Source organism: Bradyrhizobium sp. HKCCYLS1011, assembly GCF_051167795.1.
Classification (GTDB): domain Bacteria; phylum Pseudomonadota; class Alphaproteobacteria; order Rhizobiales; family Xanthobacteraceae; genus Bradyrhizobium.
On the sequence record NZ_JBNPTT010000010.1, the window covers coordinates 111308 to 167122 of the forward strand.

At 64.5% G+C, this 55815-nt stretch carries 54 protein-coding genes and 1 pseudogene (1 of these 55 running past the window's edge); 18 read left to right on the forward strand and 37 right to left on the reverse strand.

What is annotated here, in order from left to right:
• Window positions 1-296, reverse strand: the beginning of a protein-coding gene (locus ACQR1W_RS29865) for a winged helix-turn-helix domain-containing protein (protein WP_434854117.1). 523 nt of this gene lie to the left of the window's left edge; 296 of the gene's 819 nt are visible here — the first part of the coding sequence; its start codon is at window positions 294-296; its stop codon lies beyond the left edge, outside the window.
• A gap of 217 nt (window positions 297-513) precedes the next feature.
• Between ACQR1W_RS29865 and ACQR1W_RS29870 the strand changes: the two genes are divergently transcribed.
• Window positions 514-1488, forward strand: a complete 975-nt coding sequence (locus tag ACQR1W_RS29870) for a helix-turn-helix domain-containing protein (protein WP_434854118.1) — start codon at window positions 514-516, stop codon at window positions 1486-1488.
• Window positions 1489-1940: 452 nt separating this feature from the next.
• Window positions 1941-4322 carry a purple acid phosphatase family protein gene (locus ACQR1W_RS29875; protein WP_434854119.1) on the forward strand — a complete coding sequence of 794 codons (2382 nt, stop codon included), beginning with the start codon at window positions 1941-1943 and terminating at the stop codon, window positions 4320-4322.
• 110 nt (window positions 4323-4432) lie between these two features.
• Here the strand turns inward: ACQR1W_RS29875 and ACQR1W_RS29880 are convergent, their stop codons facing one another.
• From ACQR1W_RS29880 to ACQR1W_RS29920, 9 genes are all read right to left on the reverse strand, one after another.
• Window positions 4433-4780, reverse strand: coding sequence for a RidA family protein (locus ACQR1W_RS29880; RefSeq protein ID WP_434854120.1), 348 nt, complete (start codon window positions 4778-4780; stop codon window positions 4433-4435).
• Window positions 4781-4787: 7 nt separating this feature from the next.
• The gene (locus ACQR1W_RS29885) at window positions 4788-5921 is read right to left on the reverse strand and encodes an NAD(P)/FAD-dependent oxidoreductase (RefSeq protein ID WP_434854121.1); all 1134 of its coding nucleotides are present in this window, start codon (window positions 5919-5921) and stop codon (window positions 4788-4790) included.
• Window positions 5918-7333, reverse strand: a complete 1416-nt coding sequence (locus ACQR1W_RS29890) for an NAD(P)/FAD-dependent oxidoreductase (protein ID WP_434854122.1) — start codon at window positions 7331-7333, stop codon at window positions 5918-5920. Before ACQR1W_RS29890 ends, ACQR1W_RS29885 begins: the two co-directional genes overlap by 4 nt.
• Window positions 7330-7626: a (2Fe-2S)-binding protein gene (locus ACQR1W_RS29895; protein ID WP_434854123.1), complete on the reverse strand. Its 297-nt coding sequence runs from the start codon at window positions 7624-7626 to the stop codon at window positions 7330-7332. Before ACQR1W_RS29895 ends, ACQR1W_RS29890 begins: the two co-directional genes overlap by 4 nt.
• Before the next feature lie 34 nt (window positions 7627-7660).
• Window positions 7661-8800 (reverse strand): NAD(P)/FAD-dependent oxidoreductase, encoded by a 1140-nt coding sequence (locus tag ACQR1W_RS29900; protein ID WP_434854124.1) that lies wholly within the window; start codon window positions 8798-8800, stop codon window positions 7661-7663.
• Between the two features lie 8 nt (window positions 8801-8808).
• Window positions 8809-9627 (reverse strand): ABC transporter permease, encoded by an 819-nt coding sequence (locus ACQR1W_RS29905; protein WP_434854125.1) that lies wholly within the window; start codon window positions 9625-9627, stop codon window positions 8809-8811.
• Window positions 9624-10520, reverse strand: coding sequence for an ABC transporter permease (locus tag ACQR1W_RS29910; protein ID WP_434854126.1), 897 nt, complete (start codon window positions 10518-10520; stop codon window positions 9624-9626). Before ACQR1W_RS29910 ends, ACQR1W_RS29905 begins: the two co-directional genes overlap by 4 nt.
• Window positions 10517-11560, reverse strand: a complete 1044-nt coding sequence (locus ACQR1W_RS29915; protein WP_434854127.1) for an ABC transporter ATP-binding protein — start codon at window positions 11558-11560, stop codon at window positions 10517-10519. Before ACQR1W_RS29915 ends, ACQR1W_RS29910 begins: the two co-directional genes overlap by 4 nt.
• A 164-nt stretch (window positions 11561-11724) precedes the next feature.
• Window positions 11725-12783 (reverse strand): ABC transporter substrate-binding protein, encoded by a 1059-nt coding sequence (locus ACQR1W_RS29920; protein WP_434854128.1) that lies wholly within the window; start codon window positions 12781-12783, stop codon window positions 11725-11727.
• Window positions 12784-12991: 208 nt separating this feature from the next.
• Between ACQR1W_RS29920 and ACQR1W_RS29925 the strand changes: the two genes are divergently transcribed.
• Window positions 12992-13945, forward strand: a complete 954-nt coding sequence (locus tag ACQR1W_RS29925; protein WP_434854129.1) for a LysR substrate-binding domain-containing protein — start codon at window positions 12992-12994, stop codon at window positions 13943-13945.
• Here the strand turns inward: ACQR1W_RS29925 and ACQR1W_RS29930 are convergent.
• Together ACQR1W_RS29930 and ACQR1W_RS29935 are read right to left on the reverse strand one after the other, a co-directional pair.
• A complete protein-coding gene (locus ACQR1W_RS29930) occupies window positions 13908-14648 on the reverse strand; it encodes a Crp/Fnr family transcriptional regulator (protein ID WP_434854304.1) in 741 nt (246 codons plus the stop codon). The genes ACQR1W_RS29925 and ACQR1W_RS29930 overlap by 38 nt on opposite strands.
• 7 nt (window positions 14649-14655) lie before the next feature.
• Window positions 14656-17826: a CheR family methyltransferase gene (locus ACQR1W_RS29935; RefSeq protein WP_434854130.1), complete on the reverse strand. Its 3171-nt coding sequence runs from the start codon at window positions 17824-17826 to the stop codon at window positions 14656-14658.
• 200 nt (window positions 17827-18026) lie between these two features.
• Here ACQR1W_RS29935 and ACQR1W_RS29940 point away from each other — a divergent pair, with 200 nt between their 5' ends.
• A complete protein-coding gene (locus ACQR1W_RS29940) occupies window positions 18027-18272 on the forward strand; it encodes a hypothetical protein (protein WP_434854131.1) in 246 nt (81 codons plus the stop codon).
• Window positions 18273-18392: 120 nt separating this feature from the next.
• Here the strand turns inward: ACQR1W_RS29940 and ACQR1W_RS29945 are convergent, their stop codons facing one another.
• Window positions 18393-18677, reverse strand: coding sequence for a hypothetical protein (locus ACQR1W_RS29945; RefSeq protein ID WP_434854132.1), 285 nt, complete (start codon window positions 18675-18677; stop codon window positions 18393-18395).
• A 5-nt stretch (window positions 18678-18682) separates the two neighbouring features.
• A complete protein-coding gene (locus ACQR1W_RS29950) occupies window positions 18683-19684 on the reverse strand; it encodes a chemotaxis protein CheB (RefSeq protein ID WP_434854133.1) in 1002 nt (333 codons plus the stop codon).
• A 109-nt stretch (window positions 19685-19793) separates the two neighbouring features.
• Between ACQR1W_RS29950 and ACQR1W_RS29955 the strand changes: the two genes are divergently transcribed.
• Window positions 19794-20195: a response regulator gene (locus ACQR1W_RS29955; RefSeq protein ID WP_434854134.1), complete on the forward strand. Its 402-nt coding sequence runs from the start codon at window positions 19794-19796 to the stop codon at window positions 20193-20195.
• Window positions 20196-21051: 856 nt separating this feature from the next.
• On the opposite strand, the gene ACQR1W_RS29960 is transcribed toward ACQR1W_RS29955, so the two are convergent.
• Window positions 21052-21273: a hypothetical protein gene (locus ACQR1W_RS29960; protein ID WP_434854305.1), complete on the reverse strand. Its 222-nt coding sequence runs from the start codon at window positions 21271-21273 to the stop codon at window positions 21052-21054.
• Between the two features lie 228 nt (window positions 21274-21501).
• Between ACQR1W_RS29960 and ACQR1W_RS29965 the strand changes: the two genes are divergently transcribed.
• Genes ACQR1W_RS29965 through ACQR1W_RS29975 form a run of 3 tightly spaced genes read left to right on the forward strand, consistent with a single transcriptional unit; the run spans window position 21502 to window position 24160 of the window.
• On the forward strand, window positions 21502-22314 hold the full coding sequence (locus tag ACQR1W_RS29965; protein ID WP_434854135.1) for a PIG-L deacetylase family protein: 813 nt from the start codon (window positions 21502-21504) through the stop codon (window positions 22312-22314).
• Window positions 22311-23348, forward strand: a complete 1038-nt coding sequence (locus tag ACQR1W_RS29970) for a glycosyltransferase (RefSeq protein ID WP_434854136.1) — start codon at window positions 22311-22313, stop codon at window positions 23346-23348. The genes ACQR1W_RS29965 and ACQR1W_RS29970 overlap by 4 nt, the downstream gene beginning before the upstream one ends.
• On the forward strand, window positions 23345-24160 hold the full coding sequence (locus tag ACQR1W_RS29975) for a hypothetical protein (RefSeq protein ID WP_434854137.1): 816 nt from the start codon (window positions 23345-23347) through the stop codon (window positions 24158-24160). Before ACQR1W_RS29970 ends, ACQR1W_RS29975 begins: the two co-directional genes overlap by 4 nt.
• 166 nt (window positions 24161-24326) lie before the next feature.
• On the opposite strand, the pseudogene ACQR1W_RS29980 reads toward ACQR1W_RS29975, so the two are convergent.
• Window positions 24327-24662 (reverse strand): annotated as a pseudogene (locus tag ACQR1W_RS29980) (GNAT family N-acetyltransferase); the annotation flags it as partial.
• The gene (locus ACQR1W_RS29985) at window positions 24646-25680 is read right to left on the reverse strand and encodes a GNAT family N-acetyltransferase (protein WP_434854138.1); all 1035 of its coding nucleotides are present in this window, start codon (window positions 25678-25680) and stop codon (window positions 24646-24648) included. The gene ACQR1W_RS29985 and the pseudogene ACQR1W_RS29980, both read right to left, overlap by 17 nt.
• Window positions 25681-25962: 282 nt before the next feature.
• Here ACQR1W_RS29985 and ACQR1W_RS29990 point away from each other — a divergent pair, with 282 nt between their 5' ends.
• Window positions 25963-29259 (forward strand): TRCF domain-containing protein, encoded by a 3297-nt coding sequence (locus ACQR1W_RS29990; RefSeq protein WP_434854139.1) that lies wholly within the window; start codon window positions 25963-25965, stop codon window positions 29257-29259.
• Here the strand turns inward: ACQR1W_RS29990 and ACQR1W_RS29995 are convergent.
• Window positions 29251-29427, reverse strand: a complete 177-nt coding sequence (locus ACQR1W_RS29995) for a hypothetical protein (protein WP_434854140.1) — start codon at window positions 29425-29427, stop codon at window positions 29251-29253. The genes ACQR1W_RS29990 and ACQR1W_RS29995 overlap by 9 nt on opposite strands.
• 293 nt (window positions 29428-29720) lie before the next feature.
• Window positions 29721-29930 carry a PRC-barrel domain containing protein gene (locus ACQR1W_RS30000; RefSeq protein WP_434854141.1) on the reverse strand — a complete coding sequence of 70 codons (210 nt, stop codon included), beginning with the start codon at window positions 29928-29930 and terminating at the stop codon, window positions 29721-29723.
• A gap of 411 nt (window positions 29931-30341) precedes the next feature.
• On the opposite strand from ACQR1W_RS30000, the gene ACQR1W_RS30005 reads away from it, so the two are divergent.
• Entirely contained in the window at window positions 30342-30548 is a 207-nt protein-coding gene (locus tag ACQR1W_RS30005) for a hypothetical protein (RefSeq protein ID WP_434854142.1), read from the forward strand.
• Between the two features lie 74 nt (window positions 30549-30622).
• Here the strand turns inward: ACQR1W_RS30005 and ACQR1W_RS30010 are convergent, their stop codons facing one another.
• Genes ACQR1W_RS30010 through ACQR1W_RS30025 form a run of 4 tightly spaced genes read right to left on the reverse strand, consistent with a single transcriptional unit; the run spans window position 30623 to window position 34816 of the window.
• Complete coding sequence (locus tag ACQR1W_RS30010) at window positions 30623-31849, reverse strand: carboxylate-amine ligase (protein WP_434854143.1); 1227 nt, start codon at window positions 31847-31849, stop codon at window positions 30623-30625.
• An 18-nt stretch (window positions 31850-31867) separates the two neighbouring features.
• On the reverse strand, window positions 31868-33640 hold the full coding sequence (locus ACQR1W_RS30015; RefSeq protein ID WP_434854144.1) for an N-acetylglutaminylglutamine amidotransferase: 1773 nt from the start codon (window positions 33638-33640) through the stop codon (window positions 31868-31870).
• Window positions 33641-33676: 36 nt separating this feature from the next.
• Complete coding sequence (locus ACQR1W_RS30020; protein WP_434854145.1) at window positions 33677-34504, reverse strand: class II glutamine amidotransferase; 828 nt, start codon at window positions 34502-34504, stop codon at window positions 33677-33679.
• Between the two features lie 15 nt (window positions 34505-34519).
• Window positions 34520-34816, reverse strand: a complete 297-nt coding sequence (locus ACQR1W_RS30025; protein ID WP_434854146.1) for a hypothetical protein — start codon at window positions 34814-34816, stop codon at window positions 34520-34522.
• Between the two features lie 253 nt (window positions 34817-35069).
• On the opposite strand from ACQR1W_RS30025, the gene ACQR1W_RS30030 reads away from it, so the two are divergent.
• The 8 genes from ACQR1W_RS30030 (at window position 35070) to ACQR1W_RS30065 (ending at window position 42329) form a co-directional block, all read left to right on the forward strand.
• Window positions 35070-35393 (forward strand): PadR family transcriptional regulator, encoded by a 324-nt coding sequence (locus tag ACQR1W_RS30030; protein WP_434854147.1) that lies wholly within the window; start codon window positions 35070-35072, stop codon window positions 35391-35393.
• A complete protein-coding gene (locus tag ACQR1W_RS30035) occupies window positions 35393-35968 on the forward strand; it encodes a DUF1700 domain-containing protein (protein WP_434854148.1) in 576 nt (191 codons plus the stop codon). Before ACQR1W_RS30030 ends, ACQR1W_RS30035 begins: the two co-directional genes overlap by 1 nt.
• Window positions 35969-35983: 15 nt before the next feature.
• Window positions 35984-36901 carry a GIN domain-containing protein gene (locus ACQR1W_RS30040; protein WP_434854149.1) on the forward strand — a complete coding sequence of 306 codons (918 nt, stop codon included), beginning with the start codon at window positions 35984-35986 and terminating at the stop codon, window positions 36899-36901.
• 34 nt (window positions 36902-36935) lie between these two features.
• Entirely contained in the window at window positions 36936-37922 is a 987-nt protein-coding gene (locus ACQR1W_RS30045) for an alpha/beta hydrolase family protein (protein ID WP_434854150.1), read from the forward strand.
• Window positions 37923-38431: 509 nt separating this feature from the next.
• Entirely contained in the window at window positions 38432-39427 is a 996-nt protein-coding gene (locus tag ACQR1W_RS30050; protein ID WP_434854151.1) for an aliphatic sulfonate ABC transporter substrate-binding protein, read from the forward strand.
• A gap of 75 nt (window positions 39428-39502) precedes the next feature.
• Window positions 39503-40126 carry a nitroreductase family protein gene (locus ACQR1W_RS30055; protein ID WP_434854152.1) on the forward strand — a complete coding sequence of 208 codons (624 nt, stop codon included), beginning with the start codon at window positions 39503-39505 and terminating at the stop codon, window positions 40124-40126.
• 100 nt (window positions 40127-40226) lie between these two features.
• Complete coding sequence (locus tag ACQR1W_RS30060) at window positions 40227-41522, forward strand: O-acetylhomoserine aminocarboxypropyltransferase (RefSeq protein ID WP_434854153.1); 1296 nt, start codon at window positions 40227-40229, stop codon at window positions 41520-41522.
• 3 nt (window positions 41523-41525) lie between these two features.
• Window positions 41526-42329, forward strand: a complete 804-nt coding sequence (locus ACQR1W_RS30065) for an alpha/beta fold hydrolase (protein WP_434854154.1) — start codon at window positions 41526-41528, stop codon at window positions 42327-42329.
• Here the strand turns inward: ACQR1W_RS30065 and ACQR1W_RS30070 are convergent.
• The 14 genes from ACQR1W_RS30070 to ACQR1W_RS30135 form a co-directional block, all read right to left on the reverse strand.
• Window positions 42298-42765 carry a hypothetical protein gene (locus ACQR1W_RS30070; protein ID WP_434854155.1) on the reverse strand — a complete coding sequence of 156 codons (468 nt, stop codon included), beginning with the start codon at window positions 42763-42765 and terminating at the stop codon, window positions 42298-42300. The two genes, ACQR1W_RS30065 and ACQR1W_RS30070, sit on opposite strands and share 32 nt — an antisense overlap.
• A gap of 2 nt (window positions 42766-42767) precedes the next feature.
• Window positions 42768-43466 (reverse strand): lytic transglycosylase domain-containing protein, encoded by a 699-nt coding sequence (locus ACQR1W_RS30075; protein WP_434854306.1) that lies wholly within the window; start codon window positions 43464-43466, stop codon window positions 42768-42770.
• Window positions 43467-43554: 88 nt separating this feature from the next.
• A complete protein-coding gene (locus ACQR1W_RS30080) occupies window positions 43555-44094 on the reverse strand; it encodes a YbjN domain-containing protein (RefSeq protein WP_434854156.1) in 540 nt (179 codons plus the stop codon).
• A gap of 71 nt (window positions 44095-44165) precedes the next feature.
• Complete coding sequence (locus tag ACQR1W_RS30085; protein ID WP_434854157.1) at window positions 44166-44924, reverse strand: hypothetical protein; 759 nt, start codon at window positions 44922-44924, stop codon at window positions 44166-44168.
• Window positions 44925-44931: 7 nt separating this feature from the next.
• Window positions 44932-45996 carry a peptidyl-prolyl cis-trans isomerase gene (locus tag ACQR1W_RS30090; protein WP_434854158.1) on the reverse strand — a complete coding sequence of 355 codons (1065 nt, stop codon included), beginning with the start codon at window positions 45994-45996 and terminating at the stop codon, window positions 44932-44934.
• The gene (locus tag ACQR1W_RS30095; protein WP_434854159.1) at window positions 45993-46592 is read right to left on the reverse strand and encodes a hypothetical protein; all 600 of its coding nucleotides are present in this window, start codon (window positions 46590-46592) and stop codon (window positions 45993-45995) included. Before ACQR1W_RS30095 ends, ACQR1W_RS30090 begins: the two co-directional genes overlap by 4 nt.
• A 2-nt stretch (window positions 46593-46594) precedes the next feature.
• Window positions 46595-48466: a putative porin gene (locus ACQR1W_RS30100; RefSeq protein ID WP_434854160.1), complete on the reverse strand. Its 1872-nt coding sequence runs from the start codon at window positions 48464-48466 to the stop codon at window positions 46595-46597.
• A gap of 44 nt (window positions 48467-48510) precedes the next feature.
• Window positions 48511-49254 carry an energy transducer TonB gene (locus tag ACQR1W_RS30105; RefSeq protein ID WP_434854161.1) on the reverse strand — a complete coding sequence of 248 codons (744 nt, stop codon included), beginning with the start codon at window positions 49252-49254 and terminating at the stop codon, window positions 48511-48513.
• Window positions 49251-49745: a hypothetical protein gene (locus tag ACQR1W_RS30110; protein ID WP_008967784.1), complete on the reverse strand. Its 495-nt coding sequence runs from the start codon at window positions 49743-49745 to the stop codon at window positions 49251-49253. Before ACQR1W_RS30110 ends, ACQR1W_RS30105 begins: the two co-directional genes overlap by 4 nt.
• Window positions 49746-49761: 16 nt before the next feature.
• Window positions 49762-50166, reverse strand: a complete 405-nt coding sequence (locus ACQR1W_RS30115; RefSeq protein WP_008967785.1) for an ExbD/TolR family protein — start codon at window positions 50164-50166, stop codon at window positions 49762-49764.
• A gap of 5 nt (window positions 50167-50171) precedes the next feature.
• Window positions 50172-52187 (reverse strand): DUF2341 domain-containing protein, encoded by a 2016-nt coding sequence (locus ACQR1W_RS30120; protein ID WP_434854162.1) that lies wholly within the window; start codon window positions 52185-52187, stop codon window positions 50172-50174.
• Window positions 52187-53920, reverse strand: coding sequence for a ShlB/FhaC/HecB family hemolysin secretion/activation protein (locus ACQR1W_RS30125; RefSeq protein WP_434854163.1), 1734 nt, complete (start codon window positions 53918-53920; stop codon window positions 52187-52189). The genes ACQR1W_RS30120 and ACQR1W_RS30125 overlap by 1 nt, the downstream gene beginning before the upstream one ends.
• A gap of 227 nt (window positions 53921-54147) precedes the next feature.
• Window positions 54148-54591 (reverse strand): hypothetical protein, encoded by a 444-nt coding sequence (locus ACQR1W_RS30130; protein WP_434854164.1) that lies wholly within the window; start codon window positions 54589-54591, stop codon window positions 54148-54150.
• A 44-nt stretch (window positions 54592-54635) separates the two neighbouring features.
• The gene (locus tag ACQR1W_RS30135) at window positions 54636-55598 is read right to left on the reverse strand and encodes a FecR family protein (RefSeq protein WP_434854165.1); all 963 of its coding nucleotides are present in this window, start codon (window positions 55596-55598) and stop codon (window positions 54636-54638) included.
• Window positions 55599-55815 lie beyond the last annotated feature (217 nt).

The window sequence follows — 55815 nt, forward strand, 5'->3', positions numbered from 1 at the left end:
ACCTGCGACCTGATCCAGCGCAGCTGGTCGAGCCGGTCCGCGACCACGGGCCAAAGATCGATCAGAACAAGGCCCAGCGGCTCGCGCTTGAGCAGCGACGCCAGGTCATCCGACCACTGTGCCGGCGAGAGGCTGCGAACGCGCCCGTCGAGAAAGGAGATGACGCGGTCACGGAAATCGCCATCGTCCGTAACGACCACGACATCGTCGAGCAAATCGGCCCCTGCTTCCGAGTTGCTGCTCTTGCCGATGTGCTTCGGCAGATTCTGCAGGCAACGCCGATCGTGATACATCATCACCACCTCTTCGAAGTTGCGTTGCCGCCGATTGATCACGGCGCGACCAAGGCCGCTTGTCACCTCGTGCAGCGGATTGTCAAGGCGTGCATATTTTGATGCCGCCCTTCGCAATCGAGGCACCCGTTGCTCTCATGGAATTGGCTTGCCGGTTGATCAAAACTGAGGCAACGATCTGCACCTGTCATCATCACCGGCCGCGTGAGTCAGGTCGCACATGCTCGAACAAGATGCCCGTGTTTCAGCCGTCGAGTCCGACGGCTTGCCGTTGGATCGGAAGGCACGGGTGAACAACGCGCGCCAGCTCGGCAAAGGGCTTCGCGAACGTCTCGCTCAAGCCTTTCCTTACGTGCTGTTCGATGCCCCGCCGCGCAGCATCATCGAGATTTCCGATCGCCGGATCGGCGCCCATCACATCACCTATCTCCGTTCCGGTAAGTGGACCGGCGAAGCATCGATCGCACAGGCCAATGCGCTCGGATTCGGCGAGACCGTCAAGCTGATCTGGCAGCTGAGCGGATCCATGGCCTTTGAGAACCGCAACAGGCGGCTGTCGATCAAGGCTGGCCAGGCCTTGCTGATGCGCCATGCTTCGGATTGTGTTCTGACCGGCAGCGACGATTACGAATGCTTGGTGCTGCGAGTCCATCGCGGCGCCGATCCGACCTGGCGCGATCTCGTCGAGTGTGGCGCGACCGAGTTGCGCCTCGGCTGCAGCAACGCGGCCGCGGCGGCACGCGCCGGCTTGATGGCCCTGTTGCGCCAGCCTGGTCATGACAGCACCAGCGAACTCGCGGTGCATTCATTGTTCGAACTGGTGACCCGTTCCGCGACGCGCGAGCCCCTGGAGCCGCCGTCGGACCAGATCGCCCCGAGCCTGTACCGGGCGCGCTCGCTGATCCAGCAGAACATCGCCGACCCCAGCTACACGCCAGAGCGGCTGGCGCATGACCTCGGCCTGTCCCGCCGCTCGCTCTATAACCGTTTCGCCGAGAGCGGGGTGACACCCGCCGCGTTCATCCGCATGGTCCGGCTGGCGCAGGCGAAACGCGAGATCGAGAGCGATCCGTCCGCGGCAACGCCGCTCACGACGATCGCGCTCCGCAACGGATTTCCCGACAGCTCCAGCCTGTCGCATGCCATCAAATCGGCTTATGGCGTATCGCCTGGCGCCCTGCGCAGTCGTCGATGAATGGCCGGCTGGCGCGATTGAAGGCGCGTCCCAGTTGGATATGCAGATGGTAGCGGCGGACCGCGAGATCGGCATGAACCCTCGACGTGCCATTGCTGGTCACGGCGACACGGGAATGCTTCGCAACAAGTGCACGTTGGAGCCTCCGCGCCGACGGCAGCGATGTCTTGGAAACAGCCAGCCTGAGGTTGTGATGCGAGACGCCGAAAGCGGCGGCGCAGGCCAGGCTTAAGCTTTTGCCAAATCGCCAAAAAGCCGGATGGCGCCTGATCAACCACGAATTGTCACACATGTGCGTGCAACGATTCCATCATCAAACGGCCATCCGCAGTTAATGAACTTTTCGTAAGGTCGTCATCGCCCGGTGACGCCGAAACCCTAGAGCACGCCCGCGATTTTCTCGCGCATTCCTGCACTGTCCCCGTCGCCGTTTGGCTCCTCAGGAGTTGTCCATGCCTGCTCTCAATTCACGTCGGCGCCTTGCGCTGGCGTCCATCTCGCTTGCCGCGCTCGTGCTCGCCTCCCCTGCGCTCGCAGCGAAGGTCACCTACGCACCCTACATTCAGCCCGGCGATCTCGGCCCGCTCGGCGGACGCGACCAGGTGGTCGTCACTTGGCAGACCGATGAGAAAGTGCCGAATCCGTCGGCCTATCAGGTCCAGTTCGGCATTGCGCCCCGGCAGCTCTCGACCGTGCAGCCCCACGCGCGCATCGTCGACAATTATCTTGCCGCCGATCCGGCGCTGCCGGTGCCGCCGGGTGCCTATGGCGCGCACACCACCTACACGGCCGTGTTGCACAATCTGAACCCGAACACGGCCTACACCTATCGCGTGACCGGCCCCGGTCTTCCCGCCGGCGGATTCCAGGCGCAATTTCTGACCCGCAAGACCGGCAGCAAATTCTCGTTCATGGTGATGGGCGACGAAGGCTTCTTCCCAACACAAGCCAATTCAACGATGCTGACCGACTATTTCGCCCGCATCGTCCATCTGATGTACAATTCGGGCAAGATCACGCTGCCGGGCGAGCCGGCACGGCCGTCCGGCGAGTTCGCGCTCAATACCGGCGACAACGTCTACAACACCGGCTCGGAGCAGAGCTATCGCGACTACTGGATGCCGGTCTGGAACAGCGACGTCGACAGCGTGGACCGCGGCGCTCCGTTCATCCGCTCGCTGCAGAACTACATCGTGGTCGGAAACCACGACGTCGGCGGAAGCGGCGACTACGTGAACATGCTGGCGACGACATCGAGCGCGGCCCTCTATCAGGGCCAGACCGGCGGCGGCGACGCGCTTGCCTACTACAATCTCTACTCGTTCCCGCTGAACGGGCCGGCGGGCGTCGATCCGGGCTTTGTGCTGAACGGCAACACCAACAGCTCGAGCCAGACCGGTTTCCAATTCTCCTACAACGGCACCAGCTATTCTTCGCCGGCCGCCGCCGAGGCTTTCCGTGCCTCGACCGCCGTCGATGCCGGCCGTGGCATCAAGCGCCAGATCGACCACATGAGCAACTACTCGTTCGATTACGGCAATGCCCACTTCGTCTTCCTCGACTCCAATCCCCATGTGTTCAACGGCCAGCTCGACTATTCGGCGGTCTACGCCAATCCGCCGGCGGCATTCCCGGCCTATCCGAAGATCCTGCGCGACTGGCTGATCAACGATTTGGACGGCTCGAACAAGCCCTGGAAGATCGTGGTCTATCATCACCCGGCCTTCTCCTCGGGCTACGCCACGCTGCGCAACAATCAGATGCGTCAGATCAGCAAATTGCTCGAGGATCATGGCGTGAACATCGTCTACAACGGCCACGAGCACAACTATCAGCGCACATTCCCGCTGCGCGCCGGCGCCACCGTCGCAGGCGTTCCGACCGCCACCGGACCTGAGGCGGTGTCGATCGACACGGCGTTCGACGGCGTGAAGACGCGCGTGCCGGACGGCGTCCTCCATGTCGTCGAAGGCGCAGGCGGCAATCGCGACTTCGACGGCGACGAAGTCAACCCGCGCGGCTCAGGTTCCGGTCTCGACCAGGACGATTCGGCGACGGGCAGCGTGCAGGTCGGCGACGGCAACACCTATCCGCAAGGGCCGGCCTCCTGGCTCGACACCCACCTCACCACCGCGGAAATGAAGCCGTTCGTCAGCGGCGCCGGCCAGGGCCCGAAGATCACGGTTAACTTCAAGGCCAAGGTATTCTCCTTCGGCCATATCGTGGTCGACGGCAACAAGCTGACGCACTACCAGGTCAGCGAGCCGTTGCTTGCGACCTCGTCGGCCACAACGGCCTCCCCGGCGCCTTACGGTCGCGATTATTATGGCAAGCCGATCAAGGATCCGGTGCCGGACACGGTGATCGATCCCGCGACCGGCCAGGTGGTCACGCCGAGCCAGGACGGCCCCTCCGTGCTGCTCGACAAATGGACCATCGAAAAGCCTGATCTCGGCGACCAGGTTGCGGTGCAGCTGATCCATCACCAGGGCAACGGGCTGAAGCTGAAGGTCAAGAACCGTTCACAATATGCGCTGAACGGCGCCCAGCTCGTGCTGGAGGCCGGCTCCTATTCCGGACCGATCGACGAGACGCACAACATGGTCGACGATGAGCTGATCGTGACGCTCGGCCGCATCGCGGCCGGCGACAGCGTGGTGCTCGACCTGCCGGTCGAAAGCCACCACATCCGCGGCAAGCTGCGCTCGGCGACTGCCCAGCCGGTCGAAGTCGATTGCGATCGCAACCGCGACCGCGATTATGACTACGACGCCATCCGCGACCGTGTCGAGAATCAGATTCGACAGCTCACCGGCAATCTTGATCGCGACTAAGCCTCGGTCGCGAGACCCTCAGCGCGCGGAGAGCGGATGGTCGAGGCCATCCGCTCTCTCCTGTTGGAGCTTCGCGCTCGCCGGCGCATTGGGTGCGGTAAGCTCGCCGCTTAGCCCTTGAGCGCTGTGACGACGATCTCGATCAGCGCGCCGCCGCCGAGATCGGCGACGCCGACGGTGGCGCGGGTCGGCAGATCGTCGCCGAAGAACTCGGTCCAGGCCACGTCCATTTCCTTCTTCTTCGACAAATCGGTGACGAAGATCTGGCCGCTGACAACCCGCGACTTGTCGGTGCCGGCCTCCTTCAGGAAGCCGTCGATCTTGCCGAGAATGTTGCGGGTCTGCTCGCCCATCGAGACGCTGGTGTCGTCGGCGATGGTGCCGCCGATGAAGACGAAGCCGTTGGCCTCGACGATGCGGTGATGGATGGCCGAGCGGATCTTGCGGGTGATGGTCATCATGTCCTCATGTGGATGGTGAAGGGGATGGGTTGCTGAAGCGGGCGATGCTGAGACCGCCGATCCGGGTCTGGGTGCCGCCGTTGACGATCAGCTCGGCCATCACGGCGCCGGCGCCGGGACCGAGCTGAAAGCCGTGCGCGGAGAAGCCGAACTGGTGATAGAGCCCGTCGTGAATCGCGCTGGGGCCGAACACCGGGATATCGTCGCGCATGCGCGCCTCGATGCCGGCCCAAGCGCGCACGATTGTCGCGTTGCGCATCACCGCGAACAGCTCGGAGACCGTGCCCGCACTTTCGGACAATTTGCGCCAGTCGAGCACGGTCTCGTTGCGATCCTGATAGGGCATGGCGAGATGGCCACCGCCGATCAGCACGGTGCCGTTCTTGAACTGCTTGAAGGAGAGCTTACGCCCGCGCAGGATCACGACCGGATCGATGAAGGGAGCGACGGGCGAGGTGATCATCAGCATCGGCGCGATGGTCTCGACCGGCACCGGCTCGCCCAGCGCGGCTGCGATGCGTCCGGCCCAGGCCCCGGCGGCATTGACAAGCACCGGCGCGGCATAGGTCTCCGCGCCGACATCGACGCGCCAGAGGCCGTCCTCCTTGCGCACATTGGCCGCCGCCACGCCTTCGATGATCCTCGCGCCGAGCCCCTCGGCCTTGCGGCGGAAGGCTGTCGTGGTGCGCGCCGGCTGTGCGGCACCGTCACGCCGTGACACCACGCCGCCGGGACAGCTCTCGGCGACAGCCGGCACCAGCCGGCGCAACTCGGCGCCGTCGATCAGCTCCTCATGGGTGAACCCGCGCGCATTCAGGTCAGCCACGCGCGCGCGAGACGCCGCGAGCTCGACCTCGTTCTCGGCGACCAGCACCTGGCCGTGGCTCTCGAAGCCGCAGTCGTCATCGACCAGGTCGGCGACGTTTTCCCAGATCCCCATCGAGCGGATCGAGAGCGGAATCTCAGCGACGTCGCGCGCGAGCTGGCGCACGCCGCCGGCATTCACGCCGGAGGCATGACGGCCGGCATAGTCCTTCTCGATCAGCACGGGCTTCACCCCGGCGAGACAGAGATGCAGAGCGGTGGAGCAGCCATGGATGCCGCCACCGATGATGATGGCATCCTTTGTTATGATCATCCGCGCACCACGGCTTTGGTGGCTTCGTCGCTCTTCGGCAAGGCCGCGAGTTCCGACAGCATGATCGGCTTCACCGGCGCACGCAGTCGGTAGTAGCCGATCTCCTGCGGGCTCTTGCCGCGCGCCTCCGCCATCAGCTCGGTGACGGTGAGGCCGCAGAGCCGGCCCTGGCACGGGCCCATGCCGGTACGGCGATAGGCCTTGAGCTGGTTCGGACCGGTCGCGCCGATCGCGACGGAATCGAGAATGTCCTGGGCCGTGATCTCCTCGCAACGGCAGACGATGGTGTCGCCCTTGGGAATGCGAAACTGTTTTGGCGGCTGAAACAGCGTATCGAGAAAGGCGCGGCCGCGCTCGGCGCGGACAAGCCCGGTGCGCAGAGCGGCAATCGGATCGAGCTTTGCCAGTGCCGTGGGTGCAAGCGCTGCAATTGCGGCGCGGGCGGCAATCCGACCACGCCAGACCGCGGCCTGCGCGCCACCGATCCCTGCACCATCACCGGCGATCGCGATCCCCTGCACGGAGCTGTTGCCGTCGGCATCGAGCACCGGCGTCCAGCACAGCTGCAATTCGTTCCAGCGATGCTCGACCCCGGCCGCCATCGCCAGATTGACGTTGGGCACCACGCCCTGGTGCAACAGCAGGAGATCTGCCGGCAGCGTCTCGCGTTTGCTGCCAGCGACGTAGCTGACGCTCGCGAGCTTGCCATCGCCGGCAGCGGCAAGCTCGGTGACGCCTTTGACGACGGGCACCTTGGCCCGGACCTCGCGCATCATCGCGAGACCCGTCATGAAATAGGGCGAGGTCATGAAGGCGAACGCATGGGGCAGCGCGGCCATGTAGTTGGCGCGTGGCGTAGTATCGAGCACGCGATCGATGCAGCCGCCAAGGCGCAGGATCTGTGCCGCCAACAGCCAAAGCAGCGGCCCCTGCCCCGCGATGATGGTCCGGCCGTCCGGCACCAGGCCGGAAGATTTCAGCATGGTCTGCGCCGCGCCCGCGGTCATCACGCCGGGTAAGGTCCAGCCTGTAATCGGAAACGGCCGCTCCAGTGCGCCGGTTGCGATGATGACACGCTTGGCCTTGATGAAGGCCGAGCCGCCGCCGACGGACACGCCGAGCTCGAGATTGCGGTCGAGACTCCAGACGGTGGCGCGATGGATGATCTCGGCCCCGCTGTCGCGCGCGGCTTTCGCGAGCTCCGCGCCGGACCAGTAGTCGGCGCCGAGCACGGCCTCCCGCGTCACCGGCGTCGAGCTGATCGCGCGCCAGACCTGGCCGCCGGGGCCGGCGTTCTCATCGAGCAGCAGGGTCGACAGTCCCGCGCCGGCCGCGCTCGCGGTCGCGGCGAGGCCCGCCGGGCCCGCGCCGATGACCACGAGGTCGTATTGCTCTCGTTTCGGCGCACTCATTTGCCGATCTCCCGCTTGCCCTTCTGGATCTCGATCTGCATGCCGTCCGCGACAGGGACCAGGCAGCCCTGGCGGTTGCCGACGCCGTCGATGGTAACGAGACAGTCGAAGCAGACGCCCATCATGCAATAAGGCAATCGCTTCGCGCCGCTGACGGCAGTGGCACGCCGCGCATCGAGGCCCGAGGCGAGCAGCGCCGCCGACACGCTGTCGCCTTCGCGCGCCTCGATCGCCCTGCCCTCGACATGGATCGTCACCGATCTCCTGGTGTCACCTTCAGCCCGTTTGAACATCGTCATCTCCGCGCCCGTATCGAGCCGCTTTGTCCTAGTAATAGCCACTGCCGCCAGCTCCAGCGTCGTTGACGAAGCGCTTCGCAGTGAACGCGCCGACCAGCTCCGGCTCCAGCGTCCCGTCCTTCACCATCCGCGCGATGTCGAAGGCGTGGTTGGCGGCGAGCGTGACGCCCGAATGGCAGCAGGCCACGAAGGCGCCCGGATGGGTCTCGGACTGGTCGTAGATCGGGAAGCCGTCCTTCGGCATCACGCGAATGCCGGTCCAGCTCCTGACCACGTTGAGCCGCGCAAGATGCGGAAACATCCGCTGCGCACGATCGGCCATCACGGCATTGATCGGATGGTTCTGCACGCGATCGTCGAGCTCGTCCTCCTTGCTGTCGCCGATCATCACCGTGCCCTCGTCGGTCTGGCGGATCGTCGTCAAGGGATGCGGCAGGAACGGCATGGTCCGTTCGGTGACGACGATCTGGCCACGCGTCGGGCCCATCGGCGCGGAGAGGCCCACCATCGGCGCCAGCGTCTGGTTGGCATTCCCAGCTGCAAGCACAACCTTCGCCGCGCGCATCTCGCCTTGCGACGTCGCAAGCTTGAACTCGCCGCCATCACCCGCGATCGCGCTGACGGCGCGCTCCGGAAGATAGTCGACACCGAGCCGCTTCATGCCGGTGTGGAAGGCGCGGAAGGTGCGCAGTGAATTCACGTGGCCGTCGAACGGACAGAAGCTGCCGCCGGAAACCTCCGGCCCGATCAGCGGCAGCATCTTCTTCACTTCGCTCGCCGGCAGCATCTCCATGCGATAGTCGGCGGCGCCGGTCTGGTTATGCATGCGCGCAACGAGCTGCGTGCGCTGCTCGTACTCCGCCTCGCCGAGGGTGAGATGAAAGCCGCCATTCTGCTGCAGGGCGACATCGAGACCGGTCTGCGCCTTGAGCTCGTCGGCGAGCTTCGGCCAGGCCTGCGAGCCGCGCACGGTCCAGCCGGTATAGGCGGGCATGCCGAGCCCCTTGCTCTGCACCCACACCAGCGCGAAGTTGGCGCGCGAGGCGCGCTTGGCAATGTCGCCTTCGTCGAGCACGGCGACGCGCTGGCCTAGCCGGCCGAGGCCCCAGGCAATCGCGGAGCCGAGCAGTCCGCCGCCGACGACGGCGACGTCGTAGTCTTTCCTCATAGTGTCTCCTATCGTCCCGCGTCGCCTCTCTCGCCGCCTTTGGCGGTGAGCACGCGGTCGAGCCCGTAAAAGCGATCGAGCAGGATCAGAACGGTCATGGTGATGGCGATCACGCTGGCCGATACCGAGGTCACCAGCGGATCGATGTTGTCCTGGATGTAGAGGAACATGCGCACCGGCAGCGTCTCGGTGCCGGGCGCGGCCAGGAACACGGTCATAGTCAGATCGTCGAAGGACTGGATGAAGGCGAGCGCCCAGCCGCTGATGAGGCCCGGCAGGATCGAGGGCAGGATCACGCGGCGAAACATGGTCCAGCCGTCGGCGCCAAGCGAGATCGCAGCCATCTCGATTCGGCGGTCCATGCCGGTTGCAGCCGCCAGCGTCAGGCGCAGCGCAAACGGAAACACGACGATGACATGCGCGATCACCAGCGCGAGGAACGTGCCGCCGACGCCGACCGAGGTGAAGAAGCGCAGGAACGCGATACCGAGCACGACGTGCGGGATCATCAACGGCGACAGAAACAACGCCGACAGCGCCTCGCGTCCGGGAAAGCGATAGCGGCTGATGGCGAGCGCCGCCGGCACCGCGAACAACAGGCTTACGAAAGACGACAGCGCGCCGAGCCACAAACTCACGCCGAAGGCGTGCACGAATTCCGGATAGGCCGCGATGGTCCTGAACCAGCGCAGCGAGAAATTGGTGGTCGGAATTGACAGGAATCCTTCGGGCGTGAAGGCGACCCAGCACACCACCACGATCGGCGCCAACATGAAGACGACGAACAGCGCGTGGAAGGCGAGCGCGATCGGTCCGTTCCTTTTCATCGGAACATCTCCTGATAGCGCCGCTCGATCAGTGCATTGCTGCCGACCACGATCAGCACCAGCGCGATCAACAGCAGCACCGCGACCGCGGCACCGAGCGGCCAGTTCAGCGTGTTGAGAAACTCGTCATAGGCGAGCGTCGCCGCCACCTTCAGCCGCCGGCCGCCGATGATGGCGGGCGTGGCGAAAGCGCTGGCCGACAGCGAGAACACGATGATCGCGCCGGACAGGACGCCCGGCATGATCTGCGGCAGGATGATGCGGCGAATGACGGTGAACGAGCCGGCGCCGAGCGAGGCCGCCGCATTCTCGATCTGCGGATCGAGCCGCTGCAGCGCGGTCCAGACCGCCAGCACCATGAACGGCATCATCGCATGCGCGAGCGCCACCACCATGCCGGTCTCGGTGAACATGAAGCGCACCGGCGAACTGATCAGGCCGAGCGACATCAGGAGCTTGTTGGCGAGGCCGTTGTTGCCGCCGAACAAGAGCGCCCAGCCCAGCGTGCGCGCCACCACCGAGATCAGCAGCGGGCCCAGGATGACGAGCAGGAAGAAGCCCTTCCACGGGCCGCTCATGCGGTGCAGGATATAGGCTTCGGGCACACCTAATACGGCCGTGATCAGCGTGGCGAGCACGGCCACACGAAACGTCCGCCAGAACATCTCGGCGTAGTAGGGATCGCTCGCGATCTCCTGCCAGTTCTTCAGGATGAAGACCGGCTCGATGCCCTTGTACTGGCCCCAGTCGTGAAACGAGAGCATCACGGTCATCGCGAGCGGGATCACGACCACGCCGACGAACAGCATCAAAGCCGGCAGCGCCAGCGCCAGGGCGGCGCGCGTCTCGCCGGCCTCGGCCGGCGCGGGAGCTGTGGTGACGGCCGCGCTCATGCGCCGCCTCGCACGGGGCGAACGCTCATGTCGGCAGCCTGCCAGACCAGGTGCACCGCCTCGCCCTGCTCCGGCTGCGTCTGGCCGTCATTCTGGCGGATCACGATCGCGGGGCCGCATTCGGTCTCGCATTGGAACAGCCAGTGATTGCCTTGGAAGATGCGGCTCAGAATCCGCGCGGATAATCCGCTCGCGCCGAAGCTGATCCGCTCCGGCCGGATGCTGATGGTGGCCGCGCCTGAGACCCCGGCTGGCGCCGGCCCGCTCCAGGAGCCCGCGATCAGTCTGGCCGATGCACCCGAGACATCCACGTGTGCTACGAACTCATTGGTCTTGCCGAGAAACTGCGCGACGAAGGCCGAGGCAGGCCGCTCGTAAACCTCCTGCGGCGTGCCGATCTGCTCGATCCGGCCCTTGCTCATGACGACGATGCGGTCGGACAGCGACATCGCCTCGATCTGGTCGTGGGTGACGAGAATGGTGGTGGTGCCGAGATTGCGCTGGATCTGGCGCAGCTCGATCTGCATGTCCTCGCGCAGCCGTGCGTCGAGATTGGAGAGCGGCTCGTCGAGCAGCAGCACGTTCGGACGGATCACCAGCGCGCGCGCCAGCGCCACCCGCTGCTGCTGGCCGCCCGACATGCGCCGGGGATGACGATCCTCGTAGCCGGCGAGCCCGACCAGCGCGAGCGCAGCGCGCACGCGCTCGTCGCGCTCCTTACGCGGGACCTTTCGCATCTCCAGGCCAAAGGCGACGTTCTCGGCAGCCGTCATATGCGGAAACAGCGCGTAGCTCTGGAACACGATGCCGAGCCCGCGTTTGGCCGGCGGGATCGCGACAAGGTCCTTGCCTTCGAGCCGGATCGCTCCCTGCGACGGATCGAGAAAGCCCGCGATCATCTGCAACGTCGTGGTCTTGCCGCAGCCGGAGGGACCTAGGAACGAGACGAACTCGCTCTTGCCCACCGTGAGGCTGAACTCTTCGACGGCCGTGTTCGGACCGAAGGATTTGCCGACGCGGTCAAGCTCGAGGAAGGACATGTAGTTATCCGGGTGGTGGGCGAAAAAGGCTGTAGCCGAGAGCACGGTGGACTCCCCTCCCCCTTGCGGGGAGGGAGTAGACTGCCGCCGGCGAGGCGGAGGTGATCATCGTCAAGGGAGTAGACCACCGCCGCGGCGAAGGGATCGTAATAGACGCCCCTTGCTTACCGCTCGACCTCGCGATTCCAGCGCTTGGTCCATTCCTCGCGCTTGTCGTTCACGATGGTCCAGTCCGGCGCATAGACGTTGGCGGCGCGGGCGCCGATCGGCGCCATCGTGCCCATGCCTGACGGCACCACGACCGATTTCACCACCGGGCCATAGCCGTACTCCTTGAGCATCACGAGCTGGATCTTCGGGTCGAGCAGCTGCTTGATGAAGGCGGACGCCAACGGCGAGACGTTGGGCTTGGCGATCGGACAGGCAGTGGTGAGCAGCATCACCGCGCCCTCCTTCGGATAGACGAAGTCAACCGGAAAGCCGGTATTGGCAAAGCTCTGCACCCGGCCCGAGCCCCACACCGCGATGACAGCCTGCCCCGACTGGAACAGCTCGGTCATCTTGCCCGGCGACGGCTCGTAGGCCAGCACGTTCGGATTGATGTCGGTCTTGAAGATCTTGAAGCCGGCCTCGACATTGGACTCGCTGCCGCCATTCATCTTGGCCAGCATCAACAGCGCGTAGAGGCCGTAGGTGTTGTTGATCGGCGGAATGACGAGCTGCTGCTTGTACTTCGGATCCTTCAGGTCGTTCCACGAGGTCGGCGGCGCCCAGCCCTTCTCGGCGAACACCTTGGTGTTGTACATCAGCCCGGTGGCGACCAGCCCGATGGCGACCGCGCGATCATCCTTGAAATGCGCGACGTCGTAGAGCTCGGCACTCGGCAGGCCCGTGATCTTGTCGCAGAAGCCGAGCTGGATCGCCTGATACATCGGGCCGTCATCGAGAATGGCGACGTCGATCTGCTGGTTGCCCTTCTGCGCCTGCAGCTTGGCCAGCGTGTCGGTGGAGTTGCCGGCGACATATTCCACCTTGACGCCATTGGCCTGTTCGAAAGCGGGGATGACCTCGTCGCGGATCGTCTTCTCGAATGAGCCGCCATAGCCGGCGACATAGAGCGTCGTCTGCTGGGCCAGGGCCTGAGTGCTCGTGGCCAGCACTGCAAGACTGGCTGCAAGGCTGACCGCAAGGCTGACCGCGGTCAGACGGCTGAGATGCTTCATGTCCACCGATCTCTCCAGTTGGCGTCGTTGCCGGTAATAAGAAACCGCAAAATGAGAGACTTCCCGTTGATTGCGTTCTGCCTTTGGTGGCACCGCACAAAAAACGGGCGATCGCTCGATCTGATCAAAAAGATCGCAGCGCACTCTTCCGTCGTCCAATGAATAATGGCACCCTTCTCATGCCGAAATGTTATGGAGTGGCGCCTGAATGGCCCGGATCAATTCGCGGCAGGTCGAGGCCTTTCGGGCGATGATGCTGACCGGCAGCGTGACGGAAGCCGCGAAACTGATGGCGGTGACGCAGCCCGCGGTCAGCCGGCTGCTGCGCGACTTCCAGGCGCTGTTGAAGATGGAGCTGTTCGAGCGGCGCGGCAGCGGGCTGGTGCCGACCGCGGCTGCGACCACGCTCTACATGGAGGTCGAACGGTCCTTCGTCGGGCTCGAGCGCATCACCGCGGCGGCCGAAGAGATCCGCGGCCGGCGCACCGGCACGCTGCGCGTCGCCGCCCTGCCCGCATTGGCCAATGGCTATCTGCCGCGCCTTGCCGGCACCTTCCTGACGCAACGGCCGAACCTCAATCTCGCGTTCTTCGGCGTGATCTCACCGATCGTGATCGACTGGGTGCTGAACCACCAATGCGACATCGGCTTCGCCGAAGTGCCGATCGCGCATGCGGGATTGCCCAGCATCCGCCTTCCCGCTTTGCCGCGCGTCGCCGTGCTCCCCACCGGCCATCACCTGGCGGCGAAGACCACGCTGGAGCCGCGTGACTTCGAGGGCGAGACCTTCGTGTCGCTGTCGGCCGGCACCAGCAGCCGGCATGTGATCGACCAGGTGTTCCATCGCGTCGATGTGCGCCGCGTGCTGCGGGTCGAGACCACCTTGTCCGAGATCATGTGCGGGATGGTGTCGTCCGGGCTCGGCGTCGGCATCTGCGATCCGTTCACCGCGCGCGAGTTCGACGGCCGCGGCGTCGTGGCGCGGCGTTTCCTGCCCCAGATCGACTTCGAATTCGCTGCAGTGTTTCCGCCGCAGCGCAGCCCCTCCCCGGTCGCCTTGGACCTCGTCGAAGTCCTGCGTCAGGCGCTTGAGGCGTGGAAGCACCAGCTCGTCGGCGAACCACTTAGCTCAAAGCGAGATAGTGCAGATAGTCCGGGGTGAACAAGGCCGCCTCCTTGAGCGCCTTCAGGTCGTGAACCGTCAGCGTCCGCTCGCGCAGCACGATCAGGCCGGCGGAGCGCAATTCCTGCAGCGTCCGGTTGACATGGACGACGGACAATCCCGTCGCATCGGCGAGATCCGTCTGCGTGATCGGAAAGGCGCAGCTGTCGCCGTCGAGCAGTCCGACCGGCCGCAGCCGCTCGACCACCTCGCACAACAGATGCGCCACCCGCTCATAGGCGTCGCGACGGCCGAGATTGAGCGTCCATTCGCGCTGGATCGCCGCGTCCGACAGCGTCTCGCACCAGAAGGCCTCGCCGAGCACACGATCGGCGGCGATCAGCGCCTCGAAGCGTTCGCGCTCGATCTCCGCATAGACCACCGGCGTCAGTGCCGAGATCGAATGATCCATGTGTTTCAGCAGGTAGATCTGGGCATCGCAGGTCTCGCCAGGCAGGACCAGATTCACGATCTGGCGCCGCCCGTCTTCCAGCGATTTGTAGCGCGCGGCCCAGCCCGACAGGATCATCCGCAGGCGGTCGGCCGGATCGCCCTCCGTGACGAGCTCCTGTCCGGCGACCGCGGTGGTGATGCGGCCGCGAATGGCGTCGTCGAGCGCCGCCGCCGTCTGCGGTGAAATCTTGCGGAATACGCTCAGGCGGCGGATGACGACGTCCGCCGTCCGGTCGCCCGTGCGCCCCATGCTCATGTTATTTGGCCAGAGCCGGGCTTTGGACGATGGCCCGGCTCAAAGGCATTGCGATCGAGAAATGCACGCCGGACGGACTGAAGAGCAACGATGCCGTCCCCTTGAATTCGAAGGCCAGAGTTCGCTCCAGAATCTCCGTCCCAAATCCTTTTCGTTTCGGCGACTTCACGGATGGTCCTCCCTTCTCGCGCCAGTCGAAAATCAGTTCCGGTGGATTGACGCTCTCGTCGATGCGCCAACTGATCTCGACGCGTCCGACAGGTTGGCTGAGAGCGCCATACTTGACCGCATTGGTTGCCAGCTCATGAATCGCGAGCGACAATGTTTCGGCCGCTTTCGGCTGCAAACGGATGGCCGGGCCGGAGATCCGCACCTGCTCGCCCTCGCGGGCATTATAGGCCATCAGCTCGTCGGCGAGCAGATATTCCAGGTCGACCCCCGCCTCCGGATCGCGCGTCACCGCGGCCTGGGTGCGCGCCAGCGCGCTCAGGCGGCCGTCGAGATGCGCGGCATATTCCTCGACCGTCGAGCTCGTCTGCGCGGAGCGGCGCGCGATCGAGCGCACCACGCCGAGCGTGTTGCGCACACGATGCTGCAGCTCGGCGAGCAGAAGACGCTGCCGCTCCTCGGCGCGGGTGATCGCGGTGACGTCGAAGAAGGTGACGACGACGCCGGCGATGAAATTGTCGATGCTGCGATAGGGCAGCATGCGCACGATATAGCGCGTGCCGCTGTCGGGCGCGGTCAGTTCGCGCTCGGCGCTGGCGAGCGTCCGCAGCACCCGCCGGATGTCATCGTACAGCTCCTCGATGGGAATCCTTGCCTTGATATGCGCGATCGGGCGGCCGATATCGGTCTCCACCAGATGCAGCACCTGGGTGATCGCGGGCGTGAAATTCATCACCCGCATGTCGTTGTCCAGGAACACGGTGGCGATCTGCGTGCTTTCCAGGAAGTTCTTCAGGTCGCTGGTCGCGCGCGTCAGCTCCTGGACCCGATGGGCAAGTTCGCCATTGACGGTGGTGAGCTCCTCGTTGACCGATTGCAGCTCCTCACGCGAGGTCTCGAGCTCCTCATTGGCCGACTGCAGCTCCTCGTTCAGCGACTGATATTCCTCGTTGGAGGATTTGAGCTCCTCGTTGGTGCTCTCGAGCTCCTCGATCGTGGCCTGCAGCCGTTCGCGCGTGGCCCGCAGTTCGCTTTCGAGACGTTCGACATGCTCGCTGCGCACCAGCGAATTTGTGCCACCTGATGCTGCGAGGGGCGGACGCAACGGCCCGTCCTTGAACAGCACGATGAAGTTGCGATGTCCTTCCGGGGAGTCCTCGATCGGCTCGACCGTGATGTCGACGCCGACGGTGTGGCCATTCACGCCGAGCTGGACCTGATCGGCCTGAACAGCTTCATTGGTCTCGCGCGCGCGGCTCAGGGCGGTCCGCAGCTCCAGGCGGAGATCGCGATGTACGAGGCTGAGCAGGTCGAGCGTGGCCGTGCCCGCGGTCGGCTCGATGAAGCGGCCGGTCCGCCCGGAGAAATGCAGGATGTGGAAATTGCCGTCGGTGATGACATAGGCCGGCGCGTAGCGCTCGGCGATGCGGTGCGCCCTGCGCTCCAGCCCGACATCGGGACCGAAGCTGCGGACCGGCGGCAGCTCGACCGGTGTCCGCCCGGCGGCCGTGGTGATGGGAAATTCCGGCGGCAGACGGGTGCCGGTGTCGAGCTTCTTGAAGATCCGGGCGCGGCGGTCGACCGGCGCGAACAGCTTCGGATGCCGCGTCACGTTCTCCGAATTGCCGAGGAACAGGAAACGTCCGGGCAGCAGCGCGAAATGAAACAGCGGAATCACCCGGTTCTGCAGCTCGGCATTCAGATAGATCAGGAGATTGCGGCACGACACCAGGTCGAGCTTGGAGAACGGCGCGTCCTTGATGACATTGTGCTGGGAGAAGATGCACATCTCGCGCAGCTCCTTCACCACGCAATAGGTGTCGCCCTCGCGCACGAACCAGCGCGCCAGCCGCTCCGGCGAGATGTTGGCGTCGATGTCGGTCCGGTAGCGCCCGACCCGTGCCGCGGCTAGCGCGCGGCCGTCGATATCGGTGGCGAAGATCTGCACGGACGGAGGCGAATCGAGCTTCGCCATATGTTCGCGCAGCAGGATGGCGATCGAGTAGGCCTCCTCGCCGGTGGCGCAGCCCAGCACCCAGACGCGAACCTGTTGGCCGGCCTGCTTGCCTTCGAAGATCTCCGGGATGATCTGTTGTTCGAGCACTTCGAATTCCCGCTTGTCGCGGAAGAATTCGGTGACCCCAATCAGGAGGTCGTTGAAGAGGTACTGGACTTCGTCCTTGTCGTTGCGCAGGAAATCGACATAGGCCGAGATCTCGTCGATCTGCACCACCTGCATCCGGCGCTGCACCCGACGCAGGAAGGTGTTCTGCTTGTAGCCGTGGAAATCGTTGCCGGTCTTGTTGCGCAGGATGTCGGCGATGCGGCTGAGGGAGCTCGCGGCTGCCGCGAGCACCTCGTCGAACCCCTGCCGCTCTTGCAGCCGTCGCAAGTGCCGGGCATAGACCTGGATGTGGTTGGGAATATCCTCGGCGTGCAGCACGAAATCGGCGATCGCGGCCGGCGTGCTGCTGTCCTTCAGATCGTCGTCCTCGTTGCCCGCGATGCGCTCGGCGATGGCGAGTCCGCCGTGATCCTTCAACGTCGCAACGCCGAGCGTGCCCTCGCCGGCGGTTCCGGACAGGACGACGCCAATCGACTGCTCGGCGCGGTCCTCGGCCAGCGAGACCAGGAAACTGTCGATGGTGCCCCGCTCGCCGGGCGCCTGCTCGGCCGAACGCACGGCAAAGCGGTCGCCCTGCACGGTGACGATCATGTTGGCGGGACAGAGATAGACGGTCTGCCCGTCGACCTCCGTCCCGTCCTCCAGATCCTTCAGCGTGATGCTCTCGAGCGGTTGCAGCACGCCGCGCAGCCATCTTTCGTCCAGCGCCTCCCGATGCTGCAGCACAAGCACGACCGCGAGATCGTCGGCGAGCGCCAGCTTCGTGAGGAAACGCTCCAGGCTGCCGGTGTTGCTGGGCGAGGCGCCAACACCGATGATCAGCGGCCGTCGTCCCTTGGGCGCGGCTTCCGCCGATTGAGATTCACCAACACTTGTCATGGCTTGCCGTATATCATTCGCGCCTCAGTCGGAGCGAGGCGCAAATTAGCCCAATCACTATGCGAGCGGAATAGCCGGGGATTATCGCTGGTGGAGGCCGGGGACACGGACCCGAGCCGTCCGCCACGCATCGCGGCGGAGCGATCCGCTTGATCTACCGCAAGCGCAATGGACACCCTGCCGTATAACCTTCCAATGTCATGGCCGAGCCACTCACTCTACCCCTATTGCAAATGCAACTGGACCATTTGGTTCCGGGCCAGGGCCTGCATCTGGCCACGGCTGACGTCGAGCGGATGTTCGGCTTCAACGACGTCGCGGTCGGCCGCATCAGGAATTTCGCGACAGGCCACAATTGTGCATTTGCGTGGTCCGGGACCGGCCTGCAGTTTCTGAAACTGCCTCCCCGCGATGCCCGCCCCGTCGATCTGGAGTCCCTGACTTGACCCGTGGCCCGCGTCAGTTGGGCCATCGCGGAGGGCTGTAGAAGCTTCGGGGGCTCATGGTTTTCCCGGCGATCTGAAGCATCGTCCGGAGATGCGCGGCCGCGCCCTCACCATCAGGATCTAAGATCCCTGTGCCCGGCGTTCCCTGAGATAGGCGATCCGTCGTTCAATCAGGGTCCGGTGCCGCTCCCACTCCGTCAAAGTGTCCCGCAGCAATGCCGCCAAGCGCTCGGCTTCCTGGACCGGCTTGTCGGCGGCTTTCAAGTCCCGGAGCAGGCATTCCTGCCTGCGAAGCCGGGCCCAGCCCGCCGCAATCTCGGCGTTGCTCTTGCGCAGTTGATCTTCCTCGTCGCAGATCTCGAGCGTCGTTTGCACGCTGGAGGGAGAAGGCTCCGCCTGCGTCATCCCGATCACCCCTGTGTCGGCAACGGATCGAGCGACTGGAGCACGACCTGCCTGATCATGTCGGCATATCCCCGATACTCCACCGCCCTCGTCTCATACATCTCTGCGATCGCCCTGCGGCCACACTGACGCGCGTCCTCGGCCATTCGGGATACGAGTTCAGCGCGTTCTCCGATGATCCGCAAGGCGACGCGCATGGCCTCGTCAACCCGGATCTCCTGCTCCTTGGCCAGCACGTCGGCGGTAGAGGCATGGCCGACCTGGCAGCGGAACCGAAGTGTTTTGTCGACCGTCAGGCGCGACAGGACGCCCGCACAGCTCGGACAGGTCAGCGCCGCAGGCGTACCGAGCCCGCTGAGGATTTGGCTGTCGATCCGCTCGCCCGCGGCAATTTCAACCTCTAGCCTGACATCGGGCGGCACCGGCCCGGCCGTGCCGGCCTGGTCCTTCGACAGCCGGGCAAGCACATCGCCGATGTCAGCCCCGGGAATACAAAAATCGACGGAACTCACCTCCAACGCCCGCCGGGGCATCTCGTCCGCTATTGCATCCGTCGGCTGCTGCACCACGGCCAAGCCGCCGCAGCGCTTGATCGCGTTGAGCCCTGCCGCACCATCTGATAGAAAACCGCTCAGGACGACGCCGATGACCCGAGGCCCGTAATGCAGCGCCGCGGAGCGGAACAGCGGATCGATGGCCGGGCGCACCATGTTCTCGCGCGGTCCACGACCGAGCAGAAGGCGACCGTCTGCGATCAGGAGATGATGATCCGGGGCTGCGAGATAGATGGTTCCATGCTCGATGGGAAGCCCATTCGCCGCCTGCCTGACCGGCAGCTTCCCCGCGGCGCCTGCAACTGTCGACAAGATCCCGATCCCCCGAGCAGGGATGTGCAACACGACGAAGACCGCAGCCGGCATATCGACCGGCAAGCGCCCGAGAATATCCTTCAGCGGTGCCGTTGCCCCGGACGAGCCGCCGATGACAATGATGTCACGATTGGGCACACTCTGATCCTCATTTGCCACGGAGCGGGAACGCAGGACATTTCACCCCGTTTGCCAACAAGGTTCGGACTCAGCAGACGTTCCTATTGCCGACCAGACGGAGGGCTTCATGGGACAAAGCAGGCCTATCACACGGACCGGATCGGAACCACTTGCCGGGCGCAGCATCCTGATCGTCGAGGACGAGTATTTTCTCGCGGATGATCTCGCCGGCGAACTCAAGCGCCGCGGTGCCGACGTGATCGGGCCGGTTTCGGAGGTGCTCGACGCCCAGACCATCCTGCGTTCCGGCCAACCGATCGATGCCGCGCTGCTCGACATCAATCTCAGGAACGAAATGATTTTTCCCTTCGCCCGCGCGCTGCGCGCGCGCGATATCCGTTTCGTCTTTACGACCGGCTATGAGAAGTCGTCGATCCGCCCCGAGTTTGCGGACGTTCCGCTCTGGGAGAAGCCGCTCGACGTTCTCGCCGTCGCAGACGGTCTTGCCGAGCTGCTGAAGGAGCGTTGAGCCCTGCCCTCCAGAACGGTCAGGCCCTGCCACGCGGGCGCAGCAAACGGCGCCAGCCTCAAGGCCAAGCGCCTGTCATTGCCTCACGCCTTGCAGCGGTAGAGATGCCGCTCATCAGCATCCTCGCTCAGCGCGCATATTCAACAAAAATTCACCACCAATTCACTGGCCGATTCACTTGGCTTAAGGCGGCCCGCGCCTGCTTGTGGATATCTGGCTGCAACGGGCAGCTGGGGTTGTGACATGGATATCGTTGAGCGTTCTTTCGTGATCACCGCGATGACGGGATTCATCATCCTGGTCGCCGGCGTATCATTGCTGAACTATTTGTGAATCGTCGTACGAGCGCGGCCCAGGCTCATCGCCGCTCCGCTCCGGCATCGCCCCATCTGCGCTTCCCTTCTCATGCTCCGTGGGAATCGGTTCAAGCCGGCGGCGGCCGAGGAAGGTGTCGGGTGAGCTCGCGCGGAGTAATTGGACCGATCTCGTCGTCACGGCGCGAGTCCGTTCGATCGGGTCTATGATCTGATAGATATCGCTGAGATATTGGTCGCGCTCGACGTCGTCGCCGTCCCGGGCCATCGGGATGCTCCTCGCTCTGCAGGCGGGAGCACAACTGGTCTCTCAGCCACCGGCGCCCACGGAGGGGTATCCTGCCGATGATGGCCTAGGCTGCGCCTTTTGCGGGAGCGTAGCAAGGAGAAAGATTTCCAAAGAAAGATTTCCAAAAGGCTGGGAACGATCCGAGAATTGTAACAGATTTAGATCACGCACACCGGCGTTCTCTGCAGCCGATCCGCTCGTTCAAGGAGCGCCACGGCCTCGTGAGCCAAAGCTCCGATCGGCGTGGAGCCCTTCACCGTCGCGGCGGGTATCGCGTCGGTCCGCGCAGAAATTCCTCGAGCTGCGCGATCGCCTCAGCTTCGCGCGCACGCCTCAACAGCCGCGCCTGATCCACGCCGGGCGGCAGTTGTCTCGCTTCGTCCCGTGCCTCACGCGCCGATTGCAGCAGACGCTCACCGAGTGGGAGCGCCTGTTTAAAGCGGCGGCGCCGCTTTTTCCGTACTTCGACATCCATGCTGATAAAACCGATATACGCCGTCAACTACACTGACTTTACAGTTCAGCTAACCGCCTGCACCAACATAGGTAAATGGGAATTAGGGAGGCTACCCCTTCTTTGTAACGGCAAATCACATCATCTACCGGACCAACATGTGTTGCACCTCGGACCAACCGCAGGAACGGCTGCTCTGCCCACGCTTTAGTCTCGCAAATCGCGAAATGTGACAAACGACACGAATCGATGGAACTGCTCGTATCCGACGTGCTCGCGAGGCTCGCTAGCGCCAGACCGATCGATGTGCCTGCTGTGCTCGTAGTTGCGCATCCCGACGACGAGGTCCTGGCCATGGGCGGACGGCTGCGCACATTCCGGGATTTGACTGTCATCCAGCTGACCGACGGTGCGCCTGCGAGCGGCGCCGATGCACGCCGGCTCGGATTCGCCGGCAACTCAGCCTATGCAACAGTACGAGAGCAGGAAGCCCATCGCGCATGCGCGACTCTCGGCCTGCGTTGCCCGCGCATCGCGCTCGGCGCCCCCGATCAGGACAGCATCTTTTTCGCGCGGCATCTCATTGACGCCATCTCCCGCGAACTACGTCACGCGGCTCTCGTATTCACTCACCCGTATGAAGGCGGCCATCCAGATCACGACACGGCGGCGCTCATCGTGCAGCGCGCCTGCGCAGAGCTTCAAGCCGGCGCGCAGACAGCGCCGGCGCGTTTCGAGTTTGCGTCCTATCACCTGAGAGATGGCGGGATGCACACGGGGGCGTTCTGCCCCGCGCCGCAGTCGCATGACGTCACGGTCAGGCTCGCGCCAGACGTGCATGAGTTGAAGCACCATGCGCTCGCAGCCTATGCATCGCAGGCGAAGGTGCTGTCACGGTTCGATCCCGGCATCGAGCGCTATCGGACTGCGCCCGATTATGATTTTACGAGAGCCCCGCCGCCGGGAGCCGCACTCTACGATCGCTTCGGATGGGACATGACGGCGGCGAAATGGCGGGCCCTCGCGCGGCCGCTGCTGTCAGGCTGCGAGGTGGTCGAGTGAGAAAGCTGACCATCCTGAGCGTGGCATTTCCTTTCGCCCTGGTCGGTCCGGACCCGGTCGGCGGTGCGGAGCAGATCCTCTCGTCGATTGATCATGCGCTGACACGCGCCGGGTACCGCTCGATCGTGATCGCAGCCGAGGGATCGCAGACGTGGGGTGATCTCGTCGCCGTCCCCCGGCCTGCACAACCGATCTCTGAGCAGGATTGGCACCAAGCGCACGACTTCCTGCGCATGATGATCAGGCACACCGTCGACAACGCCCGTGTCGATCTCGTGCATCTGCATGGCGTGGACTTCCAGAACTATCTCCCGGCGCCCGGCGTGCCGGTGCTCGCCACCCTGCATCTTCCGCTGAGCTCATATTCGCACAGCGTGCTGAACCCGAAGCGCCCCCGGACCTGGCTCAACACAGTGTCGCAACATCAGCATCAGGCGTTGGGCTCGCATTCGCGCGTCATCGGCCTGATCGAGAACGGTGTCGATGCGCCGCAGATTCCGGCCGGGCCGAAAGCATCATTCGCACTGACGCTGGGACGCATCTGCTTCGAGAAAGGTTTCCACCTCGCGCTCGATGCGGCCAAGGCTGCGGACGTCGAGCTCCTGCTCGCGGGAACGATAAGCGACTTTCCCGAGCACATCGCCTATTTCGAGCGCGAGATTGTCCCCAGGCTTGACGCCACGCGGCGATGGATCGGTGCCGTGTCCGGCTTGCGGAAGTGGCAATTGCTGCAATCGGCGCGTTGCGTGCTGGTGCCGAGCCTGATCCCGGAGACGGCCTCGCTGGTGGCACGCGAGGCGCTCGCGGCCGGGACGCCTGTCATCGCCTTCCCGAATGGCGCACTTGCCGAGACGATCGAGCACGGACGCACCGGCTTTCTGGTCGACGACGTCGCTTCCATGACGGAGGCGCTCCGCAGGGTCGACGCGCTCGATCCGGCCGAATGCCGGCGCGTCGCGCAGCAGCGTTATTCCGGCACACGCATGACCGACCGCTATCTCGAACTCTATCAACAACTCGTCGAGGCCGGATGATGCCGCCGCTCGGGATTCGCTGGACCATCGGAGACGTCAATCCCGCCGGCTTCGACGCGCTGCGGCTGTCGATCCATGGCGCGATGCGCCTGTTCGGCAGCGAGGCCGCGTACCGCATCTACGTCAACACCATTCCCGTCGACGAGGCGCGCCGACGGGTCGGAGCGATTGCCGACGCGGTGCAATGGCTGCCGGTCGACGGCGATATTCCACCGCTGCTTCGCGCCTATCTGGGCGATGGCATGGCCGAGGGCGTGGCGTGGAAATTACTGCCGCTACGCGCCTTTCCTAATCAGTTCGAGCTCTCGCTCGACAATGATGTGATCCTCTGGCGTATCCCGCCGGCGATGACGCAATGGCTGCGCTCAGGCGATGCTACAGCCAGCCTGATCGCCGCCGATGTCGCGGCGGCGTTCGGGCAGTTCACCGATCTGTGCGCGCCCATTGCGCGCAACTCCGGCATCCGCGGCCTCGGCCCGGCCACCGCGTTCGAGCGCGGCCTCGAACGGGTTCTCCGGAGCAAGCCGGTGGCGCTGCGTTCCGAGCTGGACGAGCAAGGGCTGCAGATTGCCGCGCTCGATCACCTCGGCGCGCCCATCCTGGTCGAGACCAGCGAGGTCACGATCTGCTCTCCGTTCTACCCGCACGATCCCGAGCTTGGCCGCTCGGGCGCGCATTTCGTCGGCCTGAATACGCGGGTTCTGCCGTGGGATTATTACGGCAAGCCGGCGACTGAAGTCCGGCTTGCGCATTGGCACGCCGTGCGTCCGCAAGTCCATGAGCGGCTCGGCCTCGATCCGCCCCAGCAATGATGGCTTTGAACAGACGCAACGCCTTGCGCAGGATCCACTGATCGGCCACACCCTCGCATCGCTCGCCCGACGGCGTGGTGTAGGAATAGGTTTCGACCTGCTCGTAACTGATGCTGTAGCCCCTTTTCTGGTAGAATTGCTGCGCAGCCAGATTGGATTTTTCGGCACCGATCTCGCAAGCGGCAAAGCCGCGCCTGGCCAGCTCGGCCTCGCCGAACTCCAGGAGTCGCGATCCCAGGCCGGCCCCCTGATAGGATGGCAGCACCCGCAACGCCCAGAGGCGCGGCAGGCGGGCACCTGCAAATCTGACCCAGAGCTGGCCGACCGGATCGTCATCGACCTCGGCGATCAGGACCAGCCCCTCGCCGGCCGCCTGGGCAGCAAAGGCCTGTGCGATGATGGCGCGGTGCGCCGTGAACGTGCCGTCCCATTCGAGCTTGCGGATGTCGGCCGCGATGCCGAGCCGAAAGCCGCAGGCCGTGCGGTCAGGCGGCGCCGGCATGCTTGTCCTCCGTTTTCCGCGCTGTCTCCGCAACCTGCTTTGGCCTGATCCGATAGTGTGGTCGCGGCACGCCACCCCAGCGCCGCTTGTAGTCCTCCTCGCCGCGCAGAAAATCGAACTCACCGGCGCCATCGCGGATCGCCCGCGCGATCAACTGCTGCAGCATCAGGCTGCCGATCCCGAGCATACCAAGCTCCGGGGCGAACCCGCCGATATAGTGATAGGCCCGACCTCGGACCTGGAAGTCGAAGCTCGCACCCACCACGCGATCGCCGAGCGACAGCGTCAACAGGCGCAACCAGCCGTGCCGCGCAAAGCGCGCGGCGACCTCGCGATAGAATGCTTCACGCTCGGAGCCATGGAGCACGCCGGCTTCGTCTCGCGCACGCCATCGCGCATGATGAAGCGCGAACAGCACATCCATCGCACGCGCGATCAGCTCCTCGGACGACGCAAAATCCATGCTGAGAACTCCAATCTCTTCCGCGCGCCTCCGGCAGCGGCGGAGATCGGCCGTCATGCGCGGCGAAAGCAGGCTTCCCTCCGCCCCTCCGCGCAGATCGACGACGACAGTCGGCGTATCGCGCGAGATCGATGCCTCCGGTTCGTCGCCGAAGATCGACAGCAGCGCCGAGTCCGGCGGCAGGTCGCGAAGATCATAGCTGGTCCAGCCCGCACTGCGGGTCTTGAGCGCCTCCGCCAACGCCGCCTTGGCGCCGCTTCGTCCGGGATCGAGCAGCACGTCACAGCAATCGCTGACGCCGTTGCCCAGCAACGTCAGCTGCCGCTCGCCTGAGGCCGCCTCGGTGGTGATGTAGAACGGCGCCAGCGCGGCCAGCTCCGCCCCATCGCGCACCGCAAGCACGAACAGCTGGCCGCCGCCAAGCCAGCGCCACCACGACAACAGCCAATCGGGATGCTGAAATGGCCCGGCCGTGACCGCGCGCTGCCACAAGCCGATCCAATCCGGCCGCAGCCATTCCAGCGCGGCAGCTGTTGTGATTTCCTCAATCCGCATGGTCGGCGACGACTTCGCATATCTCCCGCGCGGCTGATGACGTTCTTGCGCGGATATCTGCCAGGAAATTGGTCACCGGATTCTGCGCCGGCATCAATACGAATGAGCGCGGCTCGCCGGCTGCTTGCATAGGGTCCATACGAATTCAATGGACTAGCCGGAGGCTGGTTCCTATAGGTCATCCCGACGGCAACCGCGATCCATCCACCTCTGACATTTGCGCCCACTGCAGGCGCGGTCCCCTAGCCGGAACTCAGCTGTCATCTTCGTGTTTCCCTCAAGATGGGCAAATCCGCACACGCGCTGAGTTCGGGACAGGCTGCCAAAGCCGGCACGCGCGTGCGGTCAGCGCAAGGACGTCAGGCGCTATCATCCGCGGCACCGCTCGGGCTGCTCGCCCTTCATCTGCTGACGACCTGGCGCAACGCTGGCTCGGACGGGCTGGTCTTTGTCGCCAAAGATGAAGCCCGCGCCGAACGCCTTGGCGCGATCCTGCACGCATTGGACCCGGCCTGCGACGTGCTGGTGCTGCCGCGCTTTGACACGCTTCCTTTCGACGAGGTCGAACCGTCGCGCGAGATCGCGGGCCGCCGCGCCAGCGTCTTGCGTCGGCTGGCTGCGCGCGCGAGCCCGCCTCTGCTCATCGCCACCGTGGATGCCATGCTGCCGCGGGTACCGCGGCCGCAAGCGTGGTCGCACGCCGGCCTGCGCCTGAGGATCGGGCAATCGATCGCGGTGGATGAGCTCCGGCGTCGTCTCGCGGACGCAGGCTATGAGCTCGATGAGCCCGCCGACTACCCCGGCGGCGTGCTGTGCCATGGCCAGACCATCGAGCTGTTTCCGGCCGGCGCGCTGGGTCCGGTGCGGATCGAACATGGCGACGGGGTGATCCGCGGAATCCATGGCTTCGATCCGGTGAATCAGACCGACCTGGTCAGCCTCGAGGCGCTGGTGCTCGATCCGATGTCGGAGCGCAACCTTGTCGGCGAGACCACTAATGGCGTCAGCGTGTTTTCCTACCTCGATAAGGTGAAGATCATTGCGGATGCAGAGGTACCGGCGCGTGCCGACGCGCAGCTTGCCGTGATCGAGGATAGCAGCGACGCGCGGAGCCGCGAGGCCGCCTTCATCAGCCGCGGCGAATGGCAGCAGGCGATGCGTCACGCCGCGGCGCTGCCGGCATTGTCCGAGATCGCTGCGATCCCGAATTTCTCCCGCGAGCCGTCGGCCCCGACGTCGCTGCGCCGCTTCATCGCCGAGGCCAGACGGCGTGGCGCACGCCTTATGTTCACTGCATGCACGGACCGCGACCTCCAGCACATGGAGCGTCTCGCCGGTCTGAAGACATCGCGCGCGGCGGATTGGCACGGCGCCTCGCGGCCGCCGCCGGGCAAGGTCACCTCTCTGCTGATCGACCTCGATGCCGGGTTCAGAACCGCAACCGCGCGCCCGCTGCTCGTCATTACAGCAGCTGACATCCTCGGCAGCAGGGCGCACCATCTGCAGCCGATGGCGCGGCAACATGCCGACCTCACCGAAGCGACCACACGGCCGACGCTCGGCAGCGCCGTCATTCATCTGCAGCGCGGGCTGGCCGTGCTGCAAGGGCTCGAGCAGGTGGCGACGGCCGATCTCTCCGCGCGCGAGATGGTGCGGCTTGTCTTCGCGGATGACGAAGCTGTGCTGGTGCCGACCGCCGAGCTGGCGCTGATCTGGCCTTATGCGCACGACCCAAGCGGGGTCGCACTGGATGATGCCGACGGTCAGTCATGGGCGGCGCGCTGCCTGAAGGCCGAGCGCGAGGTCGATCGCACCGCGCAAATCCTGTCCGAGGCGATCCTGGCGCGGAAGCAGGCCAAGGCGCCGCGGCTGGTGCCGCCGACCGCGGAGTACGAGCGCTTCGTCGCGCGCTTTCCGTATTACGCCACGCCGGACCAGACAGCGGCGATCGAGGACGTCTTGAACGACCTCGCCTCCGGCCATCCGATGGACCGCATCGTCTGCGGCGACGTCGGCTTCGGCAAGACCGAGGTGGCGTTGCGCGCCGCGGCGGCGGCCGTGTTCGCGGGCATGCAGGTGGCGCTGGTCGTTCCGACCACGGTGCTCGCGCGCCAGCACGTCGAGACGTTCCAAAAGCGCTTTGCGCCTTTCGGCATCACGATCGGTCATCTGTCGCGGCTCACACCCGCCACTGAGGCGCGCGTCGTCAAACAACAGCTTCGCGACGGTTCGCTCAAGATCGTGATCGGCACCCATGCGCTGGCCGGAAAGGAAATTGCGTTTTCGGATCTCGGCCTCGTCATCATCGATGAGGAGCAGCACTTTGGTGCGGCCGACAAGGACAAGCTGTCGGCCCTGCGTGCCGGCGTCCACACGCTGACCATGAGCGCCACGCCGATCCCGCGCACCATGGCAAGCGCGATGGCCGGCCTGCGCGATGTCAGCGTCATCGCCACCCCTCCGGTACAGCGGGTCCCGATCATCACCAAGGTTTCGCCCCTGCTCGATTCCACGCTGGCAATGGCGCTGCGGCGCGAACACAGGCGACATGGCCAGAGTTTCGTGATCTGTCCGCGCATCAAGGATCTCGGCCCCATGGCGGAGCGGCTGCACGACACCGGGCCTGAACTGCGCGTGGTCGTCATTCATGGACGGATGGCGGCACGGGACATCGATGCGCGCATGATGCAGTTCGTCGGAGGTGAGGCCGATGTCCTTCTCGCCACCGATATCGTCGAGAACGGGCTCGACATTCCCCGCGCCAACACGATTCTGATCTGCGCGCCCGAACGCTTCGGCCTTGCGCAGCTGCATCAGCTGCGCGGGCGGGTCGGGCGCGGCGGCACGCGCGCCTATGCGTATCTGCTCACCGATGAACCCGGCGAGGACGCCGAGAAACGGATCGCAGCGCTGCTGGAGCTGAGCCGGCCGGGCGCGGGATTTCAGATCGGCGCGCGCGATCTCGACCTGCGCGGCGCCGGCAACCTCCTGTCCGACCAACAGTCCGGCCGGGTCCATGTGTTCGGCCCCGCGCTTTACCACGACCTGCTGGCGCGAGCGCTGCAGGCACGGCCGCGGCACGCCCGCGACATGTGGGTTCCGGAGCTGCACATCGACACGCCCGCGCTTCTCCCCGCAAGCTACGTGCAGGACGAAGCGACACGGCTCGACATCTATGCGCGGCTGGCGAGGGTCGAGAGCCCGGCCGAGCTCGGCGACATCGAAGACGAAATCGAAATTCGCTTTGGCCCCGTTCCGCCGGAGGTGAAGAACCTCATTGCCATGGCCGCGCTCCGACTCGATTGCCGCGCGCTCGGCATCACCAGGATCGATGTCGGGCCGACCGGCATCGCCGCGCAGCTGAGGCCGGATTCACGCGTGGCACGTCAGGCCGCGCCGATCCGCCGCTCCGGCGACAGGCTCATCTCCAAGCACGTCGTGAAAAGCAGCCAGATGCTGCAGGCCGTGGTGCTATTCATCAAGGCCCTCAAGAAGGCTCAATCGAACGCGCCGACGCACCGGACCGCCGCGCGGGCGCCAAAAGCGAGCCGCCACGATGCGGCGATCGGATCATCCTGAGTTTCGTCGCACCAGCCTGATCCCATCAGCCTCGCTGAAGGCGTGCTCCGCCTCGACGGCTCCGATCGAGGAACCGCATAGCCAATCGAATTGCTGCGCCTGGAACGCCTCATAGACCCTTGCATGATAGGCGCCGAGGCCGAAGACATCGAGGACGAGTTCAAACAAAAGGCGCGGGAGCTCGGCGCTTCCAAATGAGCTACATCGGTTACGAGAGGTTTGCAGCAATTGCGGTGCAACCCTCTCCCCTTGCGGGAGAGGATTGCTGCGCGACGCGCAGCCGGGGGTCTCTCTCCGCGCACTCACAGCTTCGATGCGTAGCACCCCCCTCATCCGATCGCGCCTGCGGCTCCGCTGGAGCTGCCCTCTCCCGCAAGGGGAGAGGGCGCAGCAACTGGCACCGATTAGGATTCAGGCATTCCAGCTACGTGCAGCGACTTTGAGGCCAGCGACGAGTCTCGTCACCGCTGTGCGAATTTGATGGTCGAAACCGGCCAGCGACCGTCATGGCCCCGGATCGAGATCCGCAAGCCGTGCAGTTCGTCGAGATACACATGTTCCACAGTTCCCGCTTTGCCGTCGCTGAGCGCCACCGCCTTGCCGACCAGTTCCGTTTGCGCCTGCTCGAACTCGTGAAGAATCTTGAAGGCTCGCGTTCTGGCGGAAACCATGCGGGTCCGATGCTATAGGGATGAATAAGCCGCCGACACCGAAGGTCGGCGGTTGCCTATCAAATCGGCATGGAACGGGGTCGGATCAAGAGCTGGAACTAGCTATTGCTCGTGCAGAGCCGCTGGCAGCGAGGGTGGAGTGCCCTCGTCTGCCAGCGCTCCAGCGCCAGTCGTTATCAGCAGGATGCCGCCGATCAACCCAGCGCCATACGTGCCTCGGCTCCGCTTGTTGTTCTCTCGTTCGTTCTTCTGCCGAGCGCCCATGGCGCATCCATCCGTGCGTCGATGATCATAGCGCAACTGGTATAACCACCAACATCATAGGATAACCTGCAATCCAAAAGCTTGCGCAGTATCAGCGACGCGCCGCGGAACGCCGTCTCCGCCCACGCGTTCGCTCCAGAACTCCTGATGACGAGCGCGGAGCAGAGCATGGTCAAGGACACCACGAAGAACGATCCGAGGGAGACACCGAAGGACGATCCCAGGCAACAGACGGATTGGCCGAACGACAAGCAGACCGACAAGCCCTGGCAGGGCAATCCGGAGAAGGATCAGCTCGCACCTGACCGCCCCGATATCGATCTCGAGAAATGGCAGCGGTCGAACACGCACTAGCGCACTAGCCCTGGCAGAGCTGCATTGGTGCGGCTCTGCCGCGACGCCGAACGCCGCGGCAGACCGTGTTCGTATCAGCGCGCCGCCTCCGCCAGAACCTGTGGCCGCGGCAGCTGCGACAATGTCGCCGCCTCGATCCATCGCGTGACCGCTGCGAGGTCGCCCTCGGCATCACGATAGGCCTGGATCTGGAAATCGGCCGAACTGCCGAGCTGCATGATGATCTGGCAGCGTGCAAGCTCGTCGACGCAGCCGAGCGCTTCGGCATCCGACATGATCTCTTCGATCAGCCTGACCAGCATCTCCTGCCCCGTTACCGGACCGTCCTCGGTCACCAGGAGGCAGTCGGTGCCGTAACGCTGCGCCCGCCACTTGTTCTCGACTGCGATCGCGCGCTCCACATTGCCGACCTCGTTGGCCTTTTCGGGGTGGAGGTAGAGGTGGCGCGCCAGCGCGCGGTATAGCCCGGCAATCGCGATGGCATCGTCGACCGAGGTGCAGACATCGGGCGCGCGCAGTTCGAGCGTCGGATGCTTCGATGCCGGTCGCATCGCCCACCAGATATGGCTGTCGTCCGGCATCACGCCGGACCTGGTGAGTGCCGCGACGTAACGGTCGTACTGGTCCTTTGACGTGAACAGCTCGGGAAGGCCGGTGCGCGGCAACTCGTCGTAAGCCGCGAGCCGATAGCCTTTGAGACCGGTCTCGCGCGAATTCCAGAACGGCGACGAGGTCGACAAGGCGATGAACAGCGGAATATAGGGGATCATCGCGCGCATCACCGCGAACCGCCGGTCGGGGTCCGGCAGCTGCACATGGACATGCATCCCGCACAGCATGTTGCGACGACCGACGCTGCGGAGGTCCTCGATCATCTCGGCGTAGCGGGGCTTGGGGCTTGGCTGCGAGCGCAGCCACGCCGCCGTCGGATGGGTGCCGCTGGCCAGAATGGTCAGCCCGTATTGGCGGGCGACAGTCGCGACCTCACGCCGCAGGAATTTCAATTCCTCCCTGGCGTCGCCGACGTCGACATGGACGTTGGTGGCGACTTCCAGCTGCGACTGCAGCATTTCCCGCATCGCCTGGCCGCCGGTCGACCAGTTCGCGGCGTTGAAGAGATCATCCGGCGTGCGCATCTCGACGTCGCGGGTCGTGGCATCGGCGAGGAAATATTCCTCCTCGATGCCGAACGAATATTCGCTCGCCTCTTCCCGCCCGCTCGCCGAACGGATCACTAGGTGCCGCTCGTCGTCGCTCAGTCCGAGGCGGAGCCTTTCGAGTATTTTCGGATCGAATCCCATCTATCAAATCCCATCCAATTAGATGTTGTGTGTCTGCAGCCAGGCTTCGAGGAGCGCTGCCTGCCAGAGTCGCGAGTGGCCCTTCGGGCTCATCTCGGCCTCGGGCTGTTGCAGCATGTGGTCGACAAAATCGCGCCGGTAGAGCCCACGCGTCCGCGCCGGCTCTGCGTCGAAGACATCGCGGACGAAATCGAGGAACGGACCACGCAGGTGGCGCAAGCCGGGCACGGGGAAATAGCCCTTCGGCCGATCAATCACCTGGTGCGGCACACAGCGCCGCGCCACCTCTTTGAGGACGTATTTGCCGCCGTCCCTGACCTTCAGCCCCGCCGGCATGCGCGCCGCTAGCTCCACGACCTCGTGATCCAAGAACGGCACGCGCGCCTCGAGACCGAAGGCCATGGTCATGTTGTCGACCCGCTTGACGGGATCGTCGACCATCATGATCTCGGTGTCGATCTGCAGCACCTTGTCGATCGCGGAAGCGCCATCGCAATCGCCGAAGAAGCGCTCGACGAATTGCAGGCTCACATCCTCGTCGATCATGTCCGGCGACAGCAGCCGCGCGAGATCGGCATGGCCCCAGTCGAAATAGGCCTTCTGATACTCATCGACCGGATCATTGACCGACAGAAACGCGGGATACCAGCTGTAGCCGCCAAACACCTCGTCGGCCCCTTGCCCGCTCTGCACCACCTTGACCCGCTTCGACACCTCGGACGACAACAGATAGAACGCGACCGCATCGTGGCTCACCATCGGCTCCGACATCGCGGCGATGGCGCCGGGCAAGGCGTCGAGCGCGCGGTCGGCCCGAATCCGGATCTGCTGATGGCTGGTCGCGAAGGCGTTGGCGACGATATCTGAGTAGCGGAATTCATCGCCGGCGTGCCCGCCGACTGCGTCGAACCCGATCGAGAACGTCCTGATGTCCTGATGCCCGAGCTGGGACAGCAGCGCCACCAGGAGCGAGCTGTCGAGGCCCCCGGACAACAGCACGCCGACCGGCACGTCGGCGACGCGGCGGCGGTCCACCGCCTGCGTTATGGCTTCTGTCAGCGCGTGGACCCACTCCTGTTCGCTGAGGCGGCGATCAGTGGGCCGACTTTCGCCGACCCTGAAGCTCCAATAGCGCTCGCGTGTCTCCCGCCCGTCCGGCTCGATGGTCAGGAGCGTTGCAGGCTCGAGCTTCTTCACGCCGCGGAGGATGGTCCGCGGCGCGGGGACTGCCGCATGAAAGCTGAAGAAATGATGCAAGCCCACCGGATCCAGCGCGGTGTCGACCTCGCCGCCCGCGAGCAGCGCGGTGAGCGACGAGGCGAAGCGGAATGCGCCCGGCGCTTGCGTATAGTACAGCGGCTTGATGCCGAGCCGGTCGCGCGCCAGCACCACGCGGCCGCTGTCGCGCTCCCACAGCGCAAAGGCGAACATGCCCTTGAAGCGGCGCACGCAATCCCTGCCCCAGGCGTGATAGGCCTTCAGGATCACCTCGGTGTCGCCGTCGCTGAAGAACCGGTAGCCCTTGCCCGCGAGCTCTGCGCGCAGCTCGCGGAAATTGTAGATGCAGCCGTTGAACACGATGCCGAGTCCGAGCTCGGCATCGATCATCGGTTGCTGAGCTGCCGCGGACAGATCGAGAATGCTGAGGCGGCGATGGCCGAACGCCATCCCACCCTGCACGTAGAGGCCCGACGCGTCGGGCCCTCGCGCCTGCATCGCATCGTTGATGCGGCCCAGTGCGGCCAACGAGATCTGCCCATCGGTTCTGACTTCACCACAAATGCCGCACATCGCGGGGGATCGAGCTCCTGTGACTTGCCTGTTCGACTAAGTGCGCCCGATAACCCGTTGTGAACGCTTGCGTTCCCCTTGAAGCGCAACACAATTTCGCGCCAAGAGCGGAACTACCTCGGCACGCTTCCGTGCGCGAGCCACCAACACATGGTCCGGTGGCACCTCTGTCCAAGCCGGTTCCTTGTCGTAGGGCTCTGACACCACGATCACCTGCTCGCCGTCCTCACGGAAATAGAGCGAGTTGGCGCTGTCATTCTCGGCGAAGCGAAACGCGAATAGGTCCTGACCATTGGACAGCGCCGAGGTGAAGCGCAATCGCTCGCGCAGACCGTCCTCATTGACCAGCTCGCAGAGCGTACGCAGCACATCGCGTGTCGCCGCCAGCGGATCCTGCTCGATGCCGGCACCGACAATGGCCAGAAACACGGCCTCTGAATCCGTGGTCCCGATCCGCGACGGATAGAGCGGATCGGGAATGAGAGCCTCGATCTTGCGGCGCAGCCTGTTCCAGCTGCCGACAAAGCCGTTGTGCATGAACAGCCAGCGGCCGCAGGCGAAGGGATGGCAGTTCTGGCGCGTCACCGCGGTCCCGGTCGCGGCGCGAACATGGGCGAAGAACAGATGCGACTGGAGGTGGCGGCAGAGATAGCGCAGGTTCTCGTCCGACCAGGCCGGACGGGTCTCGCGATAGAGCCCGGGCTCCGGATGATGGCCATACCAGCCGAGACCGAAGCCATCGCCATTGGTGCCTGCAGTCGACTCCAGCGCACGCAGGCTCTGCGCCACCAGCGAATGCTCGGGCTCGGTGACATAAGGCTCGAACGCAGTGATCTCACCGCGATAGGCAATCCAGCGGCACATCAAATAGCCTCCGGTTCAACGGATGAATGTGCGACGGAACGCGCAGGCCGTGTGCAATCGGCTGGCCGAGCCAGACGAACGTCTCGATGCCCTTCGCGGTGTTGCTGAAATGAAGGGCCCGATCTTGCGCACGCTGAAGGACGTGTCCTGATAGGCTGCGATCAGCCAGTCCAGCACGGGCTGTGATTGCCCCCATTGCGTTAAGAAGCGGTGCGGCTTGCTCTCATAGGTCGCGGCGCTGTCGACCAGGAACTCCTCGAACACACGCCCCGTCCTGCGATCGCAAACGGACATTGGCAGCGGCTTGCTCACGTGACCCTCTCGCAGAAAATCATGGGAAGCAAAAACGCACCACGGAAAGTCAAGTTCCGGCTGCGGAGGCGGCGCACGGGAACTCGTCGGGTCGAGCGGCGGATGAGATGCATCGGCGCGCGGCACCAGCCAGCCACACCAGCGCGCTCGCGGCTCCCGCGACCGCCGCTACCTTTCATAAATCTGTACCTTGCAATAAAAGATACCTTGCAATATATTCTTCCGGCCACCTGGCCAGGGCCGTACCGCTGCCATGACCGAACAGAACCAGATCCAGCTCAAGAAAGGCGCGCTCGAATTGTGCGTGCTGGCGTTGCTGGCGCGCGGCGAGAGCTACGCCTACGAGATTGCCAGCGCGCTGGCATCCGGCGTCGGCATGGGAGAAGGAACGATCTATCCCCTGATGCGGCGCATGCAGGATGACGGGCTGGTCGAAACCCGCCTTGCCGAATCCAACAGCGGCCCGCCGCGCAAATACTATCGCCTCACCCCGGCCGGCCGCGCCGCCTTCACGGCGCAGAAACGCGAGTGGCGAACGTTCACCGACGCCGTCAACAAGTTGCTGGGAGAACGCTGATGAACCGCGTCGCCTTCTTGACCATCCTCAATGACGGGCTCGCCGGGCTCCCCGCGCGCGAGGTCGACGATATCATCGCCGACTACATGTCCTATTTCGATGAAGCCGAGGCCGCCGGGCGGAGTGAGGTCGATGTCGCGGCAGCGCTGGGCGATCCGCGCCGGCTGGCGCGCGAATTGCGCGCCGAAACCGGGCTGCGCCACTGGGAAAATCGCCGCAGTCTGGGTAACTCCGCCGCCGCTTTGCTGGCGCTCGGGAGCCTGGCCACGGTCGACATCCTGGTCCTGCTCCCGCTGCTGTTCGCCGTCATGTTGGTCATGCTGGTGATTGGCCTCATCGTCTTCGTGCTCGGCATTGTCGGCATCGGACTGCTGCTCAGCCTGGTGAAGATCGGGCACTTCGCCTCGATCGCCGCGATGCTCTTGCGCGCGGTGGCGGGCATCGGACTGATCGCCGGCAGCGTCGGGGGCGGCGCGCTGCTGCTGCTGGCGCTCAACGGTGCGGTGAAGATGCTCGGAAACTACGCCCGGCTACACTATCGGCTGCTCAAGCCGGAACAGGACCCGATTAGTTAGGATCAGAGGTGCACCATGAACGAACGTCTCATAAGGATTGCGCTGGTGTCGCTGAGCATTGCGGCGGCGTGCGGGATATTCATCGTTCTGACTTCGGCAACGGATTGGATCGATGGCGACTACCGATCCTGGGCCGGCACGATGCGCAGCTGCGCATCGGCGAACAAGACCGGCGCGGGCGAGCGCCGCACCGTCGATCTCGACTGGCCCGGCAGCGAAATGGTCAAGATCAAGATTCCGGCGCAGGTGCATTTCCAGCCTGGACCCAAGCCACAGGCCAGCGTCAGCGGTGACGCCGACCTGGTCAGCCACGTGCGCCTGCACGATGGCACGTTGGAGTGGGATACGGTGGAATGGGACAACCTGGTCGATTGTTCTCCGGCGAAGGACCTCGTCGTCCACCTCTCCGGCCCCGCGGTCACGGCATGGACGCTGAACGGTTCGGGCCAACTCGATCTCTCCGACGTCAAGCAGGATGTGCTGCAGATCACCATGCACGGCAGCGGTGACGTCACCGCGAGCGGGGAGGTCCGCGAGGTCTCGCTCGAGGCCGCTGGCTCAGGCCGGGCTGATCTCGGACGGCTCACCACCCAGAAGACCACCGCGAACATCCACGGCAGCGGCGGTCTCAAGCTCGCCGACAGCAGGCAGGACGTGCTGCGCATCGCACTCCACGGGAGCGGCAGCGTCATCGCCAGCGGGGAGGCCAAGGAGGTTTCGCTCGAGTCCGCCGGTTCCGGACGCGCAGATCTTGGCGGGCTGATCGCGGACAAAGCCAGCGCGCAGATTCACGGTAGCGGGAACGTCGATCTGGCGCCGCGCCAGGACGCCGATATCTCCGTCTCCGGCAGTGCGGTGGTGAGATTGCATGGCGCCGTGGCGCGGATCAATTCGCACGTGTCGGGCTCAGGGCAAATCAAGCAGGTGCCGTAGATCTGCAGCCCTTGTGTAACAGGGAGAGACGTCGATGTCCGCTTCCAACCAATTCTGCAGATTCCTGTACATCGCGGGCTTCTGCCTCACGGCGACGCTGGCGCAGGCTGCTGGCCTCCGATCGATTGATATTCCCGCCGACGCCGATGGTCCGGCGATTCATGGCGCAATGTGGTATCCTTGCGCCGAGCCGCCGGGAGAGGTTCGTCTCGATCCCTTCACCTTGCCGGGCGTGAAGGATTGTCCGTTGCTCGGCGACAAGCTGCCGCTGGTCGTCGTGTCGCACGGCAAGGGCGGCAACTTCGCCGGCCATCATCACACCGGTGAAGTGCTCGCCGAGGCCGGATTCATTGTCGCGGCCATCAGTCACCCTGGTGACAATTCGTCCGATCTCAGCCGTTCGGACGACCTGTCCGTCTTTGTCGAACGGCCGCAGGACATCAAGCGCCTGATCGATTTCATGCTGCTCGCGTCTCCCGTCAGCACGGCGATCGATCGCGAACGGATCGGTTTATTCGGCTTCTCCCGCGGCGGCTACACCGGCCTCGTGGCAGTCGGGGCCAATCCGGACTGGGCAAAAGCCACCGCGATCTGCCAGCATTCGGCGAGCCACGCCTGCGCGCAGATCTTGCGGAAGGAATACCCCACCGAGCCTCCCACGCACGATCCGCGGATCAAGGCTATCGTCATTGCCGATCCGCTCGCCGTCACGTTGGGCGCAGACAGCCTCGCGTCGGTGAAGGTGCCGGTTCAATTGTGGGCCTCGGAGTATGGTGGTGACGGCGTGCTTCCTCACGATGTGGCCGCCGTCGACGCAAACCTTTCGGCTCCACACGACTATCGCGTGGTTCCGAACTCCTGGCACTTCTCGTTCCTGGCGCCCTGTTCACCAGCACTGCTGAGGCAGCGGCCCGAACTCTGCGTGGATCCTCCCCGCTTCGACCGCGCCGCGTTCTACGCGCGGTTCGACACCGAGATGATCGCATTCTTCCGGAAATGGCTGGCCCGGCCAGCGGAGTGAGGCGGAGGCGTCATTGCGAGCCACCCGGTCCGCCCAAAGCGCGGCCGGATGTCAGGCTCCGCAAAGCAATCCAGCTTCGCTCTGACCGGCGGCTCAAGACCGACGGCTCAAGATCGATGTCGATGTCGCGGCTCGGGCGATTTGGGCTGCGTCGAACGGCGTGCTGACACTTTTTTCATGCAGGGCGCCCCCCGAAGGAGATCAAATCTGCAAGTGACCTGCTGTTCGAGGCGCTGGCCGCCAAGCTTCCGAAGTCGTCTGAGTTGCGCCGACGACAGATGATTTGCGCGCAAAAATCGAATTTGTTTTGCTTTCAAGGCATTTGACTTGGCCCGCAGATTTGGCTTGGCGACCGCTCACAAGAACATCATTCTGATGCAGCCGCCCGATGAAGAATTTTGCTCTCCTCTTGCGCCGAACAGTGAAATTGCGCTGGCAGGACCGCTCCTGCAAATGATGCCATGACAAGCTGGTAAACCGACTTCAACGCCTGCCGGGAGATCCCCATAATGTCCGCTCTCAGATCCATCGCATCGGCTGCTCGCATGCGGCCTAATCTCATCCTGAGCGGGCTGTTTGCAGCTATCCTGGCGCTGTTCGTGTCCGTCCCCAGGCCAGCGGCCGCGGAGGACATCCGCATCGGCTATCAGCGATCATCGACCCTGACCGCGATCCTCAAGGCCAATGGCGAATTGGAAAAGGCGCTGGCGTCGCTCGGGATCAAGGTGACCTGGCATGAGTTTTCCAGCGGCCTGCCGCTGCTCGAAGCCATCAATATCGGCAGCATCGATTTCGGCGCCGATGTCGCCGACACCGTGCCCATTTTCGCCCAGGCCGCCGGCGCCAAGCTCGCTTATGTCGCCGAGGAAGCCGCCTCGCCCTCGGCGCAGGCGATCCTGGTGCCGACGGCGTCGGCGATCAAGACCTTGACCGAACTGAAAGGCAAGAGGGTCGCGGTGACCAAGGGCGCCGGCAGCCATTATCTGCTGCTCGCCGCGCTCGCGCGCACCGGCCTCAGCTTCAAGGACATCATGCCGGCCTATCTGCCGCCGGCTGACGGCCGCGCCGCCTTCGTCAGCAACAACGTCGATGTCTGGATCGCCTGGGACCCGTTCCTCACCAGCGTCATCAGGCAGTCCGGCGCGCGCGTGCTGGCCGACGGCTCGGATGGGCTCGCCAGCTACAAGCGCTATTACCTCGCATCCGCCGCTTATGCCGACGGCCACGCCGATGCGCTCAACGTGATCTTCACCAAGCTGGTCGAGACCGGGCAATGGGTGAAGGCGCATCCGGGCGATGCCGCGAACCTGCTCTCCGGTCTGTGGGGGATCGATGCCGCCACGGTGGAGGAAGCCAACAGCCACCGCTCCTACCGGGTCGGTGCGGTGACACCTGCCGGCCTCGCCGAGCAGCAGAAGATCGCCGATGCCTTTTTCGCAGAGCATTTGTTGCCGGCCAAGCTCGATACGTCAGCGATCAAAATCTGGCTACCCAGAGCGCCATGAGGCGATCCCGCGTGATAGAGAGTTCCGCCCCCGGCATTCATCGTGCCGACGTAGACTAGACTGAAGGAGACCACCGTGACGTCCCATCTCATCCCGCCGACCGACCGGACCACCGACCATCCGGCGCATCGCCTGTTCGTCGACCGCTGGTCGCCGCGCGGCTTCAGCAACGAAGCGATCCCGGAAAGCGAGTTGCTGACCTTCTTCGAGGCGGCACGCTGGGCGCCCTCCTCCTACAACTCGCAGCCATGGCGTTTCCTTTATGCGCTGCGCGGTACACCGGAATTCGACACCTTCCTCGGTCCGCTGGTCGAATTCAACCGCGGCTGGGCCCAGCACGCCGCCGCGCTGGTCTATGTGCTGTCGAAGAAGACGTTCACGCCCCTGGGCAAGACCGAGCCCACCCCCACGCGCACCCATTCCTTCGACGCCGGTGCCGCCTGGGCCAATTTCGCCCATCAGGCCGCCCTCTCCGGCTGGGCCAGCCACGGCATGAGCGGCTTCGACGTCGACGCCGCGCAGAAGGCGCTTCAGGTGCCGGAGCCTTTCGTCGTGGAAATCGCCGTGGCCGTCGGCCGCAAGGGTGATGGCGCGCATCTGCCGCCGCAACTGCAAGAGCGCGAGAAGCCGAGCCCGCGCCTGCCGGTCGCCGCTATAGCTGCCGCCGGCCTGTTTCCGCAGCGCTTCGCGGGCGAGTGATCGGTCGGGGGGCGGTACTGAAGCGTGCCGCCCCTGACGCTCTGCTGAAATTTATGGCAGAAGGGATGATTGACCGGTCCCTCGAATTCGCGAGTCCAGCATGCCGCCGCCGAAACCGCCCGCCTTCGAGACCTTGAGCCTGCATGCGGGCCAGCATCCTGATCCCGCCACCGGCGCCCGCGCGGTGCCGATCTATCAGACCACGTCCTACGTGTTCGAGGACGCCGAGCACGCGGCCGCGCTGTTCAATCTGGAGCGCGCCGGGCATATCTACACGCGGATCTCCAACCCGACGACGGCCGTGCTCGAGGAACGACTGGCCGCGCTCGAAGGCGGCGTCGGTGCCATCTGCACCGCGAGCGGACAGGCCGCGCTGCACCTGGCGATCGCCACGCTCTTGAACGCCGGCGACCACATCGTCGCCTCCGCCTCGCTCTATGGCGGCACCATCAACCTGCTCGCGCACACTTTGCCGCGCTTCGGCATCACGACCACGTTCGTGAAGCCGCGCGATCACGACGCCTTCCGTGCGGCGATCACGCCGAAGACGCGGCTCGTGATCGGCGAGACCATCGGCAATCCAGGGCTGGAGGTGCTCGACATTCCGAAGGTCGCTGAGATCGCACATGCCGCCGGCATTCCGCTCCTGATCGACAATACCTTCGCCACGCCCTATCTCAGCCAGCCGATCGCGCTCGGCGCCGACATCGTGATGCATTCGGTGACCAAATGGCTCGGAGGCCACGGCATCGCGATCGGCGGCGTCATCATCGACGGCGGTCATTTCGACTGGCGCGGCTCCGGCAAATTTGCCGTTTTGACCGAACCCTATGCCGGCTATCACGGCATCATCTTCGACGAGCAGTTCGGGCCGGCCGCCTTCATCATGCGCGCCCGCACCGAAGGCCTGCGCGACTTCGGCGCCTGCCTGTCGCCGACCAACGCTTTCCATCTGCTGCAGGGCGTCGAGACGCTGCCAGTGCGCATGGAGCGCCACGTGCAGAACACGTCCGCCGTCCTGGAATTCCTGAAGACGAACAAAGCCGTCGACTGGGTGGCGCATCCGACGCTTGAAACCCATCCGGATCATCTGCTTGCCAAGACGTTGCTGCCGCGCGGCGCCGGCTCGATCGTCTCCTTTGGCATCAAGGGCGGCCGGCCTGCGGGGCGCAAGTTCATCGAGAGCCTGAAGCTGATCAGCCATCTCGCCAATGTCGGCGACGCCAAGACGCTGGTCATCCATCCCGCCAGCACCACGCATCAGCAGATGGATGCCGCGCAGCTTAAAGCCGCAGGAATCGGCGAGGAGCTGGTGCGGCTGTCGGTCGGCATCGAGGCGGCGACTGATATCATCGACGATCTCGGACAGGCGCTGCGCGCCTCGCAGAAGGTGTGAGCCATGCAGCTTTCCGTTGATGGCCATGAAGCGTTCGTCTCGACCGGCGGCCGCAGCTTCGACGCCACCCTGCCCGCGGTCGTGTTCATCCACGGCGCCGGGTTCGACCATTCCGCGTGGGCGCTGCAAAGCCGCTGGTTTTCCCATCACGGCTTCGCCGTGCTGGTGCCCGACCTTCCCGGGCATGGACACTCCGCGGGGCCGGCGCTCAAGACCATTGCCGAGATGGCGGACTGGATCGTCGCGCTGCTCGAGGCGGCCGGCGCCAGGCCGGCGCATCTGATCGGCCACTCGATGGGGTCCTTGATCGCGCTCGAAGCGGCGGCACGGCATCCGGCACGTGTCAGCGCGCTCAGCCTGGTCGGTACCGCCGCGACCATGACGGTCGGACCTGATCTGCTCAAGGCAGCGGAGGCCAATGATCAGACCGCGATCGACATGGTCTCGATCTGGGGTTTGGGCCACAGCGCCGAGCTCGGCGGCAGCCGCGCGCCAGGCCTGTGGATGCACGGCACGGCGCAAGCGACCTTGAGGCGCTGTCCGCCCGGCGTGCTGTTTTCCGATCTCGCAGCCTGCAACAACTATCAGGACGCGCTGAATTCGGCCGGCAAGATCAAGGTGCCGACCACGTTGATCCTTGGCGAGAAGGACATGATGACTCCGGCGAAGGCCGGCAAGATGCTGGCCGCCGCGATCCCGCAGGCGCGCACCATCGTACTTGAAGGCGCCGGCCACATGATGATGGCGGAGCGGTCCGATGAGTTGCTGGTGGCGCTCAGTGCCGTCCCATCCCCGACGGATAGATGACGGTCGGGCGATACGGCACGACGGAATGCCCGAAATTCCTGCCATATTGCTGCTGAACGGCGGGGATGTTGACCGTGCCGACCTTGAGGTCCGATGATTTCGCGTCGATCGGCGGCGTGTTGTAGACCGGATTGACCTCGTCGACCTTGCGCTTCAGCCGCTCATTGATGCAGCCGAACGAAGTGTCGGCTTCTCCCTTGGCATCGGCACAGCGCCCTTTGTCGCCACCACCACTGCCGGCCTGTGCCCCGCCCGGGACCGAGGGCGTGGATGTCGGCGTACCGGTGTTGGAAGGGCTGGGTAGCAGCGGACTTGCGGGCGGCGCATCGACCGTCACCGGCGGCAAGGACCGCGGCTCTTCCGCTCGGGCCGAGCTCGACGTTGCCGATACCAACACCGCCACGGCGATCGCGAGCCTTGTCGCGGAGAGCTGCATCGTCACCTCCCGCCACGAACCTGCATCACCAGCGTGCTCAGCTTGCTGTTCAGTGCGGCGAGGTCCACGCGACCCACCGCGCCACCACCGAGACACCTGCGGCCGCAACCGCCGTTCACGGTTCTCACGCCGACGCTGCCCGGCGCACCAAAGGTCGCAACCGGCACGCTGCCGGTCAGCGGAAAGCCGCGCGCCGCGAGCTTTGCGCGCACGGCCACGCAATAATCGACCGACAGATAGGAGAAGCGCGTCTCGCCATGGCCTGCGCGATATTTCATCGTAGCCGTGCAGAGATCGCCGCCGGCGAGCCGCCACGCCTGCGCCAGATAGGTCACGCCATAATGGACATTGGTTTCGGGCGCCGCGAGCTCGGCATTGCTGCCGGAAAAGCCGAGCATGCGCGCGGTTGACGGCATGATCTGCATCAGCCCGATCTCGCCGGAGCCGCCGATCGCATTCGGATTGAAGCCGCTCTCGACCGCCATCACGGCCTCGGCGATCGCCGGCGCCAGCCCTTGCTGTTCCGCCTCCTTGGCGATCAGCGCCCGATAATAGGACTGCGCATCGCCTTGGTTTGCCGGAGCCTCCGGCTTGGCGGCGACCGACGCCTCGGGTTTGGCCGAGGAGACATCGGCATTGCCCGGCTCAGCGCGGAGCGGCGTGGCAATCATTGCAGCGAGCACGATCAACCTCGCGACCATGGACCGGCTGCGGTCGCTTCGCTCGCCCTTCGCCTGCAGCGGCCCCCGTTGCATCCTCATCAGCGCTCCGCACTCAGCTCTGATGCCACTACTGAACCGCCCGCGGCGCGTCGGGCTCCACGATCCGCTGCGTGCTCGTCGTCGGAGGCTGCGCCGCAGCCGCGTTGCCGGTTTGCGCGGCAGGCGCTCTGGCTTTGGCGAGAACGGCCAGCTCCTCGCGCAGGAAGCTCACGAGCTGCTGCATCAGATGATCCCAGATCTCGATCTGCGCGCGCACATAGGTCTGCGTCACCCCGCCCGCGAGCGAGAAATCGAGCGAAAGTGCCAGGAACGGCGGGCTCAATTGCAGGCGCGCGAAACGACGGCTTGCGTTCCAGCGGTTCACCACATCGAGCGGCAATTCGCCCTGCACCTGCAGCACCGCGATCAGCGCCACATCGACAAAGCTCTGCTCGTCGCCGGGCGCGGGGTTGCCCGGACGGATGTCGAACGCCAGGCCGTTGGTGGCGGAGCGCAGATAAGGGATGTTGGCGACCGGATCGGTCAAGCTCTCGACGCGATAGCCGGCGAGCTGAAACAGGTCGCGCAGGCCCTCGAGCGAAAGCTTGGTCAAGGTGGTGTCGGACATCGGAAACTCCGTCAGCGTCGTTCAGCTCGGTGGATTGCGGTTCTTCGGTCGGCGGATCAATGTCTCCGACCTCATTGCAAGGTCTCCGGCAAGGTCACCTGCTGCGGCCATGTGGAGCCGTTTGCCTCATGCTGCAGTGGGATTCGAGCCCGGTTGTCCGCCCCAATCACCGCCTGCACGGCGCGCAGGATGTCCGGCAGGACCTGTTCGGCCAGACAGTCGCATGTGGCGATGCCCAGCCGGACATGCTGCGCGGTCGTCCGAGGCGTGGCCGGCCGCCGCCCGTTTGCAGGGATCTGCACCACGCCCGAACGACCGACCACGATGTCACCGCTGAATCGGGCCTCGATCCGCAGGCTCGGTAACCGCGCATCCTCACCGAGTCTGTCGTTCACCGGCAGGCCGCGCAGGGTTGTTTGCAGGTCCGCGATCAGTTGCCGCAGATGGCGCAACGCCTCCTCGCTGCTGATGAGCCGGTCCTCGAGCGGCACGACACTGCCGAGCAACAGATCCGCTTCCACCACAATGCCGAAACGCTCGTCCTCAGCCACCGCCGGCATGGATCTGGATATCTCCCAGCGCGTCACCCGGTCGGCCCGCCTCTCATCACCATTGATCACGATGCTGGACTTGACCTTGATCTTCCGGACGCCGGCCTCGTCGCGCACGAACTCGTCACCGAACTGCAGCACGATGCTGCATCCGACCGCCAGCACATGCCGCCCGGGTGCGACCGTCATCGAGCTGCCGAAGCCGCTCGCCTCGAGCAGCGCGCGCAGGCGGTCCGGGGTCAGCATCAGCTCGGCTGGTGCGGTCGGCGCTGTTGGCATCGTGCGGCTATCTCGCAGGCGAGGACTGTTCGCCAACGAGGCTCGACAGCGCGAGCTCGTTGATGACGGGTGGGTGCTGCTTCAGGAGCTCGGCCACATAAGCGCGACGCAGCGCCGTTGCACGTTCGCTGCGGATCTGCTGCACCAGCGCATCGCGCACCTCCGGCAGCGTCCGCGTGTAGGACGCCTTGGTGTCGTTGAGCTTGATGATATGCCAGCCGTCGTCGAGCTTGATCGGATCCGAGACCATGTTCTTGGCGAGCTCCATCACGCGCGGACGGATTTCGGGGCGGATCTGAGTTTCGGGGACCCAGCCAAGCTCGCCGCCATTCTCCGCCTCGTTGACCTCATTGGCGATCGCGGCGAAGTCGGCGGCCGGCGCCTTCAGCTTGCGCTGGACCTCGTCGACGGCTTTCTTCGCCTTGTCCTCGGCCGCCTTGTCGGCATCCTTCGCCAACGGCACGAAGATCTGCGCCAGCTCGAATTGCCGCGGCACCAGGAACGAGGCGCGGTTGGCGTCATAGACCTTCTGCAGGTCGTCCTCGCTCGGGAAATTCGCCGGCGGCGCTGATACCGACTGGAGATAAAGCTCAACGACAGCGTTGTCGCGCACCTGTTGCAGCTGTTCGGCAACGTTCGGCTGCTGGTCCCACTTCTTGGCCACAACCTCCTGCAGCACCAGCCGGTTGGCCAGCATCAGCCGCACGGCCTGGCTGAGCAGCGCGGGATCCTGGCTCACGGCGGCGCGCTCGCGCGGGCCGAGCGAAGCGACATAGGCACGGATCTCATCCGCCGAGATGTTGGTCGCGCCGACGCGGGCGATCACATCATCATTCGTTTTGGCACTCGCCGCGCCCTGGGCCAGCGTGGTCGCAGCGCCCTGCGTGGCCGGCGGCGCCGTCGCGGCCGTGACCGGAGCAGCGGGCTTCGGCCTTACGGCCGGTTGAGCCTGGACCGGGCGGTTCGGGACAGCGCTTTGCGCCACCACGACCATCGGAACGCAGGTCAGTGCGCTCGTGACGGCGGCGAGGCGAACCAAACGGAAAGCGCTGACATCGCGAGAGTGACTCATTGTGCTGCCTTCTGATCGAGGAACTTGTCGTTGGTGTCTTGAATGCCGTTCTGGATTTCGACGCGGCGAAGCCCAAGCACCGGTTCTCGCGCTACAAGTGTGTCACCGATCGTGACACCTTGATAACGACCGAGCAGTTCCTGCCCGGCCTTGATCAGCTGCGTATTTTTGGCAACACAACCCTTGGTCGAGGCCTTGTAGGCCGTGGCCTCGCTTTCGAATTTGGCGCGCGCAGCATCCCTGTCGCGCGCGACATTGGCCGCCTCTTCATACGCGCTCTTCCATTTCTCCAGCGTCTCGTCGCGCTCGGCGAGCCGCCGGTTGAACTCCTCCACCGCCTCGCGATGCTGCTTCTCGACCTGACGGACCTCGGCCTTGGCGGCCTCGATCTGCACTTTCGCCGCCGCCTTCTCGCGCTCCGCCTCGGCGAGCTTGGCCTGCAGCTGCGCGCGCTGGTCTTCGAGTTGCCGGGTCTGCAGCGTCGCCGCGCGCAACGCCTCGCGCAGCTTGTCGGCTTCGGTTTCCGCGCGCGCCATCGTGATCTGCGAACACAAAACGGCAGCGGCGATCGTCAGGGGGATGATGCGCATCGTCATGATCAGAACTTCGCGTTGAGATCAACCAGGAGCACATCGACCGCGTAAGGCACGCCGCCAATATTATTGGCGCTCATCCAGCGCAGCGACGCCCAGACATTCTCGCTAAGGCCGACATTGCCACCGATGAAATAGCCCTTGAGGTTGGTGCCGCCGAGGCCGAAATCGGGATCAGTGAACGCATCGAGCGTGGCGTCGGATTCGAGATATTTGTAGCCGACATGCGCATTCCAATCGCCGAAATGCTTGATCTCCCGGTTTCCGACCGTGACCCGCGCCATCCAACCTTTGTCGCCGCCGTCGAAGGGACCGACCGTTTTTCCGTCGGCGGTTCCGGCACGATTGTTGATTGCCATCCCAGGCACTGTAATGCCGGTCGCGCTCGGAAGTCCCGCGCCCGCGAGCGTCAAATTGCGATCGAAGGCTGTGTTCCAGACGAACTCTCCGTCGACTACGATATGGAATGGGTGAAAATCGCCAAGATCGACCGAGCCGCTCGCAACCAATGGCCTGAATTTTTGTAGCAATCCGAAATACTGAAATTGAAGCGCATTTCCGAAATTGTTGTTCGACGTCCTGTTGTCGATGTTGCGCAAGAGCATGTAGGTGTTGCCCTTCTGCGCAAAAAGCGGCCGAGTCTGATCGGTGTCGCAAACGTCGGAACTCGACTGCACGAAGCAATTCGGCGACGATGCCTGTCCCTGGACGTTGTCGAAGTCATAGAATGCAGCAGCCACTCGAAACTGATGCACCGGATCAAAGCGCGAAGCGAAACCGATCTGGGCACCGTATAGCCACTTGTCGTGGCTCGGGAACTTCGAGTCATTAAAATTTAGATTGGTTCCGGCGTTGAAGTCCGTGTTGAAGAGCGGGAACGCCCCGATCACGCCAAACGGGGTGAAATCCTCGGAGAACTGGTACTTCCCCTGGAGCGCCACGCCGTCGAATCCAAGCTCACGATACCAGACGAGATCAGTCGGCGACCAGAACGGATTGTCGAAGCGGCCGACCGAGGCGACGAGATCCTGATTCCAGTTTTGGTAGGTCAGGTAACCACGATCGAGCCAGAGCGAATATTTCGAGAAGTTCGAGCCACCGCCGCCGAGCGTCTGATTGGTCGATACCGGCGAATTATCCGAGCCGGTGGCAATCCTCAAACCGGCATTGAAGCCGTTGGTCAAATCCGCGTCCATGCCGAGTCGGGCACGCAGCTTTGCCTGATTGCGATTCTGAGACGCGTTATACGTCGGCAAGTTATAGCCGCTGCTGATGTCGTAGGGCGATCCGGTATTGATCGCGTTGAAATTGAACGCATCCTGCTGATCGTTGCCCTTCGGAAAAAAGCTGCCCTGATAGCGGGCGCGGAAGTCGCCATAGAAGTGGATGCGCTGCGCCCATTCGGGATAGAGACCAGGCGAAGCCCAGTTCTCCTTCTCCGCCGTCGCCATGACCTCCTTCTTGATCTCCTCGCGCAGCTGGCGCTTGACGATCTCCGGCACGTAGGTGACGTGGCGCGTGCCCGGCGGCTCGGCCGCAGATGCCGCGGCATTGGCCGCTTTCGCTGCCTCGTCCGCCTTGGCGGATGCATTCTTCGCCGCCTGCCGTGCCACATAGGCCTCGTCATCGGCCTGCTTGATCAGTGTCGCAGCCTGCTCTTCGGTGATGACGCCCTGTTTCACCAGCAGGTTGACGAGATTGATCGTCGCGTTCGGCGAGGTCGGCCTTGCGTCCGAAAGCCTCGGCCGTTTGTTGTCGGCTTGTGCGGTGGACACTTGATCGCCCTGGCCAAACGCGGGCGCACCGCATGCAAGCGCAGCCAGCGAAACGGCGAGCATCAAAGAGCGCCGGCGTGCGTTTGAAGTGAAGTCAACCATTGGTCCCCTGTCCTTTTACTCGTCGTCCTTGTTAGTCAAAATCGTCAGGTCGGCCGCCGCATGATGACGCGGGTGACGATCGGCATCGGCATGTCCTTGGGCGGAGGTTCGCGCAGCGTCAGGCGCGCCAGCTCGTCGCGGATCGCGGCGTCAAGCTCGGCGTCGCCGGTCGACGACACCAGCTGCACCCGGCTGACCCGGCCGGTGCCTTCCGCCCACAACCGGATGCCGACCTGCAGGACCGCATTCCGTGTCCTGTTGTTGCCGCGCAGCGCGGACTCCATCTGCGACTGAACCTGCGAGGAGTACCAGCCCCAGCGGCTGCCGCCCCCGCCGCCTCCAAATGGACTGCCGCCGACCTTGCTGCCGAGATTGAACGAGTCACCCGGCCCGGTGGCCTTGGCGTCCAGCGCGAGAGGTCCGGGCGGGTCCTCGTTCTTGGCTTCCTTGACCGGCTCCTTCTCAGGCGGCTTTTCGAGCGGCTTCTCCTCCGTGAATTTCTGCTCCGCTTCCTTCGGCTGCTCGATCATCTTCTGCTCGGGCGGCGGTGGAGGCGGCGGAGGTGGAGGTGGCGTGATGTTGACAATCGTGATCTCATGGATCTGGCGCGGCGGCGGCAGTTCGTCGCCGCCAAACAGCGAATAAGCCGCGCTCGCGACCAGCAGCACGACGACCACGAGTGCGGCGCCGTAGCGCAGGCCGGGATGGGCGAAAAAGTTGCGCAAGCCGCGGCTCTTGACTTCACCGGGTTCGGCTTCCAGCTCCCACTCGTCTCTGCGCCCGCTCACGCCATGCCCCCGCCTTGGTCGGGCTCACCATGGCGCTCGGCCAGATATTGCAGGACGAACTTCACCAGCATGGTGAATTCGGGCGTCTCCAGCGTCAGCCGCGATGCCGGAATGGCATCGATCTTCAAATGGAAGGTCGAGTCTTCGGCGTGGAATTCGACATAGGCATCGCGATCGATCGACAGCCGCGGCCGCGGGCTGCGCGACATCGTCATCAGAAAAGGATCATCCGCAGCGTCTGACCGCATCACCCGCTCCCGCAGCGTGCTGGCGAGATTCACCAGCAACGCCTCGCCGCGGACTGGAAACGCCAGCACCGCCGCCTCGCTAGGCTCGACATGAGCGTCGACTGCAGCGGCGATAGCGACGGTGCTCACCACGGCCGGCCGGAATCTGGCGAGCGTACGCAACAATGCGTGACGCATCTGCACCAGCACGCCGTCATGCAGGCCCTTGTGACCAATGGGAGTGTGATGGAATGGACTGCGCATCGGTCCGTATCACCCTCTATTTGACAAGCGGCTTGGTGGCCAGGCCGACCTGCGTGAGGCCGATGCGCCCCAGCAGGTCGAGCACGTCCATCACGCTCTGATACTGGGCCTGGGCATCGCCGCGCAGCACAACCGGGAATTCCGGCGTCAGCGCCTTTTGCTGGATCAGCCGCTGCTCCAACTCGGGCAGCGTCACCGGAATGGTGTCGAGGAAAATCTTGCCATCGTTGGCTACCGTGATGGCCTTGGTGGTCTGTGTCGCCAGGCTCGGCGCGGCAGATGCCTTCGGAAGGTTGACCTTCTGCCCCTGCACGGTCGCCGTGGTCATGATGATGAAGATCACCAGGAGCACATAAGCGAGGTCCAACATCGGCGTGATGTTGATGTCGTCGTAAGGCTTGGAATCGGATTGGACCTGCATCGCCCCTACTCCGCGGCCATCCGATGGTCGACCGGATCCGGCCGATCGGCGGAATAGATTTCCGCGATGCGGGTCACGAGCTCATCGACAAAGACCTGCAGGTCGCTGCTCAGATCCTTGATCTTCGAGATCAAATAGTTGTAGCCGAACAGCGCCGGGATGGCGACGCCGAGGCCGGCAACGGTTGCGACCAACGCAGCCGCAATGCCGGGCGCGATCGCGTTGACATTGACGTCGCCGCTCGCGGCGATCGCCGCGAAGGTGATCATGACACCGACGACGGTGCCGAGCAGACCGAGGAACGGTCCGCCGGAGATCGCAATCGTCAGGATGACCATCATCCGGTTCAGCCGCTGCATCTCCTTGACGACCGCGCCGTCGAGCGCGGCGCGGATCGCGGCGATCGAGCTTCCCGACAGCACCAGCGCCGGCGTGCGCGCGGAGCGGCGGCGGATCTCGTCGGCGCAGACGTGGTAGATGCGATAGAGCGAGGATGAACGCAGCGTCGATGCATCGCGCGGCCTCAGCCGACCTCCGAGCGTTGCGACCTCTTGCTCGGTGCCGTGACTGAGCAGGGTCAGATCGAAATCGACGTCCCGGTAGCTGCGCAGGAAGCGCGTATTGGCGCGCGACTGTCGGCCGAGGAAGGAGGCGCGGTCCAGCATCACCACCCAGCTGATCGCAGCCATCACCAGCAGAATGCCGATAACGACCCAGCCGTCGATCGTGACCGACTTCAGGATCACCGCGAAATAGCCGGACAGCCAGCTTGCGGTTTCCTCGTCGACGCTGAACGAGATCAGCTTGCCCTGATCGGGCCCCTGGCCGATCGCCGCAAGGCGGATGAAGCCCGCAGGTCGCGCCACCTTGCTGATCTGAAACTCGTCGATATCGCCGACAAAGCCCGCCATTGCGGCCGCCGCTGGTGCAAGCGCGGCCCCTGCACTCGCATCGGCAGGCGGCGTCGCTGTGCCTCCGTCGGCTGACAGCGCCGGCGATGTCGATGCCGGCGCCGCCGCCGCGGGAGCCACGGTGGAGGCGGCCGTGTCTCCGCCAACGAAAGCAAGCGTGTTGAGCGCGGGCAGCGTCGCGTCCAGCGCAGCATAAGCGTTGCCGTCAAGATAAAGCGTTACCTTGCCGCTGCCCGCGACGACGGCGATGTGGTGCCAGGAGTTGACCGGGATCGGCGCAGCGGTGGTGCTGCGCTGCGTGGCACCGGCATTGCTGATCTCGACGAACGGCGCACCGCCGTCGAGGCCGATGACGAAACCGTTCCCGCCGTCGCGGCGGCTATAGAGCGCCGTGTTCGGCTGCTGCGCAGCCGGCTTGACCCAGACCGACCAGGTCCAACCGGTCGTATCGCCCGCGATCGCGAGCGACGATGAGGACGGCAAGGTCAGCGGCGTTGCGCCATCGAGCCGCAGGCCGGTGCCGATCAGAGCGCCGTCCGAGGGCTGACCGACGCCCTGCGCATTGTTGGCCCAGACCGTGGAGTCGAGCGCGGGCGTGCCGCGTTCGGTGAAATGATAGACAAGCTGCTGGTCCGTATCGTAGGTGCCCTTGGCATCGGCCACGGGCACCGCTTTCTTGCTGCCGTAGTAGAGCCAGAGCTCCGTCTTGGCGCCGGGCTGCAGGTTCGGCACCGAGACCCACACCAGGGCCTCACCCAGCAGCGCATCAAACTTTTCGATATGAAACTTCAGCGGGGTCTTGTCGTCGCCGGCGACGAAGCGCAGATCGCTGCCGTCGTCCTTGGTAGCGCTGAAGCGGAAATTGCCGGGATGCAGGCGCACCAGGATCGGCGTGGTGCCGATCGGATCGGTGATGTTGGCGCCGGCTGCGCTGGCGTCGATCGTGATCTTCTTGCGCAGCTGCCATTCGTCGTTCCACCACGCTTTCGCCGGCGAGGCCGACAGCAGCGTCGCCCCGACGACCGCGAGCACGAGTGTGCTCACGGCTTTCCTTGCCGCAGCCGCCAGGCACGGCCCGGCCCGAAGCCTATCAATCCATCCGAGCATCATCAGAATTCACCCCAAAGCCGGAAATTGACGCGCGGATCACCCGCGCGGGTATAGGTCTGGTTTGCCATCGGGACCGCCAGCACGACTACGCCATTGATCGAGTTGAAGAGCTTGAAGCGCGAGCCCAGGCCGTAGCTCCACAGGTCGAACTGTGAGAATTGCTCCGGCAAGGTGCGCTGAACGTTGACATGGCCGATGTCGGCAAAGGCAAACATCCGCCATTCGTTGAAGGTGGTGAAGAGCGGCGTACCCTTGCCGGTCTCGTCCTTCATCTGCTTCTGCAGCATCGCGCCAATATCGGGGCTGCGAATTTCCAGGTTACCGATCACGCCGTCATCGCCAAGCACCTCGGACTCCAGATAGCCGCGCACGGTATCGAGACCACCGGCGCTGAGCTGCTCACTCGAGACCAGCGGCCCATCGGCGATCTGGGTCTGCAGCCTGCCCCAGAACTGATAGCCCTCGGGGAGCTCCTGGGTGTGCGACAGGTCGACGTTGAAATGCGTGAAGCTTGGCGAGGCATCGAACCTCTTGGCGTCGAACGCGAGCCGGTCGCTCGACAGCGGGCGCAGATTGTAGGTCAGCGTGGCGTTGAACTGGGTGGTGAACTTCTCATATTGGAACGTCGCGCCGTAAGTGCCGACGACTGGATAGTACGTGACCGGCGAGCCGAAGTTGGCGGAGCCGAGCTGCATGGTTGTCTGGTCGAAATGCTTGTAGTCGATACCGGCCGATAAGGTGTGGAAGAAATGGTCTCGGCTCGGCAGCGTCATCACCGCTCGGCCGCCGATAATATCGCCAGGGCCCACGATATTGGTGCCGCCGACCGTTGCGACGTCGCTGCTCGACTTCAAGCCGTAAAGCAGCACGCTCAGCCAGTCGATGTCCGTGTGAGCGAGATAGGAGGCGGAAAAGACTTCCGCGTCTTTCCGACGCTCCGGCGCGACCTGATAGGTGAAGCTGAAAGAATGGCCGAGCTGCCAGAGATTGTCGTAGTGCACCGTCGCACTGACGCGCGTTGCAGTCGTGTTCGGCGACTGCCGATTGTTGACTTCGAGACTGCCGTGAATGGGCGCTTTGTCCTCGACGTTAAGGTCGACATCGACGGTTCCGGGCGTCACGCCCGCGCGCAAGGCCGGGGTGACGCGCCGATCCGGCCATTGGTTGAGCGCAACGATGTCCTTGGTGACGTCGTTGAAGTTGGGCACCGTTCCCTCTTTGAGCGAAGGCGCCTTGTCCTTGATCTTGTCGAGATCGAAGTAGCGGGAATTCTTGACGCGCAGCCGCCCGACCTTGAGCTCGGTCACCTTGAGCACGACGACCTTCTGGTTCACGTTCTGCTGCGGCACGGCGACGCTGACGGTTTGAAAGCCCTTGTCGTGATAGGCCTTCTCCAGCGCGGCCCGCGCCTTCTCGACATCCTCCGAAGTCTTGTTCGGCCCGAGAAACGGATAGATCGCCTCTTCGATGTCGATCTCCGGCAGCTTGTCGGCGCCCTGAACCGCGAAATCGTCGATATCGAAATGTGCCAACGGCTGCTGCGGCGCAGCCGCGCCCGGCGCAGCCGAGCTGGCAGGCTTTTGCGCGCCTTGCGCCGGTGCGGCCGTCTCTGCCGATGCCGGCGCGACGGCGGCAAGGCCGCCGACCAGCACCATCAGCGCCGGCTTCAGGCAAAGCACCGCCGTTCGGGCGGACGCGAATCCGCCACGCTTGAAATCCCGATCAGACTGCACGGACGCTCGCTCGTCTCCCGGACACGCGCATGAACCCGCAGCGGGATGCCGCGTTCATGGTGTCTTTGTTCAGAAGACGATTGGAGCGGGGCGAGACTGAATCGAAATTTTAACGAATGTGTGCGCGGCAGCGAAGCGCGCAGCCGGATCGTGATATTTGCGCAACGGCTAATCGCACTCCCTCCATGGGAGCGCGCGAATGGAGCCCGCAGAATTGCTTCTCAAAACTACTTTATATTGAGTGAGAGCCGCAGATTCAGGGGCTGCAGAAGATCAGGTGGCGGAGACACGCCAACCGTTCCACGTGTGAGGATGGTGCGCAGATCCCCGTCGGCCTGCGCGTTCTTCAGTGACGGAAAGGCCACCTTCTCGATCGTGCCATGCGGGCCGACCCAGGCCTGGACCGTGAAAACCTGCGGCGGGCCGTCGGCTTTGTCACGGTGTTCGAGCACATAGCTCCGAAACCGATTTGAAACCTGGTCATCGGCGCTGATGCCGTCCTCGAAGTGACGCGTCACAAGCTTTGCAAACGCACCCCAGTGCGCCGGCGCACTCGCGGTCGGTTGATAGTCCTGCGCCAGTGCTGCATTGAAGGACCACAATAACCAGCAGCTCATCGCGACAACAGATGAGCCTGGACGGCTGAGCAACAATCCCGACGCCCGCCTCATGTCCGCCTCCTTCCCGGTCTCCAACCGCGCCCGTTCGATCGGACTCAGCTCAACAGAACAATGCCGCCCGGCAGCGCTCGCACGCTGGCGCCGAACAGGCTCTGGACCTGCGCAATGAAATCGTCGAGATGATCGAGATGGAAGGTACCCGAGATCATACGCCGACCTAATCCGCCCATGATGACGATCCTGCCCGGCCGGTAGCGGTTGATTTCCTGGACCAGCCGATCGACCGGCCAGTCGCGGACGACCAGCAGGCCATTCAGCCAGGCCTGCATCTGCTCGACATCGGCATTTGAGGCCGGTGCCAGCCCGGCTTGCGCCGAATATGAGAGCTGTTGATGTCCGGCGAGCACAGCACGCTGGCGCTTCCATTCGATCTCGACCTGGCCATCGACACACGACACCGAGACCACACCCTCGAGGCATCTGACGTTGAAGCTCGCCTGGCGTGCGCTGATCAGGCCGCCGGCTGCGCCGATCACGACCGGCGCGGCCCCCTCGCCTGCCGCCTGCACCGCAGCCTCACCGGAGATGAGTTCGACCGACGGCCGGTCCGGCGTCGATCGAATGGCGATGCTGGTCTGGGTATTGAGCGTCAGCGCGACGTTGTCGGCCAGGGTGATGCGACGCCGCTCGCCCTTGGCGGTCCGATAGTCTGCGGACAATTCCTGCCAGGACGGCCACAACCCGAGCGGTGGTCGTGCCACCAGATACGCCCCGGCCAACGAGGCCGCGGCAGCCGTCACCCCCCCGATCAGCACGCGGCGACTCAAGCTTGAATTCGTGGCGGCCCCGCGCGCCACGGTACGGCCGCCAGCAGCCGGCAGGTTCTGTTCGGCAAGTGTTCGCACGGCGTCGCCGAGACTACGCCACAGTCTGACGGCTTCGCGAAACGCGGCGTCATGCTCAGGACTGCGCTGCCGCCACAAGGCCAGGGCGGCCGCGTCCGCCGATGTCGCCTCACCCGAATGCAGGCGGATGACCCAGGCAAGGGCCTGCCGCAACAACGGATCCAGTTCTGAAGGCATTTCGTTGCGTGCAGTCAAAGCCGGTCGCTCTTTTCCCTCCGCCGGCAAGCGGCGGCATTCCCGATCACAGCGCGCTCGTTCTGATCAATAGACGATCCACGCCCGGCTGGACTGAATCGAAAACATTGCGCCGGCGGGCTTTTCAAGCTGTTTGTTGCGACAGGAACCAGTCATGCAAAGCTTTTTACGAGGA

Bases quoted from the DNA above. Each gene is read 5' to 3' on its own strand.
- ACQR1W_RS29870 (WP_434854118.1), top strand. From the start codon at position 514: ATGCTCGAACAAGATGCCCGTGTTTCAGCCGTCGAGTCCGACGGCTTG.
- ACQR1W_RS29875 (WP_434854119.1), top strand. From the start codon at position 1,941: ATGCCTGCTCTCAATTCACGTCGGCGCCTTGCGCTGGCGTCCATCTCG.
- ACQR1W_RS29880 (WP_434854120.1), bottom strand. From the start codon at position 4,780: ATGACCATCACCCGCAAGATCCGCTCGGCCATCCATCACCGCATCGTC.
- ACQR1W_RS29885 (WP_434854121.1), bottom strand. From the start codon at position 5,921: ATGATCATAACAAAGGATGCCATCATCATCGGTGGCGGCATCCATGGC.
- ACQR1W_RS29890 (WP_434854122.1), bottom strand. From the start codon at position 7,333: ATGAGTGCGCCGAAACGAGAGCAATACGACCTCGTGGTCATCGGCGCG.
- ACQR1W_RS29895 (WP_434854123.1), bottom strand. From the start codon at position 7,626: ATGTTCAAACGGGCTGAAGGTGACACCAGGAGATCGGTGACGATCCAT.
- ACQR1W_RS29900 (WP_434854124.1), bottom strand. From the start codon at position 8,800: ATGAGGAAAGACTACGACGTCGCCGTCGTCGGCGGCGGACTGCTCGGC.
- ACQR1W_RS29905 (WP_434854125.1), bottom strand. From the start codon at position 9,627: ATGAAAAGGAACGGACCGATCGCGCTCGCCTTCCACGCGCTGTTCGTC.
- ACQR1W_RS29910 (WP_434854126.1), bottom strand. From the start codon at position 10,520: ATGAGCGCGGCCGTCACCACAGCTCCCGCGCCGGCCGAGGCCGGCGAG.
- ACQR1W_RS29915 (WP_434854127.1), bottom strand. From the start codon at position 11,560: ATGTCCTTCCTCGAGCTTGACCGCGTCGGCAAATCCTTCGGTCCGAAC.
- ACQR1W_RS29920 (WP_434854128.1), bottom strand. From the start codon at position 12,783: ATGAAGCATCTCAGCCGTCTGACCGCGGTCAGCCTTGCGGTCAGCCTT.
- ACQR1W_RS29925 (WP_434854129.1), top strand. From the start codon at position 12,992: ATGGCCCGGATCAATTCGCGGCAGGTCGAGGCCTTTCGGGCGATGATG.
- ACQR1W_RS29930 (WP_434854304.1), bottom strand. From the start codon at position 14,648: ATGGGGCGCACGGGCGACCGGACGGCGGACGTCGTCATCCGCCGCCTG.
- ACQR1W_RS29935 (WP_434854130.1), bottom strand. From the start codon at position 17,826: ATGACAAGTGTTGGTGAATCTCAATCGGCGGAAGCCGCGCCCAAGGGA.
- ACQR1W_RS29940 (WP_434854131.1), top strand. From the start codon at position 18,027: ATGGCCGAGCCACTCACTCTACCCCTATTGCAAATGCAACTGGACCAT.
- ACQR1W_RS29945 (WP_434854132.1), bottom strand. From the start codon at position 18,677: ATGACGCAGGCGGAGCCTTCTCCCTCCAGCGTGCAAACGACGCTCGAG.
- ACQR1W_RS29955 (WP_434854134.1), top strand. From the start codon at position 19,794: ATGGGACAAAGCAGGCCTATCACACGGACCGGATCGGAACCACTTGCC.
- ACQR1W_RS29960 (WP_434854305.1), bottom strand. From the start codon at position 21,273: ATGGATGTCGAAGTACGGAAAAAGCGGCGCCGCCGCTTTAAACAGGCG.
- ACQR1W_RS29965 (WP_434854135.1), top strand. From the start codon at position 21,502: ATGGAACTGCTCGTATCCGACGTGCTCGCGAGGCTCGCTAGCGCCAGA.
- ACQR1W_RS29975 (WP_434854137.1), top strand. From the start codon at position 23,345: ATGATGCCGCCGCTCGGGATTCGCTGGACCATCGGAGACGTCAATCCC.
- ACQR1W_RS29985 (WP_434854138.1), bottom strand. From the start codon at position 25,680: ATGCGGATTGAGGAAATCACAACAGCTGCCGCGCTGGAATGGCTGCGG.
- ACQR1W_RS29990 (WP_434854139.1), top strand. From the start codon at position 25,963: ATGGGCAAATCCGCACACGCGCTGAGTTCGGGACAGGCTGCCAAAGCC.
- ACQR1W_RS30000 (WP_434854141.1), bottom strand. From the start codon at position 29,930: ATGGTTTCCGCCAGAACGCGAGCCTTCAAGATTCTTCACGAGTTCGAG.
- ACQR1W_RS30005 (WP_434854142.1), top strand. From the start codon at position 30,342: ATGACGAGCGCGGAGCAGAGCATGGTCAAGGACACCACGAAGAACGAT.
- ACQR1W_RS30010 (WP_434854143.1), bottom strand. From the start codon at position 31,849: ATGGGATTCGATCCGAAAATACTCGAAAGGCTCCGCCTCGGACTGAGC.
- ACQR1W_RS30015 (WP_434854144.1), bottom strand. From the start codon at position 33,640: ATGTGCGGCATTTGTGGTGAAGTCAGAACCGATGGGCAGATCTCGTTG.
- ACQR1W_RS30020 (WP_434854145.1), bottom strand. From the start codon at position 34,504: ATGTGCCGCTGGATTGCCTATCGCGGTGAGATCACTGCGTTCGAGCCT.
- ACQR1W_RS30030 (WP_434854147.1), top strand. From the start codon at position 35,070: ATGACCGAACAGAACCAGATCCAGCTCAAGAAAGGCGCGCTCGAATTG.
- ACQR1W_RS30035 (WP_434854148.1), top strand. From the start codon at position 35,393: ATGAACCGCGTCGCCTTCTTGACCATCCTCAATGACGGGCTCGCCGGG.
- ACQR1W_RS30040 (WP_434854149.1), top strand. From the start codon at position 35,984: ATGAACGAACGTCTCATAAGGATTGCGCTGGTGTCGCTGAGCATTGCG.
- ACQR1W_RS30045 (WP_434854150.1), top strand. From the start codon at position 36,936: ATGTCCGCTTCCAACCAATTCTGCAGATTCCTGTACATCGCGGGCTTC.
- ACQR1W_RS30050 (WP_434854151.1), top strand. From the start codon at position 38,432: ATGTCCGCTCTCAGATCCATCGCATCGGCTGCTCGCATGCGGCCTAAT.
- ACQR1W_RS30060 (WP_434854153.1), top strand. From the start codon at position 40,227: ATGCCGCCGCCGAAACCGCCCGCCTTCGAGACCTTGAGCCTGCATGCG.
- ACQR1W_RS30065 (WP_434854154.1), top strand. From the start codon at position 41,526: ATGCAGCTTTCCGTTGATGGCCATGAAGCGTTCGTCTCGACCGGCGGC.
- ACQR1W_RS30070 (WP_434854155.1), bottom strand. From the start codon at position 42,765: ATGCAGCTCTCCGCGACAAGGCTCGCGATCGCCGTGGCGGTGTTGGTA.
- ACQR1W_RS30075 (WP_434854306.1), bottom strand. From the start codon at position 43,466: ATGGTCGCGAGGTTGATCGTGCTCGCTGCAATGATTGCCACGCCGCTC.
- ACQR1W_RS30080 (WP_434854156.1), bottom strand. From the start codon at position 44,094: ATGTCCGACACCACCTTGACCAAGCTTTCGCTCGAGGGCCTGCGCGAC.
- ACQR1W_RS30085 (WP_434854157.1), bottom strand. From the start codon at position 44,924: ATGCCAACAGCGCCGACCGCACCAGCCGAGCTGATGCTGACCCCGGAC.
- ACQR1W_RS30090 (WP_434854158.1), bottom strand. From the start codon at position 45,996: ATGAGTCACTCTCGCGATGTCAGCGCTTTCCGTTTGGTTCGCCTCGCC.
- ACQR1W_RS30095 (WP_434854159.1), bottom strand. From the start codon at position 46,592: ATGACGATGCGCATCATCCCCCTGACGATCGCCGCTGCCGTTTTGTGT.
- ACQR1W_RS30100 (WP_434854160.1), bottom strand. From the start codon at position 48,466: ATGGTTGACTTCACTTCAAACGCACGCCGGCGCTCTTTGATGCTCGCC.
- ACQR1W_RS30110 (WP_008967784.1), bottom strand. From the start codon at position 49,745: ATGCGCAGTCCATTCCATCACACTCCCATTGGTCACAAGGGCCTGCAT.
- ACQR1W_RS30115 (WP_008967785.1), bottom strand. From the start codon at position 50,166: ATGCAGGTCCAATCCGATTCCAAGCCTTACGACGACATCAACATCACG.
- ACQR1W_RS30120 (WP_434854162.1), bottom strand. From the start codon at position 52,187: ATGATGCTCGGATGGATTGATAGGCTTCGGGCCGGGCCGTGCCTGGCG.
- ACQR1W_RS30130 (WP_434854164.1), bottom strand. From the start codon at position 54,591: ATGAGGCGGGCGTCGGGATTGTTGCTCAGCCGTCCAGGCTCATCTGTT.